The 55,954-nt window shown below is 69.7% G+C and carries 53 protein-coding genes, 1 tRNA gene and 1 pseudogene (2 of these 55 only partly in view); 39 read left to right on the forward strand and 16 right to left on the reverse strand.

Annotated features, from left to right (window positions below; translation table 11 throughout):
* Both EOINJALH_RS16875 and EOINJALH_RS33330 read right to left on the reverse strand, forming a co-directional pair.
* A protein-coding gene (locus tag EOINJALH_RS16875) for a bifunctional diguanylate cyclase/phosphodiesterase (protein WP_088282109.1) crosses the window boundary here: on the reverse strand, positions 1-2 show a 2-nt sliver of it. It extends 2,632 nt beyond the left edge of the window; only 2 of the gene's 2,634 nt are visible here; the start codon is cut by the window's left edge — 2 of its three bases fall inside, at positions 1-2; its stop codon lies off the left edge, out of view.
* A 43-nt stretch (positions 3-45) separates the two neighbouring features.
* Positions 46-2,361, reverse strand: coding sequence for a S8 family serine peptidase (locus EOINJALH_RS33330; RefSeq protein ID WP_158219796.1), 2,316 nt, complete (start codon positions 2,359-2,361; stop codon positions 46-48).
* Positions 2,362-2,901: 540 nt separating this feature from the next.
* Between EOINJALH_RS33330 and EOINJALH_RS16885 the strand changes: the two genes are divergently transcribed.
* The 3 genes from EOINJALH_RS16885 (at position 2,902) to clpB (ending at position 10,561) form a co-directional block, all read left to right on the forward strand.
* The gene (locus EOINJALH_RS16885) at positions 2,902-5,193 is read left to right on the forward strand and encodes a S8 family serine peptidase (RefSeq protein ID WP_088282113.1); all 2,292 of its coding nucleotides are present in this window, start codon (positions 2,902-2,904) and stop codon (positions 5,191-5,193) included.
* 109 nt (positions 5,194-5,302) lie between these two features.
* Positions 5,303-7,873, forward strand: a complete 2,571-nt coding sequence (locus EOINJALH_RS16890; protein ID WP_088282115.1) for a bifunctional diguanylate cyclase/phosphodiesterase — start codon at positions 5,303-5,305, stop codon at positions 7,871-7,873.
* A gap of 84 nt (positions 7,874-7,957) precedes the next feature.
* Positions 7,958-10,561 carry an ATP-dependent chaperone ClpB gene (gene clpB / locus EOINJALH_RS16895; protein WP_088282117.1) on the forward strand — a complete coding sequence of 868 codons (2,604 nt, stop codon included), beginning with the start codon at positions 7,958-7,960 and terminating at the stop codon, positions 10,559-10,561.
* Between the two features lie 51 nt (positions 10,562-10,612).
* Here the strand turns inward: clpB and EOINJALH_RS16900 are convergent, their stop codons facing one another.
* The 3 genes from EOINJALH_RS16900 to EOINJALH_RS16910 all read right to left on the reverse strand — a co-directional run bounded on the left by EOINJALH_RS16900 (position 10,613) and on the right by EOINJALH_RS16910 (position 13,496).
* Positions 10,613-11,941, reverse strand: coding sequence for a hypothetical protein (locus EOINJALH_RS16900; protein WP_088282119.1), 1,329 nt, complete (start codon positions 11,939-11,941; stop codon positions 10,613-10,615).
* 5 nt (positions 11,942-11,946) lie between these two features.
* On the reverse strand, positions 11,947-12,231 hold the full coding sequence (locus EOINJALH_RS16905; protein ID WP_088282121.1) for a late competence development ComFB family protein: 285 nt from the start codon (positions 12,229-12,231) through the stop codon (positions 11,947-11,949).
* 137 nt (positions 12,232-12,368) lie between these two features.
* Positions 12,369-13,496, reverse strand: a complete 1,128-nt coding sequence (locus EOINJALH_RS16910; RefSeq protein WP_088282123.1) for a hypothetical protein — start codon at positions 13,494-13,496, stop codon at positions 12,369-12,371.
* A 169-nt stretch (positions 13,497-13,665) separates the two neighbouring features.
* Here EOINJALH_RS16910 and EOINJALH_RS16915 point away from each other — a divergent pair, with 169 nt between their 5' ends.
* Together EOINJALH_RS16915 and EOINJALH_RS16920 are read left to right on the forward strand one after the other, a co-directional pair.
* Positions 13,666-14,946, forward strand: a complete 1,281-nt coding sequence (locus EOINJALH_RS16915; RefSeq protein WP_088282125.1) for an MFS transporter — start codon at positions 13,666-13,668, stop codon at positions 14,944-14,946.
* Complete coding sequence (locus EOINJALH_RS16920) at positions 14,943-16,673, forward strand: thiamine pyrophosphate-binding protein (protein WP_088282127.1); 1,731 nt, start codon at positions 14,943-14,945, stop codon at positions 16,671-16,673. Before EOINJALH_RS16915 ends, EOINJALH_RS16920 begins: the two co-directional genes overlap by 4 nt.
* 18 nt (positions 16,674-16,691) lie before the next feature.
* Here the strand turns inward: EOINJALH_RS16920 and EOINJALH_RS16925 are convergent, their stop codons facing one another.
* The 3 genes from EOINJALH_RS16925 to EOINJALH_RS16935 all read right to left on the reverse strand — a co-directional run bounded on the left by EOINJALH_RS16925 (position 16,692) and on the right by EOINJALH_RS16935 (position 20,064).
* Positions 16,692-18,011: an ATP-binding protein gene (locus EOINJALH_RS16925; RefSeq protein WP_088282129.1), complete on the reverse strand. Its 1,320-nt coding sequence runs from the start codon at positions 18,009-18,011 to the stop codon at positions 16,692-16,694.
* Positions 18,004-18,648 carry a response regulator transcription factor gene (locus EOINJALH_RS16930; protein ID WP_088282131.1) on the reverse strand — a complete coding sequence of 215 codons (645 nt, stop codon included), beginning with the start codon at positions 18,646-18,648 and terminating at the stop codon, positions 18,004-18,006. The genes EOINJALH_RS16925 and EOINJALH_RS16930 overlap by 8 nt, the downstream gene beginning before the upstream one ends.
* Positions 18,649-18,753: 105 nt before the next feature.
* Positions 18,754-20,064, reverse strand: coding sequence for an NAD(P)-binding domain-containing protein (locus EOINJALH_RS16935; protein WP_088282133.1), 1,311 nt, complete (start codon positions 20,062-20,064; stop codon positions 18,754-18,756).
* Positions 20,065-20,167: 103 nt separating this feature from the next.
* Between EOINJALH_RS16935 and EOINJALH_RS16940 the strand changes: the two genes are divergently transcribed.
* The 16 genes from EOINJALH_RS16940 to EOINJALH_RS17020 all read left to right on the forward strand — a co-directional run bounded on the left by EOINJALH_RS16940 (position 20,168) and on the right by EOINJALH_RS17020 (position 37,499).
* A complete protein-coding gene (locus tag EOINJALH_RS16940; RefSeq protein WP_088282134.1) occupies positions 20,168-21,043 on the forward strand; it encodes a hypothetical protein in 876 nt (291 codons plus the stop codon).
* A 31-nt stretch (positions 21,044-21,074) separates the two neighbouring features.
* On the forward strand, positions 21,075-22,829 hold the full coding sequence (locus tag EOINJALH_RS16945; protein ID WP_088282135.1) for a cytochrome C: 1,755 nt from the start codon (positions 21,075-21,077) through the stop codon (positions 22,827-22,829).
* Positions 22,830-23,379: 550 nt separating this feature from the next.
* Positions 23,380-25,363 (forward strand): cytochrome c3 family protein (locus EOINJALH_RS33505; RefSeq protein WP_404872769.1); only part of this gene is annotated, 1,984 nt, incomplete at its 3' end.
* Between the two features lie 1,358 nt (positions 25,364-26,721).
* Positions 26,722-29,166, forward strand: a complete 2,445-nt coding sequence (locus EOINJALH_RS16960) for an SPOR domain-containing protein (protein WP_144290060.1) — start codon at positions 26,722-26,724, stop codon at positions 29,164-29,166.
* Positions 29,167-29,405: 239 nt separating this feature from the next.
* Complete coding sequence (gene ccmA / locus EOINJALH_RS16965; protein WP_088282143.1) at positions 29,406-30,053, forward strand: cytochrome c biogenesis heme-transporting ATPase CcmA; 648 nt, start codon at positions 29,406-29,408, stop codon at positions 30,051-30,053.
* The gene (ccmB, locus tag EOINJALH_RS16970; protein WP_088282145.1) at positions 30,050-30,715 is read left to right on the forward strand and encodes a heme exporter protein CcmB; all 666 of its coding nucleotides are present in this window, start codon (positions 30,050-30,052) and stop codon (positions 30,713-30,715) included. Before ccmA ends, ccmB begins: the two co-directional genes overlap by 4 nt.
* A gap of 5 nt (positions 30,716-30,720) precedes the next feature.
* A complete protein-coding gene (gene ccmC / locus EOINJALH_RS16975) occupies positions 30,721-31,488 on the forward strand; it encodes a heme ABC transporter permease CcmC (protein ID WP_088282147.1) in 768 nt (255 codons plus the stop codon).
* On the forward strand, positions 31,485-31,649 hold the full coding sequence (gene ccmD, locus EOINJALH_RS16980) for a heme exporter protein CcmD (protein WP_088282149.1): 165 nt from the start codon (positions 31,485-31,487) through the stop codon (positions 31,647-31,649). The genes ccmC and ccmD overlap by 4 nt, the downstream gene beginning before the upstream one ends.
* Positions 31,646-32,119, forward strand: coding sequence for a cytochrome c maturation protein CcmE (ccmE, locus tag EOINJALH_RS16985; RefSeq protein ID WP_088282151.1), 474 nt, complete (start codon positions 31,646-31,648; stop codon positions 32,117-32,119). The genes ccmD and ccmE overlap by 4 nt, the downstream gene beginning before the upstream one ends.
* The gene (locus EOINJALH_RS16990; protein WP_088282153.1) at positions 32,116-34,098 is read left to right on the forward strand and encodes a heme lyase CcmF/NrfE family subunit; all 1,983 of its coding nucleotides are present in this window, start codon (positions 32,116-32,118) and stop codon (positions 34,096-34,098) included. The genes ccmE and EOINJALH_RS16990 overlap by 4 nt, the downstream gene beginning before the upstream one ends.
* Complete coding sequence (locus tag EOINJALH_RS16995) at positions 34,095-34,622, forward strand: DsbE family thiol:disulfide interchange protein (protein ID WP_088282155.1); 528 nt, start codon at positions 34,095-34,097, stop codon at positions 34,620-34,622. The genes EOINJALH_RS16990 and EOINJALH_RS16995 overlap by 4 nt, the downstream gene beginning before the upstream one ends.
* Positions 34,615-35,139, forward strand: coding sequence for a cytochrome c-type biogenesis protein (locus tag EOINJALH_RS17000; RefSeq protein WP_088282252.1), 525 nt, complete (start codon positions 34,615-34,617; stop codon positions 35,137-35,139). The genes EOINJALH_RS16995 and EOINJALH_RS17000 overlap by 8 nt, the downstream gene beginning before the upstream one ends.
* Positions 35,075-36,355, forward strand: a complete 1,281-nt coding sequence (locus EOINJALH_RS17005) for a tetratricopeptide repeat protein (RefSeq protein ID WP_088282157.1) — start codon at positions 35,075-35,077, stop codon at positions 36,353-36,355. Before EOINJALH_RS17000 ends, EOINJALH_RS17005 begins: the two co-directional genes overlap by 65 nt.
* 75 nt (positions 36,356-36,430) lie before the next feature.
* A complete protein-coding gene (gene rraA, locus EOINJALH_RS17010) occupies positions 36,431-36,928 on the forward strand; it encodes a ribonuclease E activity regulator RraA (RefSeq protein ID WP_088282159.1) in 498 nt (165 codons plus the stop codon).
* Positions 36,925-37,410, forward strand: coding sequence for a hypothetical protein (locus EOINJALH_RS17015; RefSeq protein ID WP_088282161.1), 486 nt, complete (start codon positions 36,925-36,927; stop codon positions 37,408-37,410). Before rraA ends, EOINJALH_RS17015 begins: the two co-directional genes overlap by 4 nt.
* A 12-nt stretch (positions 37,411-37,422) precedes the next feature.
* Positions 37,423-37,499 (forward strand) — tRNA-Pro (locus EOINJALH_RS17020).
* Between the two features lie 62 nt (positions 37,500-37,561).
* On the opposite strand, the gene EOINJALH_RS32800 is transcribed toward EOINJALH_RS17020, so the two are convergent.
* Complete coding sequence (locus tag EOINJALH_RS32800) at positions 37,562-38,239, reverse strand: PEP-CTERM sorting domain-containing protein (protein ID WP_234413895.1); 678 nt, start codon at positions 38,237-38,239, stop codon at positions 37,562-37,564.
* Positions 38,240-38,528: 289 nt separating this feature from the next.
* Here EOINJALH_RS32800 and EOINJALH_RS17030 point away from each other — a divergent pair, with 289 nt between their 5' ends.
* Positions 38,529-38,870 carry a helix-turn-helix transcriptional regulator gene (locus tag EOINJALH_RS17030; RefSeq protein WP_199873398.1) on the forward strand — a complete coding sequence of 114 codons (342 nt, stop codon included), beginning with the start codon at positions 38,529-38,531 and terminating at the stop codon, positions 38,868-38,870.
* Between the two features lie 16 nt (positions 38,871-38,886).
* Positions 38,887-39,819, forward strand: a complete 933-nt coding sequence (locus tag EOINJALH_RS17035) for an arsenite methyltransferase (protein WP_088282167.1) — start codon at positions 38,887-38,889, stop codon at positions 39,817-39,819.
* A 48-nt stretch (positions 39,820-39,867) separates the two neighbouring features.
* On the opposite strand, the gene EOINJALH_RS17040 is transcribed toward EOINJALH_RS17035, so the two are convergent.
* Both EOINJALH_RS17040 and yghU read right to left on the reverse strand, forming a co-directional pair.
* Entirely contained in the window at positions 39,868-41,391 is a 1,524-nt protein-coding gene (locus EOINJALH_RS17040) for a YdiU family protein (RefSeq protein ID WP_088282169.1), read from the reverse strand.
* A 125-nt stretch (positions 41,392-41,516) separates the two neighbouring features.
* Positions 41,517-42,392: a glutathione-dependent disulfide-bond oxidoreductase gene (gene yghU / locus EOINJALH_RS17045; protein WP_088282171.1), complete on the reverse strand. Its 876-nt coding sequence runs from the start codon at positions 42,390-42,392 to the stop codon at positions 41,517-41,519.
* A 167-nt stretch (positions 42,393-42,559) separates the two neighbouring features.
* On the opposite strand from yghU, the gene EOINJALH_RS17050 reads away from it, so the two are divergent.
* The 11 genes and pseudogenes from EOINJALH_RS17050 to EOINJALH_RS17085 all read left to right on the forward strand — a co-directional run bounded on the left by EOINJALH_RS17050 (position 42,560) and on the right by EOINJALH_RS17085 (position 49,029).
* The gene (locus EOINJALH_RS17050; protein ID WP_088282173.1) at positions 42,560-43,192 is read left to right on the forward strand and encodes a glutathione S-transferase family protein; all 633 of its coding nucleotides are present in this window, start codon (positions 42,560-42,562) and stop codon (positions 43,190-43,192) included.
* 296 nt (positions 43,193-43,488) lie between these two features.
* Entirely contained in the window at positions 43,489-44,067 is a 579-nt protein-coding gene (locus EOINJALH_RS17055) for a cohesin domain-containing protein (protein WP_088282175.1), read from the forward strand.
* A gap of 134 nt (positions 44,068-44,201) precedes the next feature.
* Positions 44,202-44,411, forward strand: a pseudogene (locus tag EOINJALH_RS32805) (transposase); the annotation flags it as partial.
* A 7-nt stretch (positions 44,412-44,418) separates the two neighbouring features.
* The gene (locus tag EOINJALH_RS32190; RefSeq protein WP_199873405.1) at positions 44,419-44,625 is read left to right on the forward strand and encodes a hypothetical protein; all 207 of its coding nucleotides are present in this window, start codon (positions 44,419-44,421) and stop codon (positions 44,623-44,625) included.
* Between the two features lie 48 nt (positions 44,626-44,673).
* Positions 44,674-44,985: a hypothetical protein gene (locus EOINJALH_RS32195; RefSeq protein ID WP_199873406.1), complete on the forward strand. Its 312-nt coding sequence runs from the start codon at positions 44,674-44,676 to the stop codon at positions 44,983-44,985.
* Positions 44,986-45,186: 201 nt separating this feature from the next.
* A complete protein-coding gene (locus EOINJALH_RS17065; RefSeq protein WP_088282177.1) occupies positions 45,187-45,420 on the forward strand; it encodes a hypothetical protein in 234 nt (77 codons plus the stop codon).
* Between the two features lie 141 nt (positions 45,421-45,561).
* Positions 45,562-46,572, forward strand: a complete 1,011-nt coding sequence (locus EOINJALH_RS17070; RefSeq protein ID WP_088282179.1) for an AraC family transcriptional regulator — start codon at positions 45,562-45,564, stop codon at positions 46,570-46,572.
* Between the two features lie 102 nt (positions 46,573-46,674).
* On the forward strand, positions 46,675-46,830 hold the full coding sequence (locus EOINJALH_RS31875) for a hypothetical protein (protein ID WP_158219798.1): 156 nt from the start codon (positions 46,675-46,677) through the stop codon (positions 46,828-46,830).
* The gene (locus EOINJALH_RS17075; RefSeq protein WP_088282181.1) at positions 46,827-47,810 is read left to right on the forward strand and encodes a tripartite tricarboxylate transporter substrate binding protein; all 984 of its coding nucleotides are present in this window, start codon (positions 46,827-46,829) and stop codon (positions 47,808-47,810) included. Before EOINJALH_RS31875 ends, EOINJALH_RS17075 begins: the two co-directional genes overlap by 4 nt.
* 5 nt (positions 47,811-47,815) lie before the next feature.
* Positions 47,816-48,631 (forward strand): SDR family oxidoreductase, encoded by an 816-nt coding sequence (locus EOINJALH_RS17080; protein ID WP_088282254.1) that lies wholly within the window; start codon positions 47,816-47,818, stop codon positions 48,629-48,631.
* Positions 48,628-49,029, forward strand: coding sequence for a PaaI family thioesterase (locus EOINJALH_RS17085; protein WP_088282183.1), 402 nt, complete (start codon positions 48,628-48,630; stop codon positions 49,027-49,029). The genes EOINJALH_RS17080 and EOINJALH_RS17085 overlap by 4 nt, the downstream gene beginning before the upstream one ends.
* 119 nt (positions 49,030-49,148) lie before the next feature.
* Here the strand turns inward: EOINJALH_RS17085 and EOINJALH_RS32810 are convergent, their stop codons facing one another.
* Positions 49,149-49,796, reverse strand: a complete 648-nt coding sequence (locus EOINJALH_RS32810; protein ID WP_088282185.1) for a PEPxxWA-CTERM sorting domain-containing protein — start codon at positions 49,794-49,796, stop codon at positions 49,149-49,151.
* 152 nt (positions 49,797-49,948) lie between these two features.
* A complete protein-coding gene (locus EOINJALH_RS17095; RefSeq protein WP_088282187.1) occupies positions 49,949-50,833 on the reverse strand; it encodes an NAD(P)-dependent oxidoreductase in 885 nt (294 codons plus the stop codon).
* Between the two features lie 150 nt (positions 50,834-50,983).
* Here EOINJALH_RS17095 and EOINJALH_RS17100 point away from each other — a divergent pair, with 150 nt between their 5' ends.
* Entirely contained in the window at positions 50,984-51,793 is an 810-nt protein-coding gene (locus tag EOINJALH_RS17100; RefSeq protein ID WP_088282189.1) for a FadR/GntR family transcriptional regulator, read from the forward strand.
* Positions 51,794-51,846: 53 nt separating this feature from the next.
* Positions 51,847-52,533, forward strand: coding sequence for an SDR family oxidoreductase (locus tag EOINJALH_RS17105; RefSeq protein WP_088282191.1), 687 nt, complete (start codon positions 51,847-51,849; stop codon positions 52,531-52,533).
* On the opposite strand, the gene EOINJALH_RS17110 is transcribed toward EOINJALH_RS17105, so the two are convergent.
* Complete coding sequence (locus tag EOINJALH_RS17110) at positions 52,508-53,104, reverse strand: hemerythrin domain-containing protein (RefSeq protein ID WP_088282193.1); 597 nt, start codon at positions 53,102-53,104, stop codon at positions 52,508-52,510. The genes EOINJALH_RS17105 and EOINJALH_RS17110 overlap by 26 nt on opposite strands.
* Before the next feature lie 197 nt (positions 53,105-53,301).
* Here EOINJALH_RS17110 and fdxA point away from each other — a divergent pair, with 197 nt between their 5' ends.
* From fdxA to EOINJALH_RS17125, 3 genes are all read left to right on the forward strand, one after another.
* A complete protein-coding gene (fdxA, locus tag EOINJALH_RS17115) occupies positions 53,302-53,625 on the forward strand; it encodes a ferredoxin FdxA (protein WP_088282195.1) in 324 nt (107 codons plus the stop codon).
* Positions 53,626-53,818: 193 nt separating this feature from the next.
* Complete coding sequence (locus EOINJALH_RS17120; protein ID WP_088282197.1) at positions 53,819-54,277, forward strand: OsmC family protein; 459 nt, start codon at positions 53,819-53,821, stop codon at positions 54,275-54,277.
* Positions 54,274-54,822 (forward strand): thioredoxin domain-containing protein, encoded by a 549-nt coding sequence (locus EOINJALH_RS17125; protein WP_088282199.1) that lies wholly within the window; start codon positions 54,274-54,276, stop codon positions 54,820-54,822. Before EOINJALH_RS17120 ends, EOINJALH_RS17125 begins: the two co-directional genes overlap by 4 nt.
* A 129-nt stretch (positions 54,823-54,951) precedes the next feature.
* Here EOINJALH_RS17125 and EOINJALH_RS17130 read toward each other — a convergent pair whose 3' ends face one another.
* Both EOINJALH_RS17130 and EOINJALH_RS17135 read right to left on the reverse strand, forming a co-directional pair.
* Complete coding sequence (locus EOINJALH_RS17130; RefSeq protein WP_199873399.1) at positions 54,952-55,575, reverse strand: alternative oxidase; 624 nt, start codon at positions 55,573-55,575, stop codon at positions 54,952-54,954.
* A gap of 101 nt (positions 55,576-55,676) precedes the next feature.
* On the reverse strand, positions 55,677-55,954 hold the 3' end of the coding sequence (locus EOINJALH_RS17135; RefSeq protein ID WP_088282203.1) for a sorbosone dehydrogenase family protein. It continues 1,036 nt past the right edge of the window; only the last 278 of its 1,314 coding nucleotides appear in the window; its start codon lies off the right edge, out of view — the gene reads right to left on this strand; its stop codon occupies positions 55,677-55,679.

Consider the following 55,954-nt stretch of genomic DNA (forward strand, 5'->3'; position numbering starts at 1 on the left):
ATTGTGGGGTCATCCGGCCGGTGCTCGGCGGCCGGCCAGTGTGGATCAGGGTTCGCCGAGCGCGACCTTTTCGGCCATCGTGATGCCCTCGGCCATCGTGATGCCCTCGGCCATGGTGATGCCCTCGGCCATTGTGATGCCTTCGGCCATGGTGATGCCCTCGGCCATCGTGATGCCTTCGGCCATGGTGATGCCCTCGGCCATGGTGATGCCTTCGGCCATCGTGATGCCTTCGGCCATGGTGATGCCGCTGCCCACGGCCAGCCAGGCGGCCAGGGTCTGCACGGTCATGAAGGCGCCGGTGCGCCCAACCCACGAGGTGATGCCGGCCAGCGTGTCGGCCAGCACCACGCCGGGTGCGACCAGCGCCTGGGTTGCGAGCGGCACTTCGGTCACCGACCGGATGTGGGTGTTGGCGGCCACGCCGACCGCGGCAGGCCAGTAGGTCACGGTCGAGCGACCGCCGGTGCCTCGAACCCACCACACGCGCGGGTCGTACATCGGTTGGTGGCGTGTCATCAGGGCGGGGCCACTGAGCAGGTGGCTGCCGCCCGCCGTCACCAGGCGGCTCCACGGCGCGGGGATGCCGTTCAGGGTCGAGGCCTGACTGACGGGCCACGACTTGCCGGGGGCCAGCAAGGACGCGTTGCCGGCGATTGCGCCAGCGGCCATCGCGCTGGACAGGTCGGTGCGCAGCAGGCCAGCCACGGTGACCGCGCCATCGACATTCAGCAGGCCGGCGCCCTGCTGCAGCAGGTTGGCGCCGGGCAAAGGCTGGGCGGTGTACTGCAGGATGGCCTTGATGAGCGGGGGCGTCAGGCCTGGGTTGGCCTGGAGCATCAGGGCCACGGCGCCGGACACCACCGGGGCGGCCACCGACGTGCCCGACAGGTACTTCAGCGCCTGGCCAGACTTCTGCGTCGCACCGCCCAGCCCGGACACCAGGTCGGCATGGCGGGCGGCCAAGGTGTCGAGCGAGTTGGCCAACGACGCGGCAGCCCCCAGCACCTTGTTGCCAGGCGCCACCAGATCGGGCTTGAGCAGGTTGTCGGGCCGGCGCACGCCCAGTGCATCGACGACGCCGCCGCGGGTCGGTCCGCGCGAGCTGAAGCCGTTGACGACATCGTCGTTGCGCGAGACGGTGCCCAGGGGGTTGGCCGCCCCCACGGTGATCACGGTGGGGTCGTTGCCGGGCGACGAGATGGAACCGTAGGTTTCGGTACCGTTTGCGTCCTTGCCGAAATTGCCCGCTGCCACCACCACGGTGATGCCTGCGGCAGCCGCTGCGCGCACGGCGCGGCACAGCGGATCGGTGAGGAAGCTTTCGGTGGAATTGGCGGCCAGGCTGAGGTTGATCACCCGGATGTTGTGTTCCCTGGCGTGGTACAGCACCCAATCGATGCCGGCCAGCGCGTCGCTCAGCTGTCCGGTGCCGCTGTCGTCGAGCACTTTCACGTCGTACAGCCGGGCGTCCGGGGCCACGCCGGTGGCGTCGGGCGTGCGAAACCAGCCGCGGCCCGCGGCCACGCTGGCCACGTGGGTGCCGTGTCCATAGACGTCCTGCGTGGACCCGGCGCGGTTGTCGATCGCACGCTCGAAGGCGTTGCGACCACTGCTCCCGGGCGCAAGGGAACTGGAGACGTCCAGGCCCGACAGCCTGGCCCAGGCCTTGTCCTTGTAGATGACCCGATTGAGTCGGCTGGCGGTGCCGATCGCACCCGATGTGAATGCGCCCACTGCCAGCAGGTTGGCCGAGTGAGCGACCCGGGTCGTGGTCCCGTCGCCTGACTTGAACGCCTCGTGGGAGCGCGAAATGCCGGAATCGAGTACCGCGATGCCGACGCCGCGGCCGTCGAGGCCCAGGTAACCCGTGGGGGAATAGTTGCGCGGGCCGGAACCCGTGCCGCCGACCGTGCCGGTCGCGGATTCCAGCAGGCTGGCCGTGCGCGCGGTGACGCGGTTGGGCGAGATGCTGGTCACGTCGGCGCGCGCCGCAATGGCCGCCACCTTGTGCAGCGGTAGCATCACCGACAGCGCCCTGACCGAATAGAAGCGCATGAACACCGAGCCGCCCTGGGCCAGGATGGCCGCGCGAAGGTCAGCCATCTCGGGGTCGCTGCTGTTGCTCACGACCACGGCCAGCACGGCAGGCGCCGCAGTATTTGTCTCGAGCCACGCATTGCCGGGGCCGGCGCCGCCGCGTTCGACGGCGTCGCCCAGATCCTTGGACACCTTGGCCGTGGCGGCCGCTGCCGCACTTGAGGGCAAGAACCCGCTGATGGCCAGCGCCAGACTCGCGAGCAGGGCGGCCAACAGCCGCGTGCCTGTGGTCGACGCCAAGCGCTCCGTGAAATGTCTCATGCATGTACTCCCGTGATGCAGCGGCATTCTGTGGTCAGCAGTTTTTCGGTGGGCCCGGAATAGGGGGTTCAACCCTGTCCAGTTGAATTTGGCAGCGCTCATAATTCACGCGGCCCGCGGGCCCGTGATACTGCCATTCAGTGCTTTGGATAAGGGTAATTCAAACCCTCATTCGGTCCATTATCGGCACGGCCTTGCGGAACTTTAGTACAGACTTGTAACGGCGGCGCCAGGTCGCCGCGCGGCTGCGTGGCAAGGCCCCGGGGTGCCGAGGTTCACCAGCGGCAGGTACGCGACGAGGCACGGTACGTCCGGTTGCACCTGCATCGCTCTCAAGTCTGTCGGGTGCGTGCCGATATGGCCTGACGAGGGCGGTGCATCCGTGCAGAGCTCATACCCGACAACCGGGTCTGTGAAATACCCACGCTTTCGGATTGAAGCCTTGATTTGTGGGGCGATTCGCGCGCTGAATCATTAGTATCATTTCGTGTCACAAGATGTTGCAGCCGAGGTCCGGCGCGACGCCACGAAGGGATTGCAATGAATGCGCTGATCACTTGTCTCCACCGCCGCGTGTTGCCCGCAGCGCTGGCGAGCCTGATGTCGGTGAGTGGCCTGATCGGTGCGCTGGCGCCGATCGACGTGCAGGCCGGGTCCAAGGACAAGACCAAGGCCGAGAGGCTGGTGGAGCGTCGCGGTCATATCGCGCGTGACCTCGACGACGAGCTCAAGGCCCCCAAACTCAAGAAACCCCGTTGGGCCAGAGATGTGGGCGGGGTGCCGACGGTGCAGTTGCTCGTGAAGAGCGATTCGCCCGATGCGCAGATGACCAGCCTGCGCGACGAAGTGAAGCGCCAGGGCGGCACGGTGCAAGTGGTGCACTCGGTGTTCAAGACCTTGACGGTGACGCTGCCGGCCAGCAAGGTGACGGCGCTGTCCCGCCACGCGGATGTCAAGAGCATCTCGCCGAACCGCGAAACCCGCAGCACGGCCAGCACTGTCGAGACCATCCTCGGGGCCAACGCCACGGGTGTGCGAACCTACAGCAGCAACACGGTCTACTCTGGTCTCGACGGTACCGGCGTGGGCATCGCCATCCTCGACTCGGGCGTGATGAAGGCGCACAAGAGCCTGGCCAACGCTGCAGGTGTGACGCGTGTCAAGCGAAACGTCACGATGCTGAACACCGTCACCTCGGACTGGGGCAGCCCCTGGGGCGCGTCGATCTCGTTGCAGCCCGGCAGCGCCGAACTGGCCGCCTATGAAAGCCAGGTGGCCGCCGACAGCGCGGTGACGCAAGACCCCTACGGTCACGGCACGCATGTGGCGTCGGTGGCCGCCGGTCGCGGTTTCTACCAGACGCCCGACTCCACCGGCGTGGCGCCCAACGCCAACCTGTACGACGTCAAGGTGCTCAACTCGCTGGGCATCGGGAATGTCAGCGACGCGCTCGAAGGCATCTACTGGGTGATGTACCACGCCAAGGAGTACAACATCCGCGTGATGAACATCAGCCTGGCGGCGCAGTCCACCGACAGCTACGACGGCGATCCCCTGTGCGACGCCGTGCGCGTGGCCACGGCCATGGGCATCACCGTGGTGGTGGCGGCAGGCAACTTCGGCCTCAACCTCGCGGGCAAGGAGGTCTACGGTGCGATCGGTGCGCCGGGCAACGAGCCCTCGGCCATCACGGTGGGCGCGGTCAACTTCCAGGCCACCACGGCGCGAAGCGACGACAAGGTCACCAACTTCAGCTCGCGTGGCCCGACCCGCAGCGGCTGGGTCGACACCGCCACCAACACCCGCTGGCCCGACAACGTGATGAAGCCCGACCTCGTCGCCCCCGGCAACAAGGTGGTCGGCGCCAGCGCCACCCCGGCCACGGTGGGTACGACGAGCAGGAACTCTCTGGCCGCGCTCGTTCCGGCGCTGGAGACGGCCGTGCCCAGCCCGACCGCCCATGCGCAACGCCTGATGATGCTCAGTGGCACCTCGGTCGCTGCACCCGCCGTGGCAGGCGCCGCTGCCGTGCTGCTGCAGGCCAACCCGGGCCTGACGCCACCGCTGATCAAGGCCATCCTGCAATACACCGCTCAGCCGCTGGCAGGCCAGAACCTGCTGCAGCAGGGGGCAGGACACCTCAATCTGGAAGGTGCCGTCCGCCTGGCCAAGGCCTTGCGCACCGACCTGGCCAGCGTCGTGCAGGCCGGCACCATCGCCACCGGTGCGACGCTGCTGGCCAGCGGCAAGTCGATGCCCACGCGCTCGTCGACCATCGGCGGCCAGACCTTCAACTGGTCGCGCATCGCCTTCGTCGGCGGCAACCACATCGCCACCGGTGACAAGCTCTTCACCGCCTACCAGCCGATCTGGGATCCGCGCATCACCTGGGTCGGCGGCTATGTGATTCGCGGCACGCCGCAGTGGTGGACCGGCATCGGCATCCCGGCCAACACCTTCCCGATGTTCGTGTACCAGGACTATCTCGCCAACATCCCCCTGCTGAGCAGCGGTGTCCTGCTGGCCGACGGGCTGGTGGGCGCGAGTTCATTGTTGGGCAAGACGGGCATCTTCACCCTCACGCCGACGCTGAGCGCCTGGCTGGTCTCCGGCAGTGGCACTTCGCTGTCGCAGGGTCTGGTGCTGAGCGAAGGGCTGGTGCTGAGCGAAGGGCTGGTGCTCAGCGAAGGCCTGGTGCTGAGTGAAGGGCTGGTGCTCAGCGAAGGGCTGGTGCTGAGCGAGGGCCTGGTGCTGAGCGAAGGCCTCGTGCTCAGCGAGACCGCTGCCACGGCGAGCGGATTCAAGACGTCCGGCGCCCTTTATGGCGAGTGATCACGGCCGATAACCCGATCAGGCCGGTGCCTTCGTGCCAGCCGACGGCACCTCCGTGACACCACCCGAGTTCCCACCCACGTCCCCAGCCTCGCCCCCAGGGTGGGGCGTGCGCCTGCATCTGGCGCTGATGCCCGACTACAACCCCGGCGCCAGGCGCTACTGGTGGTCGGTCACGCTGGCGGGCGGCGCGGCGCTGGCGCATTCGATGGTCAGCCTGTCCGACCTGTCGGCCTCGGCTTGGTTGCAGGTGCTGGCCGGGGTGGCGTTGACCATGCTGGCGGCCATCTTTCCGGTGCGCGTCTCGCACGCCAAGCATTCGTTCGCGGTCGGCGAGATCTTCGTCTTCCTGCTGCTGCTGATGCAGGGCACGGCGGCGGCCACGGTGGCGGCCGCGGCCGAGGGTGCCGTGGGGTCGTTCCGCACGTCCAAGCGCTGGACCAGCCGGCTGGTCAGCCCCGCGGCGGCGGCACTGGCGATGCTGGTGGCCGGTACCCTGCTGGAAACCGCGCTTGTCGCGATGCAACGCCAGGGTCTCACCAATGATGGATTGATCATCGTGGGCACCATGTCCGCTGCCCTGTTGAACTACCTGGTCAACGGTCTGCTGGTCACCTCGGTGCCACGCCTCAAGCAGGGCCTGCGGCTGAAGCTGGCCGACCTGCGCGAGATGTTCGGCTGGATGGGCGTGGCCTCCGCCGGCAGCGCGGCGGTGTCGGCCTTGCTGTTCATCACCTACCGCCAGTCGGGCTTCGGCGTGCTCATGGCGGTGGTGCCGGTGATCGCCATGCTGGTGGCCACGCTGCACTATGTCTTCCGCCAGCAGGAATTGAACGAGGTGGTGCGCGTCGCCGCGGCCATGGCGGCCGAGCGCGAGGCCCTGGCCGCCGCGCGCCACGTGCGCGAGCTCGAGGCCAGCGAGCGCCGCTTCCACAGCGCCTTCACGCACGCGTCGATCGGCATGTCGCTGCTGTCGTTCGGCGGCGAGATCCTGCAGACCAACACGGCCATGCGCGAGCTGCTGGGCCGCAGTGCCGAGGACCTGGCCCACCGCAACATCCGCGACCTGGTCTGTGCCGACGACCTGCCGGCGCTCACCGCCGAGCTGGCGCAACTGCAGGCGGGGCAGGTCGAGGACATCGCGCTCGAACTTCGCTGCCTGCACCGCGACGGCAGCACCCGCTGGGTGGCCACGCATGGCAGCCTCTTCTCCGAGATCGGGGCAAGCTCGCCGTGCCTCATCCTGCAGGCGCACGACATCACCGCCCGGCGTGATGCCGAGGAGGGCCTGCAGCACATTGCCTTCCACGACGCCTTGACGGGTCTGCCCAACCGGCGCCGATTCCACGAGCACCTGAGCTCGGCGGTGCAGGACGCCCGCGATGATCCCGCCCGCCGCTTCGCCGTGATGTTCCTCGACTTCGACCGCTTCAAGCTCATCAACGACAGCCTCGGGCACAACGCCGGAGACGAGTTCCTGGTGCAGGTGGCCCGTCGGCTGACGGAGAAGCTGCGCCCCAACGACGTCGTGGCGCGGCTGGGCGGTGACGAGTTCGCCGTGCTGGCCCGCGAGCTCGAACACGACGACGACGTCATCCATCTGGCCGAACGGCTGCTGGCTGCACTGCGGCTGCCGTTCCAGGTGGCCGGCACCGAGCTGAACACCAGCGCCAGCATCGGCATCACCCGCAGCAGCTTCGGCTACGCGTCGACAGAAGACGTGCTGCGCGACGCCGACATCGCCATGTACAAGGCCAAGGCCGCCGGCAAGGCCCGCTACGCGCTGTTCGATTCCAGCCTGCATGCCCAGGTGTCGCGCCGCCTGCAACTCGAAGGCGACCTGCGCGTGGCGCTGGCGGCCGGGCAGTTGGGCGTGGTCTATCAGCCGCTCTTCACCCTGGGCGACGGCCACCTGTCGGGATTCGAGGCCCTGGCACGCTGGCGCCATCCGACACTGGGCCCCATCGGACCCGACGTGTTCATCCCGATCGCCGAAGAGGCCGGCCTGATCCTGCAGCTCACCGACATGGTGCTGGCCCAGGCCTGCCGGCAGTTGAAGTCCTGGCAGGGCCGCGACGCCCATTTCGACGGGCTGACGATCCAAGTCAATGTGTCGGGCAAGGACCTGTCGCACGCGGGCTTGGTGGGGCGTGTGTCGCAGGCGCTGCTGGAGTCGGGTGTCGCCGCGCGGCACCTGACCCTCGAGCTCACCGAGAACATCCTGATGAAGCAGATCGAGAGTGCGCTGCCGATGCTCGAGCAACTGCGCTCGCTGGGCGTGGGCCTGAGCGTGGACGATTTCGGCACCGGTTACTCGTCGCTGAGCCACCTGTCCATGCTGCCCATCGACAGCCTGAAGGTGGACCGCTCGTTCGTGCACGGCCTGCACAAGTCGGCCCGCGAAGCCGCGGTGGTGCGTGCGGTGGTGCAACTGGGCAACTCGCTGGGCAAATCGGTGGTGGCCGAGGGCATCGAGACCCCGGACCAGCTGGCCCAGTTGCGCGAGATGGGCTGCGACCTGGGCCAGGGCTTCCACCTGGGTTTCCCGCTCATGCCACAGGAGGTGAATGCCCTGCTCGACAGCCTGCTGGCGTCGGAGACCGGCGCCGCGCCGCGTGCGGCGCCGCTGGCGACCCCGCCAGCCCGGGTGGTGTGCGCCGACGCCGTCTGCAGCCTTTGAGCCATCGCAATCCCCGGCCGCTGGCCCGGGTCTTGATATCGGCGCCGGACGCCCAATGTCCCGACCAACCCGGAGGACATTGCCATGCGTCAGGACAAATTCACCACCGCCTTCCAGCAGGCCCTGGGCGATGCCCAGAGCTTGGCCGTGGCGCGCGACAACCCCTACATCGAGCCGTCCCATGTGCTGGCGGCCATGCTCGACCAGGCCGACGGCCCGAAGGCCCTGCTCGACCGGGCTGGTGCCAACACCGTGGCACTCAAGGTGTCGATGGAGACGGCCAACAACGCGCTGCCCAGCGTGCAGGGCGGCGGGCAGGTGCAGGCCGGGCGCGACCTGGTGCAACTGCTGCAGGCCGCCGACAAGGAGGCCACCAAGCGCGGTGACCAGTTCATCGCCAGCGAGATGTTCCTGCTGGCGCTGGCCGACAGCAAGAGCGACATCGGCGGCATCGTGCGTGGCCATGGGCTCACCCGCAAGTCGCTCGAGGCGGCCATCGCCGCCGTGCGTGGCGGCCAGAAGGTCGATTCGGCCGAGGCCGAAGGCCAGCGCGAAGCGCTGAAGAAGTACACGCTCGACCTCACCGAACGCGCCCGCCAGGGCAAGCTCGACCCGGTGATCGGCCGCGACGACGAGATCCGCCGCGCGATCCAGGTGCTTCAGCGCCGCACCAAGAACAACCCGGTGCTGATCGGCGAGCCCGGCGTCGGCAAGACGGCCATCGTCGAGGGCCTGGCCCAGCGCATCGTGGCCGGCGAGGTGCCCGACACGCTGAAGGACAAGCGCGTGCTGGTGCTGGACATGGCGGGCCTGCTGGCCGGTGCCAAGTACCGCGGCGAGTTCGAGGAGCGGCTGAAGGCCGTGCTCAAGGAAGTGGCCGCCGACGAGGGCCGCATCATCCTGTTCATCGACGAACTGCACACCATGGTGGGTGCGGGCAAGGCCGAGGGCGCCATCGACGCCGGCAACATGCTCAAGCCGGCGCTGGCGCGGGGTGAACTGCACTGCATCGGCGCCACCACGCTGAACGAATACCGCAAGTACGTCGAGAAGGACGCCGCGCTCGAGCGCCGCTTCCAGAAGGTGCTGGTCGACGAGCCGAGCGTGGAGGCCACCATCGCCATCCTGCGCGGCCTGCAGGAGAAGTACGAGGTGCACCATGGCGTGGAGATCACCGATCCGGCCATCGTGGCCGCGGCCGAATTGAGCCACCGCTACATCACCGACCGCTTCCTGCCCGACAAGGCCATTGACCTGATCGACGAGGCCGCGGCCAAGATCAAGATCGAGATCGACTCCAAGCCCGAGGTGATGGACAAGCTCGACCGCCGCATGATCCAGCTGAAGATCGAGCGCGAGGCCGTGCGCAAGGAAACCGACGAGGCCTCGCAGCGCCGCATGGGCCTGATCGAGGAAGAGATCGCCCGTCTCGAGCGCGAGTACGCCGACCTCGAGGAGATCTGGAAGGCCGAGAAGGCCACGGCCCAGGGCTCGGCCCAGGTGAAGGAGCAGATCGACCGCATCAAGTTCCAGATCGAGGAACTCAAGCGCAAGGGCGACTTCAACAAGGTGGCCGAGTTGCAGTACGGCCGCCTGCCCGAACTGGAGAAGGTGCTCAAGGAAGCGCAGGCCAAGGAAAGCGGCAAGGCCAAGGGCGCCAAGGACGGCACCGGCGGCCCGCAACTGCTGCGCACGATGGTCGGCGCCGAGGAGATCGCCGAGGTGGTGTCGCGCGCCACTGGCATCCCTGTGTCCAAGCTGATGCAGGGCGAGCGCGACAAGCTGCTGCAGATGGAAGACAAGCTGCACCAGCGCGTGGTGGGCCAGGACGAGGCCATCGTCGCGGTGGCCGATGCCATTCGCCGCTCGCGGGCCGGCCTGTCCGACCCGAACCGGCCGCTCGGCTCGTTCCTGTTCCTCGGCCCCACGGGCGTCGGCAAGACCGAACTGTGCAAGGCCCTGGCGGCCTTCCTGTTCGACAGCGAGGATCACATGATCCGCGTCGACATGAGCGAGTTCATGGAGAAGCACAGCGTCAGCCGCCTGATCGGCGCGCCCCCGGGCTACGTGGGCTATGAAGAGGGTGGGGCGCTGACCGAGGCCGTGCGCCGCAAGCCCTACAGCGTGCTGTTGCTCGACGAGGTGGAGAAGGCCCACCCCGACGTGTTCAATGTGCTGTTGCAGGTGCTGGACGACGGTCGACTGACCGATGGCCAGGGCCGCACCGTGGACTTCAAGAACACGGTGATCGTGATGACCAGCAACCTGGGCTCGCACATGATCATGCAGATGGCCGGCCAGGACACCGAGCTGATCCGCGAGGCGGTGATGGCCGAGGTGAAGCAGCACTTCCGACCCGAGTTCCTGAACCGAATCGACGAGACCGTGGTGTTCCACGCCCTCGACGAGGCCCACATCGTGTCGATCGCGCGCATCCAGCTCAAGATCCTCGAGTCCCGCATCGAGAAGATGGACATGAAGCTCGAGGTCTCGCCCGAGGCGCTGGCCGAGATCGCCAAGGTCGGCTTCGACCCGGTGTTCGGCGCCCGTCCGCTCAAGCGCGCCATCCAGGCGCGCATCGAGAACCCGGTGGCCAAGCTCATCCTGCAGGGCCGGTTCGGGCCCAAGGACGTGATCCCGGTGGACGTGAAGGACGGCGCGTTCGAGTTCGGCCGCGTCGTGCACTGACGGTGTGGGCGCGCACCCGGCTTCGGCCGGGTGCGGCAGCCACTGTCGGTGTCAGCCGGCCGGTGGGGCCTGCACGCGCTGCAGCTTCATGCGCGACAGCGTCAGGTTGGCGGAGTGCGAGTCCAGCACCGCATGCAGCATCAGGCCCGGATGGTCGGGCATCGGTTGCAGCAGCAGGTGGTGCTCGTCGCAGCTCATGGCCAGTTCGGGCCGGCCCGGCGGCAGGCCCAGGGACTTGGCGGTGGCCACGGCCATGTCGTGCAGCGCCGCACCCTGCGCGGCCAGGGCGGCCGGGCCGGGGCGCAGGCCCGCATGCGCCAGCGGGCGTTGAGTCTTCAACTCGAACACGCAGCAGCTGACCATGCCCTTGATGGCCGCCACCTCGCGCACGTAATCGGACCAGGCCGATTCGGGCACGCCGGCCAGCGGCGTCAGCGCCGGGCGCAGCGCCGGCATCGGCCGCAACTGCAGTTCGGGCATCGGCCCCGACGGCCCGTGGCCCACGGTTTCCCACGGCGGCGTGACGGCAGTCGGCGGCTCGGGCGGCCTGGTGCCGGCGACCTGCGGCGCGCGCGTGGCGGCCACGGGCAGCGTCGGGATCTCGCCCTTGCGCATCTGGCCCCACACCGTCTGGATCATCTGCCAGGCCTGCCCGGCACCGCCCACGGGCTCGCCCACCAGCACCTCGACACGGTGGCGGCAGGCCTCGGACACGTCCTTCAGGGCCCGCTCGGCGGCTGAGGTGAGCGGCACGCCCAGCACCTGCTGGCTGCGCCAGGCGGGGTCGACCAGCGCCTCGTTCAAGGCCGTCAGGTCGCGCTCGAGCTCGGGCTGCGGCGCCCGGCTGTCGAGCAGCAGCACCCCCAGCCGGCTGTGGCCCAGCAGCGTGTGTGAGATCTTCAGCCGCTGCGCCACGCTGGCGGCGGCCACCCGGGTGGCGTACACGCGCAGCGGCGGCCGCCCATGCGCGCTGGGCAGTTCCACGAACTCCAGCGCTGCCAGCGTGACGCCGAAGCCCTGGCGGCGGATGGCGAGCTTCTGCACCTTCGCGCCCAGGGCGGCCGCCACCATGCGCAGCATGGTGCGGGCCGTGTCGGCGCCGATGTCGTGCAGGGCGATGTAGTCGGGGGTGAGGTAGTCCAGTTGCTGCTGCAGCGCCTCGGCGGGGTCGCAGACGACGAACATCTCATGCTGGTCATCGCTGATGCGGCGGCCGATCTGCCGCACACCGGCGCCGGCCAGGTAGTCGTCCTTGTCGCTGGCAAGTTGCGTCTGCAGGGCGGTGAGGGCGCGGGTCTTGGCCCACTCGTCCCCAGCCTGGGCCGGCGGACTGGTGCGTTCGCCAGGCCGCGCGTGGGCCATCGGTCGGGTGCCGTGCATGGCGGTCAGCGCCGTGCGGCCATGGCGTGACGGGCCTGGACGAAGCCGTAGGCGCTGTCCACCGCCTCGGCAACGAGCCGCTCGTTCTCTGTGCGTTCCTTCTCGGTGAGGAAGAACGCGAGGTCGACGTCGTGGCGGATGTAGCGTGCCGCGACGCGGTTCAGCGCCACGCAGGCCACGTCGGCCAGCAGGTCGGGGTTGTGCGCCACGCCGGGATAGCGGGGTGCGGCCTCGGCGACGGCCTCGAAGACCGTTTGCTCGTGGATGTTGTGGACGGACGTGAAGTCCATGGCTGCGGCCTCGTCGATGTGGCGGATACCGACTTCTATCGGCCGCCATGGCATTCGACTTGAGCGGTCTCAGCCGCCGCGCGCGATGGGCCGCGCCAAGGGTTGACCCGGAAGGGGCCACCTGTCCTGGTGGACGCTCAGGTGACTTGCCGCTCGGCGTCCATCAGGCGATAGCGCATCAGCGCCAGGTTGGCGCGCGACCGATCCACCAGCGCGACGAAGCCGAGCGCGTCGCTGTGCGACAGGCGCCGCAGCAGCGCCTGCCGGGCGCCGAGCGTCACCAGGAACTCCTCGGGGGCCGGCACGGTGGGCCCGCCCACCGCCAGGTGGGCGCGCCGTGCGGCACACAGGGCCGGCGCATAGCGGCGCAGTTCGAGGTGCAGGCGCTGGTCGGCCTCGAAGGCCAGCAGTTCGCCGCAATCCATGTCGACGATGCCGCAGGCCAGCACGCCTTCGGTGCGGGCCACCGCGCTCAGGGCGTGGGACAGCCACTGCGGCGGGGCCAGCGCGGCGGCGCTGGGGGATGCGTCGTCGCGCAGCGGGGCGGCCTGAGGGCTTGCCGACGTCTGGGTGCCAGCATGCACGGCAGCCTCCCAGGCGGTGAGCACCGCATTCCACACCGTGGCAGCGCCTGTGAGCGATTCGGACATCGCGGCGATGCGAACGTCGGTGGGCCAGTCCTGCTCGAGGATGCGCTGGCGCATCGCGCTGGCACCGGGCGGCAGGATGAAGACGAGCCAGGGACATTGCCACTCGGGTTGCCGCGTGGCCGACAGCAGGTTGCGCAGCAAGCCCGTCACCGCATGGGGTGCCAGCGCGCCGATGATCACGGCGGTGAGCTGGCTGCTTTCGGCCAGCGCGTTGGGCAGGTCGTCGGGCGAGACGGTGTTGCCGCGCATGCCCGCGTGGTAGACCTTCAGCGGTCCGCCGGAGGTGCTGGGCACGTTGGTGCGCTCGATCACGGCCAGCGTGCGCAGGGTGGCCCGATCCCGCAGGTTCAGGCGCTCCACGCCTTGGCCCCCGGCCTCGGACAGGGCGCGGATGACCTGCGGTGCCCAGATGCCCGAGGGATCGAGCAGTGTGATCATGGAACTGGCCTGGCCGAGATCGGCCCGGGTGCTGGCGAATCGTGCACGCATCGATCGCGAGATGTCCTCGTCGACGAGCACATCGCTGTCCTCGACCGTGGCCGTCACGGTCTGGCGATCCAGGGTGTCCAACGGCAGGCGTCGGGGCCCGAATTCGCCGAAGAGGCTGTTCAGCATGCAGATCTCCCCTGGAAAACCCCCACTCTAGGCCAGTCCCGCGGACCCGGCGTGTCGGGATGTAGGCCGTGGCACCGGCAGGAACCCAGTTTCTACGATTGCTCACACCTGTTGCAAGGGCACCGTGGCGCAGGTGCACCAGGACAGTTCACCCACTAACATTCCGCGGATGGATGTCGCTGCCACTGCCGGGGTTCCGTGGCGCCACGATGCCCGCATCATCGGGCTCGTCGGGCTGGCCCATGGCACCTCGCATTTCTTCCATTTGCTGCTGCCGCCGCTGTTCCCCTGGCTGATCCAGGAGTTCGGGCTCAACTTCTCGCAGCTGGGCCTGCTGGTCAGTGTGTTCTTCGTCGTGTCGGGGGTCGGGCAGGCGCTGGCCGGCTTCCTGGTCGACCGCGTCGGGGCCCGCCCGGTGTTGCTGGTGGCCCTGGCCCTCTTCGCCGCGGCGGCAGCGGCTGCGGCGCTGGCCACCGGCTACTCGGGCCTGATCCTGGCGGCCATGCTGGCGGGCCTGGGCAACGCCCCGTTCCACCCGGTGGACTTCACGATCCTGAATCGACGCGTGTCAGCGGCGCGGCTGGGCCACGCCTTCTCCGTGCACGGCATCACCGGCAACCTGGGCTGGGCCGCCGCATCGCTGTTCATGGCCGGCATTGCCACCGCGACGGGGTCTTGGCGCCTGGCCTGTGTCGGCGCCGCCGTGGGCGCCCTGGCCGTGCTGGTTGCCATGGTGTGGCACCGCGAGGCCATCGACGACCGCCGCGGCAAGGTGCCCGAGCCGGCCCAGGGTCGACCGGCCGCGGGGTTGCCGGACAGCGCGGCCACAGCGGGCGAACACATGCTGGCCTTCCTGAGCTTGCCTTCGGTGTGGCTGTGCTTCTCGTTCTTCTTCTGGACCACCGTCGCGCTGAGCGCGGTGCAGAGCTTCGCCTCGCCGGCGCTGCAGGCCATGCACGGGCTGCCCTTGTCGGTGACCTCTCTGGTGGTCACCGCCTACATGCTGTGCGGTGCCGCGGGCATGGTGCTCGGGGGCTTCCTGGTGCGGCAGGCCGAGCGGCTGGAGCGCATCATCGCGGCCTGCCTGCTGGGCTCGGCCGCGATGCTGGCGCTGGTGGGCAGTGGCTGGTTGCCGGGCATGGCGGCCTGGGCGCTGACCGCGCTGGCCGGCCTGGGTGTCGGCCTGGCCGGCCCGTCGCGTGACATGCTCATCAAGCGCGCCGCCCCGCCCGGGGCGACCGGGAGGGTCTACGGCACGGTCTATTCGGGGCTCGACCTCGGGTTCGCGCTGGCGGCGCCCGTGATGGGGCGGCTGATGGACATGGGCCTGCCGCACGCCGTGTTCCTGCTCTCGGCGACGGCCTTGGTGGCCGGTGTCGGCTCGGCCGGCCTGGTCGGCCGCCACGTGGCCGCGGCCCGTCGGTCAGGGGCGGCTAAAGTGGTGGCATGACCGCTGCCACCACCCCTCCGCCGGCCCGCCCCGCAGGCCATCTGCTCGTCGAAGCGCTCGTCGCGCAGGGCGTCGACACCGCGTTCGGCGTGCCCGGCGAAAGCTACCTGGCCGTGCTCGACGGCTTCCATCAGCACCGCGACCGCATCCGCTTCATCGCCTGCCGACAGGAGGGCGGCGCGGCCTTCATGGCCGAGGCGCAGGGCAAGCTCAGTGGTCGGCCGGGGGTGTGCTTCGTCACCCGCGGGCCGGGTGCCACCAACGCCAGCATCGGCGTGCACACGGCGTTCCAGGACTCGACGCCGATGGTGCTCTTCATCGGCCAGGTGGCCGGCGACCAGCGCGACCGCGAGGCCTTCCAGGAACTGGACTACCGCCAGATGTTCGGCCCCGGCACGCTGGGCCTGGCCAAGTGGGTGGGCGAGGTGCACGACCCCGACCGCCTGCCCGAGTACATCGCGCGCGCCTTCCACACCGCGATGCAGGGCCGCCCGGGCCCGGTGGTGCTGGTGCTGCCCGAAGACATGCTCACGCGCAGCACCGCGGCCACTGTGCTGCCCCGCGTCGAGCCGGCCCATGCCTGGCCGGCGCCAGGCGCGCTGCGCGACCTGCGGTCGATGCTGGTCGCCGCCCGCCGGCCCCTGGTGATTGCGGGTGGAAGCGGCTGGGACGCCGAGGCGGCGAGGGCCCTCGAACGCTTCGCCGAGAACTGGCAGCTGCCGGTGGGTTGTGGTTTCCGCTTCCAGGACACCTTCGACAACCGCCACCCGCTGTACGCCGGCGACGTGGGCATCGGCATCAATCCGCGCCTGGCCCAACGCGTGAAGGACGCGGACCTGATCATTGCGCTGGGCGTGCGGCTCGGCGAGATGACCACCGGCGGCTACACGCTGCTGCAGCCGCCGCGGCCGGCGCAGCGCCTGGTGCACCTGCACGCCGGGCCCGAGGAACTGGGCCGCGTGTACAGCGCAGACCTGCTGATGCAGTCGTCGATGGCCTGCGCGGCCAAGGCGCTGGAGGCGCTGGCGGCACCCGTCGACCTGCCATGGCGAGACTGGGCCGCTGACACGCATGCCGACTACGAGGCCAACCACGAGGCACCGGCGGTGTCGCCGCTGGACATGGCCGTGGTGATGAAGACCGTGCAGCGCCTGGCACCGTCCGATACCGTGTACACCAACGGCGCCGGCAACTTCAGCGGCTGGCTGCACCGCTACGTGCGCTACTTCGGCTTGCAGCACCACGGCCGCACGCAACTGGCGCCCACCTCCGGCGCCATGGGCTACGGCCTGCCGGCGGCCGTGGGTGCGGCGCTGCTGCATCCCGAGCGCACGGTGGTCAACGTGGCCGGTGACGGCGACTTCATGATGAACGGCCAGGAACTGGCCACGGCCACCGGCTACGGGGCCAACCGGGGCGCGGGCCGCCTGGTGTGCCTGCTGGTCGACAACGGCACCTACGGCACGATCCGCATGCACCAGGAACGCGAGTACCCCGGCCGGGTCAGTGGCAGCGATCTCTACAACCCCGATTTCGCGGCACTGGCGATCGCTTATGGCTGGCGCGCCGCGCGGGTCGATCGCACCGAGCAGTTCGAGCAGGTGTTCGCCCAGGCACTCGAGGCCGGGCCGCCGATGCTCGTCCACCTGAAGCTCGACCCGGATGTGAGCACGACTCGCTCGACGCTGGCCTCCATCCGCGACGCGGCTCGACGCGCCGGGCGTTGAGCGCCGGCCTGCGGCGCCTCAGGGGAGGGCGCTGGCCGGGAAGCGCAGGGTTGCGCTGAAGCCGTGGCCATCGGCCACCGGGGACACCAGTTCCAGCACCGCCCCGGACTGTTCGGCAATGGTCCCGACCATGGCCAGGCCCAGCCCGGTGCCATCCACCCCGGTGTGCAGACGCTCGAACTTGCGGCCCAGTTGCGGCAGCAGTTCGGGCGGCACGCCCGGGCCCGAATCGACCACCGTGACGGCCTGCGGGGCCACCCTCAGGATGACCGGACCGCTGTCGCCGCTGTGCTTCAGCGCGTTGTCGACGAGGTTGCGCAGCGCGATGCCCAGCGCGTCGATGTCACCCTCGATCTCGATCGGCTCGCTGGCACCCTGCAGCTGCAATCGTCCGGCGCGACGCGCATCGCTGAACTCGTCGGCGACCATCAGGGCCAGCTCCGACAGGTCGATCGGTTCGCGCTGCAGGGCCACACCCGATTCGATGCGGGCCAGTTGCAGCAGGCGCGTGGCCAGGCGGGTGATGCGGTCGAGCTGGCGCACCAGCGCCAGGGCGTGCTCGCGCTGGCCGGCCGGCAGATCGCCGACGGCCAGTCGCTGGGCCTGGGCCCGCGCTGCCGCCAGGGGCGTGCGCAGTTCGTGCGCGGTGTGGGCGGCGAAGGCGCGTTCGGCATCCACCATCGACTGCACGCGGGCCAGCAGCACGTTGACGGTGCCGAGCCAGGGTTGCAGCTCCTGCGGCAGTCCATCCGAGGCCAGGGGCCTCAGGTCGTGTGGGGGGCGGCGCGAAAGCTCCCGGCGGCTGGGCTCGAGCGTGGCGAATCCGCGGGTCAGCACCACCCGGATGCCGATGGCCATCACGGGCAGGGCCACCAGCAGGGCCAGCAGCAGCCACATCGCGCTGACCCAAAGCACCTCGAAGCGATGCGTGTGCGTCTCGGCCACCAGCACGCGACGGCGCCCGTCGGGCGAGTTCAGCGTCAGCACGTGCCAGGGGCCGATCAACCTGATGCCGTCGCTCGGGTCGCTGTCCATGGGCTCGGCCGGCGCGGAATGCGAACGAAGCAACATCGTTCCCCGGGCGTCGAACAGCTGGTAGATGACGTGCTCTTCGTGCGGTCCGAAGCCCGTGGGCGGTGCTCCGGTGGCGGTGAAGGCCACGTCGGGCACGACGATGAGGGCCTGGGCCGTTTCCTCGAGTGCGCTGTCGAGGATCTCGGTGGTCTCGTGCCACAGGCCGCTGAGGCCGGCCACGGTGCCCAGCAACCACATCCCGCTGATCCAGGCGAGGAGTTGTCTGCGCAGCCGCCGCTGCAGGCCCCAGGGCTGTTCAGCCATCGAGTCGATAGCCCAGGCCGCGGTGGGTGCTGATCACGGCACTGCCCAGCTTCTTGCGCAAGCGGCTGACGATCACCTCGATCGAGTTGCTGGCCGCTTCGGCGATGCCGTTTCGGTTGAGAGCCGACTCGATGTCCGGCCGGCTGTAGATGCGGCCCTGGTGGCGCGACAGGCACAAGAGCACCGCCCACTCCATCGCCGTGAGCTCGATGCGCTCGCCGTTGTGTTCGGCCTGGCGCGTGGCCAGGTCCACCACCACGGCGCCGATCACCAGGCGCCGGGCCGTGCTGCTGCGCCGGCACACCGCATCGACGCGGGCCAGGAGTTCGTCGAGGTCGAAGGGCTTGACCAGGTAGTCGTCGGCGCCGGCCTTCAGGCCGCGGATGCGGTCGCTGACCTGGTCGCGCGCCGTCAGCACGATCACCGGTTGTCGCACGCCTTCGGCGCGCCAGTCGCGCAGCAGGGTCAGGCCCTCGCCGTCGGGCAGGTGCAGGTCGAGAAGGGCCAGGTCGAAGGCCGAGGCCTGTCGGGCCTGGGCGACGCGCTTGCACCAGTGGACTGCGTGGCCCTCCGCCTCGAGGTGGTCGACGACCGCCTGGCCGAGATCGATGTCGTCTTCGAGATACAGCATTTGCATGGTCAGCGTCCGAAGCTCGTCGTGTGGTCGAGTGGACGACTGCGTGATGAACGGAAACTGAACGGTTTGCCCATTGTGCCGAGTCTCGCCGATGGCCGCCTGGGGTCAGGCCGTGCCGAACTTGGTCTCGAAGCGGATGCCGATGCGCTCGAGCAATGCCGTGGGGAGTTCGCCGCCCGCACAGACGATGACCTGGTCGTTCGTCAGTGACTCGATGCCCGCCGCTGTGCGCAGGTGCACCTGATCGGCGTCGATGCGGTCGACCGTGGAGCCGAGCAGAACACGGACGCGTCCGCTGCGCTGCAGTTCGGCCAGCTTCAGGCGGTTCTGCTCCTTCACGCGCGAGAACGCGTTGCCACGGTAGGCCAGTTGCACCGCGCCACCGCCGTCCTGCTCGCCCAGTGCGATGGCGGCCTCGATGGCGCTGTCGCCGCCGCCCACCACCAGCACCGACTGCCCGACGTACTGCTCGGGGTCGATCAGCCGGTAGACGACCTTGCCCGATTCCTCGCCAGGCACATCGAGCTTTCGGGGCGATCCGCGGCGACCGAGCGCCAGCAGCACACAGCGGGTCTGGAGCGCGCCTTTCGATGTGCGCACCTCGAAAGTGCCGTCGGGCCGCGCCTCGAGGCCGGTGAACTTCTCCTGGAACCGCACCTCCAGCCCGGTTGTCGCGACCACTTCGTTCCAGAACTCGAGCAGCTTCTCCTTCTGCACCTCGGTGCCCAGGCGCATGGTGCCGACGATGTCGAGCTTGACCGGCGCTGTCATGGCGACCTTGTTGCGGGGGTAGTGGTACACCGCGCCGCCCAGCGAGTCCTCCTGCTCGATGAGTGCGTAGCGCAGCCCGTGGTGGATGGCACTGAGGCCGGCGGACAGGCCCGCCGGGCCGGCCCCGACGATCACCACATCGAGCGGCGCAGCGTGCTTGCCGACGCGCCTGCGGATGGCCGCCATCGCCTGGCGGCCCTGCTCGGCGGTCTTTCGGATGAGCCCCATGCCGCCCAGTTCACCTGCTATGAAGACGCCGGGCACGTTGCTTTCGTACTCCGGCGTGACCTGCGGTATGTCGACCCCGCGCCGCGCCGTTCCGAACACGAGGGACAGTGCCTGCACCGGGCAGGCCGCCTGGCAGGCGCCATGGCCGATGCAGGCCGAGGGGTTGACCAACATGGCCTTGCCGTCGACCACGCCCAACGCACCTTCGGGGCAGGCGCGCGTGCAGGCACCCGATCCGAAACACCTTGTCGGATCGACGACGGGATGTAACGAGGGAGGCTCATTCAGGCCTGCTCGTTCAGATTCGGTCATTAACTTCTTAGCGTCCCGGCTCGCACGGGATCTGCGCCGCAGGTAGGCCCCCAGCACGAGGAAGGCCACCGCAGCGTAGGCAAGGAGATAGGTGAGGAGCTTCATGGTCAGGCCGAGATGCTAGGGGAAGCGGCTGAACATGATCCGACAACCTGAGGCCGATGGCGGGGGTGGGAGCGCAATGGAATCGATGGCAGGAACGGCTGACATGCCGAGCAGGTCGGGCCGGTCGGGCGCGGGCCGGTCGGCAGCGTCGGTGGTGCACGACCTGGTGTTGTACGGGTCACTGGCGTTGCTGACCTTCGCGGTCTGGCAGGTGAGCCGTCTCGAACTGTTCACGGCTGCGTCCGATACGGGTTATTGGATCGGCGTCGCCGGTGGCGTGTGCATGCTGCTGCTGTTCACCTATCCGATGCGCAAGCGGTTTCGGTTCATGCAGCGCTTCGGCGCAGGCAAGCCCTGGTTCGTGGCCCACATGGTGCTGGGCGTGTGCGGACCGATGCTCATCCTGCTGCACTCCACGTTCCAGATCGGCTCCATCAACGCGGGCGTGGCGCTGTTCTCGATGCTGATCGTCGCGATCAGCGGTGTGGTGGGCCGCTTCCTGTATGTGCGGCTGCACCGCAACCTGCACGGCGAGAAGCTCAACCTGGTCGGCTTGCGCGGCGATCGTTCGTCGGGCGACGCGCCAGCCACCCGGCTGCGCTTTGCACCCGGCGTGGCGCAGCGGCTGGTCGATTTCGAGGTCGAGGTGTTGGCGGGTCGCCCGGGTGGCATGGCCTTGCTGGCGGCGCTGTGCCAGGTGCCCTGGAAGCGCTGGCAGGTGGAACGGGCCTGCCGTCGCGAATTGAAGGTCAAGGTCCTGGCGGCCACCCGCACCGAGGGATGGGACAGGGCGCACGCTCGCCGCGTGCTCGTGCGGGCGCGGCGCCTGGTGCGCGACGAACTGGTGGCCGTGCAGCGCATCGCCCAGTTCAGCGCCTGGGAGCGCCTGTTCCGCTGGTGGCACGTGGCCCATGTGCCGTTCGTCTACCTGATGGTGCTGAGCGCCGTGGCCCATGTGGTCGCGGTCCACGCCTACTGACCACCCGACGTCCGTGGCGTTCTGGAGGGTCATGGCCATGCTGCTCGGCGTGTTGTGCACCGTGCCGGCGCTGCGAGCGCAGACGCTGGAGTCGGTGCTCTCGCCGGGCCCGGTGATCAAGGGCCACGTCAAGGTCGAGCACGATTGCGCGGCCTGCCACGTGCGCTTCGACCGCGCCGGTCAGGACGCGCTGTGCACCACTTGCCACAAGGATGTGGGCCAGGACGTGCGACAGCGCGCCGGTTACCACGGCCGGCTCAAGCCGCAGGCCTGCCGCCTCTGCCACACCGACCACCGTGGCCGCGACGCCAGGGTGGTCGATTTCGACCCCAAGACCTTCGATCACCGCCAGAGCGACTACCTGCTGCGCGACCGGCATGCGCAGGTGGAATGCGCCAAGTGCCACGTGGCCGGCAAGCGCTGGCGCGAGGCGCCGTCGGACTGCCACAGCTGCCACCGCAAGGACGACGTGCACAAGGGCGGGCTGGGCCTCCAGTGCGCCGATTGCCACAACGAGCGCAAGTGGAAGGAGGTCGACTACGACCACGACAAGAAGACCCGTTTCGCGCTCACCGGCAAGCACCTCGAAGCGAAGTGCGACGACTGCCACGCCAAGGGCCGCTTCAAGGACACGCCGCGCACCTGCATCGGCTGCCACAAGAAGGACGACGACCACAAGGGCCAGTACGGCGACAAGTGCGACAGCTGCCATGGCGTGAAGGTGTGGAAGCCGTCGAGCTTCCGCCATGACACCGACACGCGTTACGTGCTGCGCGGCAAGCACCGCAGCACCCGGTGTGCCGAGTGCCACACCGGCCACCTGTACCGGCAGAAGCTGGGCACCGAGTGCATCGATTGCCACCGCAAGGACGACAAGCACAAGGACACGCTCGGCAAGGACTGCGCTTCGTGCCACACCGAGCGCAGCTGGAAGGAGCCGCCCCGGTTCGACCACGAGCAGACGCGCTTTCCGCTGTTGGGCAAGCATGCCGACGCCGAGTGCAAGGAGTGCCACAAGGACCAGCTCTATCGGCAGACGTCCGGCCAGTGCATCGACTGCCATCGCAAGGACGACAAGCACCAGGCCACCCTGGGCCAGGCCTGCGGCGATTGCCACACCGAGCGCGACTGGAAGACCACCCGGGCGCGGTTCGACCACCAGCGCACCAAGTTTCCTCTGCGCAACGCGCACGCGGCACCCAAGGTGAAGTGCAGCGATTGCCACCGCGACCTGCGCAGCTACCGCGACGCGCCGCTCGACTGCAACGCCTGCCACAAGAAGGACGACAAGCACGAGGGCACGCTGGGTCTGCGTTGCGAGCAGTGCCATGGCGACACCTCGTGGCGCGTGGCCGGCTTCGACCATGCCCGAAGCCGCTTCCCACTGGTCGGGCGCCATGTCACCACCAAGTGCGGCGAATGCCATGCGACGGCTCGCTACAAGGAAGCCGCGCGCGACTGCTGGTCGTGCCACGAGAAGGACGACGTCCACAAGCGCGCCTACGGCACGGCCTGCGAGGACTGCCACAACGCCAGGGCCTGGCGGCTGTGGGCTTTCGACCATGACCGCCGCACCGACTGGAAGCTCGAAGGCGGCCACCGCAAGGTGCGCTGCGACAAGTGCCACGACCAGCCGGCGCCCAAGGGCAAGCGGGCGGCGCCGCTGGACACGGCCTGCATTGCATGCCACCGCCGAGACGACACCCACGACGGCGGCTTCGGCAGCCGTTGCGAGCAGTGTCATCTCACCGACGACTGGAAGAAGTTGCGCCCCCGTGTGCACTGAAGGGATTCACCACATGCCGCGATCACCACTTGCACCGGACCAACCGACCGACGCGCCGCGTCGTTCTTCGCTGCCACGTTGGCCTGATTGGCTGGGCCCGGTGCTCGTGGTGCTGCTCTGGATGGCGTTCCTGCTGCTGGCCACCACGGCGCAGGCCCAGACACAGAACAGGAGCGGCTTCGATCACCTGTCCACCGGCTACTCCTTGACGGGGGCGCACGGCAGCACGCGTTGCGACGCCTGCCACCAGGGCGGCGTGTTCAAGGGAACGCCGCGCGAATGCACCAGCTGCCACACTGCGGGCGGCCGCTTTGCCCGTGGCAACGTGGTCATGTCGCAGCAGCACCTGCCCACCACCCAGACCTGCGACAGCTGCCACACCACCAAGGCCTTCGGAGGCATTCGGTACAACCACAGCCAGGTGCAAGCCGGCGCCTGCCAGACCTGCCACGGCGGAACTTCGGCGCCCGGCAAGGGCGCTGGCCACATTGCGACCGCGGCGGCCTGCGACAGCTGCCACGCCACACGCGCCTGGCTGCCGGCCAAGGGCATGGACCACGCCGGCTTCAATGCCGCGACCAACTGCGCGTCGTGCCACAACGGCGCCTCGGCCACCGGCAAGGCCGGCAACCATGTGCCAGTGGGGTCGACCAACTGCGCCACCTGTCACACCACCAGCAGTTTCAGGCCCGCCAGCTGGAACCACACCCAGGTGTCGGTCTCGGCGCAGTGCGCCGCCTGCCACTCGGGCGCCTATCAGCCGGCCGACGGCAAGCCGGCAAACCACATTCCCACTGCGTCGGTGGCCTCGGCCAATTGCGACAGTTGCCACAAGGGCAGTTTCACGAGCTGGGCCAACGGCCGTCTCCATGCCAATGTCAGCGCGACCGGTGCGTGTGCCAGCTGCCATACCGGCGGCTATGCGGCCGCCGTGGGCAAGCCGTCCACGCCCGTGCACAACGGCGCCGCCGCCTGCGAGAGTTGCCACAACAGCACCGGCTGGGCGGGCGCCAAGCCCGACCATGCCAGCTTCAATGCCGCGACCCAATGCGCCAGCTGCCACAACGGCGCACCGATCGCCGGCAAGCCGAGCGGGCACATCCCGGTCGGGTCTGCGAGCTGTGCGTCGTGCCACGGCATGAGCAGCTTCAAGGCGACGAGCTGGAATCACACCCAGGCGCCGGTGACGGGACAATGTGCCAGTTGCCACTCCGGCGCTTTCCCGCCGGCCGACGGCCGGCCGGCGAACCACGTCCCCCACGCTTCGGTGCCGGCCTCCGCATCGGCCAACTGCGACAGCTGTCACAAGGGCAGCGTCAGCACCTGGGCCAACGGCCGGTACCACGCCAACTTCAGCGTCAGCGGCCTGTGCGCCACCTGCCACACCGGCACCTTCATGGCGGCCGTCGGCAAGCCGGCCACTGCCGTCCACGCCGGCGCGACCAGCTGCGAAGGGTGCCATGCGTCCACCAGCAGCTGGGCCGGTGCCAAGCCGGACCACGCCGTCTTCAATGCGGCCACCAACTGCACCAGTTGCCACAACGGCGCACCGATCATCGGCAAGCCCAGCGGCCACATGCCTGTGGGCGCCGTCAACTGTTCGAGCTGCCACAGCGCCACCAGCTTCCGGCCCAGCAGCTGGAACCACACGCAGACCACGGTGACCGCGCAGTGCTCGGCCTGCCACAGCGGCACCTACCCGCCGGCCGACGGCAAGCCCGCGAACCATGTGCCCTATGCATCGGTGGCGGTATCGGCGTCGTCCAATTGCGATGCCTGCCACAAGGGCAACTTCACCAGTTGGGCCAACGGCCGCTTCCACTCCAGCATCAGCGCCAGCGGCCAATGCGCCATCTGCCACACCGGCGGCTACCTGGCCGCTGCAGGCAAGCCTGCCAACCCGGTGCATGCGGGCGCCACGGCCTGCGAGTCCTGCCACAACACGAGCGGATGGGGCGGGGCCAAACCCGACCACGCCACGTTCACCGCGGCCACCAATTGCGCGAGCTGCCACAACGGCGCGCCGATCATGGGCAAGTCGGCCGCGCACGTGCCGGTCGGGGCGCTCAACTGCTCGGCGTGCCACAACGTCAGCAGCTTCCGCCCCAGCAGCTGGAACCACACGCAGGCGAACGTGTCGGGGCTTTGCGCGGCGTGCCACACCGGCGGCTTCCAGCCGGCCGACGGCAAGCCGGCGAACCACGTGCCGTACGCCTCGGTGGCCGTGGCGGCCTCGGCCAACTGCGATGCCTGCCACAAGGGCAGCTACGTGAGCTGGGCCAACGGAAAGCTCCATCAGAACGTGAGCCTCAACAACCAGTGCGCCACCTGCCACACGGGTGGCTACCTGGCGGCCGTGGGCAAGCCCGCGACGCCGTCGCACGCCGGCGTCAGCACCTGCGAGGGTTGCCACACCTCCACCTCCACCTGGGGCGGGGCCAAGCCCGACCACGCCACGTTCACCGCGGCCACCAACTGCGCGAGCTGTCACAACGGCGCGCCGACCGTCGGCAAATCGGCCTCGCACATACCCGNTCGGGGGCCTACCTGCCGGCCGACGGCAAGCCGGCGAACCACATCCCATTCGCGGCTGTAGCAGGCCTGGGCGCGGCCAACTGCGATGCCTGCCACAAGGGCAGCGTGGCCACTTGGGCGAACGGCCGGCTCCATGCCAATGTGGGTGTGGTCAACCAGTGCGGCACCTGCCACACCGGCAGCTACCTGGCGGCCGTGGGCAAGCCCGCGACGCCGTCGCATGCGGGCGTCAGCACCTGCGAGGGTTGCCACACCTCCACCTCCACCTGGGGCGGTGCCAAGCCCGACCACGCCACGTTCAATGCCGCCACCAACTGTGCGAGCTGCCACAACGGCGCGCCGACCATCGGCAAATCGGCCTCGCACATGCCCGTGGGGGCCACCAACTGCTCGGCCTGCCACAACACCCGCACCTTCCGGCCCAGCACCTGGAACCACACCCAGACGGTCGTGACAGCCCAGTGCGCCACCTGCCACTCGGGGGCCTACCTGCCGGCCGACGGCAAGCCGGCCAACCACATCCCATTCGCGGCCGTCGCAGGCCTGGGCGCGGCCAATTGCGATGCCTGCCACAAGGGCAGCCTCGCCACCTGGGCCAATGGCCGACTGCACGCCAACGCCAGCATCGCCGCCCAGTGCGCCACCTGCCACAGCGGCGCCTATCTGGGTGCGGTCGGCAAGCCGGCCAATGCCACCCACGCCACCATCGGCGCCACACCCTGCGAGAGCTGCCACAAGTCCACCGCCAACTGGCAGGCGGCCACCTTTGCCCACACGGCGGCCAACGCCGTGGGCACGGGAACCTGCGACAACTGCCACAACGGCTCGGCGGCCAAGGGCAAGTCCAACACCCACGTGCCGATCACGGTGGCCGCGGCCAAGTGCGATGCCTGCCACCGCTCGCAGGTGGCCTTTGCCACCGCGCTCACGATGAGCCACACCGCGGTCACCGGCATGGCCTGCAGGCAGTGCCACAACGGCGCCTACCTGTCCGAGGGCACGCAAGGTGCACTGGCCAAGCCGAACAACCACGTGCCGGAGGCGCAACTGCTCAACGGCGCCACCATGGACTGCAACGCATGCCACACGGCCACCACGTCGTGGGGCACGACCCGCATGAATCACAACGGCAGCATGGGCAATGGCGCCGGCTGGTGCAAGGCCTGCCACCAGAGTGGCGCGAACTACGCCGGCGGCATGGAGAAGAAGGCGCTGAACCACGAAGCCAAGAAAGGTACGGTGCCCACCGACTGCTCGATGGCTGGCTGCCACCGGCCGTTGGGCAACAAGGGCGCGGCCTACACGAAGTGGGATTGACACAAAGGGACCGGCAGCCTGCCGGCGAGCGAGGGATCACATGAATCGTTGGAACAGCCACTGGCCCTTGTTGGGCCTGATGGGATGGAGCGCTCTGGCGCAGGCCCAGCTCATCGAGGACGTCGATGTCCGACCCGACGGACCCAGGGCGGTGGTGACGGTGCGCTTCGCCGCGCCGGTGCAGTACCTGCGCGCCGTCACGGCGCGGTCGGGCGACCTGGTGCAGGCGTTCTACGACGTGGTGCCCAACCGCGATGCGGTGGCGCCGGTGGACGGCCAGCGCAAGGTGCTGCGCGGTGGCGACGGGCTGCCGACGATCACCGTGTCCGACGAGGTCGACAACGGCCGCACGCGGCGCAAGCTGGTCATCCGGCTCGACGTCGCCACCCGGTTCACCGTGCGCGCGGGCCGCAGCAACCGCAGCATCGAACTGGTGCTCGACGGCCTCGGCGACGCCGCGCGCACGGTGGCCTCGCGAGGTCGGGCCACGCCGGTGGAGCCGACGCGGCGCTTCCAGATCGTGCTGCAGCGGTCGTCGTCGCCGATCCGCATGGAGCGGCCGCTGCCGAGGTCGCTGGGGACGATCGAACTGCGCAACGTGGCCCGCGTGGTCGAAGGTCGCACGGAGTACGAGTTGAGCATCGGCCCGTTCAATACGCGGGACGAGGCGCAACAGGCCTTGCGGCAGTTGGGCGCATTCCCGGGCGCAGCCATCGAAGATCACGTGCCGACCGAGGGCCCGGCGCCCAAGGTGGCGGCCGAGGCGGCCGCAGGGGCAGCCTCGGCAGCGCCTGCCGAGGACATCGAATCGCGTGGACGAAGAGGGCTCGATGCAGCCAGGGCCTCCATCGCCCGCCAGGACGACGCAGCGGCCCTGGCTGGGCTGGATGAAGTGCTGTCGTTGCCACCGACCTCTGCCTCGCGCGACGCCCAGGCCCTGATCGGCGAGGTGCGCGAGCGTCTGGGCGACACCACCCGGGCTCGCGCCGAGTACGAGACCTTCCTGAAGTTGTACCCGCAGGGCGCCGACAGCCAGCGTGTGCGCGAGCGCCTGGCAGCCTTGCCCGCCCCGCTGGCCCGGGAGCCCGAACCAGTGAAACCCAGCAGCACCAGCACCTGGAGCGGGTCGTTCTCGCAGACCTATTACGGCGGCCAGTCGCAGACCCAGACCCAGCTGAAGGAGGACCTGCAGGGCACACCGCTGGAAGGCCAGATTCCGCAGGTGGTGTCCGACGAGACCATCTCCGCCACCGACCAGAAGCAGTTGCTGACCAGCGTCGACCTGGGCTGGCGCTACCGCGACGCCGAGCGCGACATCCGCTTCTCGTTCCGCGATTCGTTCACGGCCGACTTCATGCCGAGGCGCCCGTCGAGGAACCGGCTGTCGGCCTTGTTCGTCGACTACCGTTCGGTGCGCACCGGCATGTCGGTGCGGCTGGGCCGGCAGTCGGGCCTGGGCGGCGGTGTGCTCGGCCGCTTCGATGGCGTGCTGCTGGGCTGGTCCTTCAAGCCGCGCTGGAAGCTCAGCGCCGTGGCTGGCGTGCCCACCGACAAGTTGCTCGACACCCGCCGACACTTCTATGGCGTGTCGCTCGACGCCGACGCACTGCTGCCGCAACTGGGAAGCAGCGTGTACGCCATCCAGCAGGTCATCGACGGGCACGTCGACCGCCGCGCGCTGGGGCACGAACTGCGCTACGTCAAGCCCAATGCCAGCGTGTTCACGCTGCTCGAGTACGACATCGCCCTCAAGGGCACGAACATCGCGTCCGCCCAGGGCCTGTTCATGACCGAGGGCAATTCGAGCATCAACGTCATGTACGACCGCCGCTCGACCCCCATGCTGATGCTGGGCAACGCCTTGTTCTTCGCGCCGCCGGGCGGCACCTTGCCGCGCCGCATCACCGACCTTCTGGGCCTGCAGACGCTGGACGCTGCCAAGCGCTACGTCAGCGCCACCACCGCCTACATGACGCAGGCCAACGCCGGGTTCACCACGCCGATCACGCCACGCTGGCAGGCCGGCCTGGACCTGCGCCTGACCAACGTGGGCGCGCTGGCGCCGGTGGTCGACATCCCGGAACTCGTCAACGGCCGTCCCGGCACTGGAAACCTGTACACCCTGGGCGTGCAGGCCATCGGCACCAACCTCTACTCGGCGCGCGACACGCACGTGATCAGCGCGTCAGTGGTGTCCGGCCCCGACCTGAAGGGCTGGCTGGCGTCGTACAACAACCTGTCGGTGCCCTGGGCGCAGTGGCAGTTCGAGCCCTCGTTGCGCCTGTACCGGCAGCGCCAGGCCACATTGCGGGGAACGATCACCACCTCGCGCTGGACGCCGGGTCTTCGGCTGAGCTATCGGCTGGGACAGCGCTGGACGCTCGAATCGGACCTGAGCGTCGAGTTCAGCAAAACCCGTGGCCCTACGCAGGACGAGTCCGCCACACGCGTGTTCTACTCGCTCGGTTACCGGTACGACTATTGATGTCCCGATGCTGGCCCGATCGACGAGCCGCCCGGGTGGGAGCGGTGTGTCCAGCGGGTCGGGGCCTCTGGGTAGGAGGCCCTCCCGACGGGCTGCGGCCAAGGCACCACTTGAGCATTGTCAAGAAGCGCGGTCCCCGCGTCCGATAGCATCCGCCCGGTCGTTCAAGGCGATGGTCCCCGAGTGTCTTGGGTGGCCGGTCGCCGCGGACGCACCTCTCACCCTTTCGACCTGACACGATGACGCAATCGACCGGCCCGCTGGCCGCCCAGGCCCTGGCCTGCCGGCGCGGGCGCCGCAAACTGTTCGCCGGCCTCGACCTCCAGCTCGAGCCCGGCAGTGTCACGTGGTTGCGCGGCACCAATGGCAGCGGCAAGACCAGCCTGATGCGCATCCTGGCCGGGCTGTCGCAGCCGTTCGAGGGCGAGGTCACCTGGGCCGGCACGCCGCTGCGCAAGGCCGGCATGGCCGCCCGGTCGTCGGTGCTGTACATCGGGCACGCCAACGCACTGAAGGACGACCTGACCCTGGCCGAGTCGGTGGCCTTCCTCGGTGGCCTGTCCGGCATCGATGGCGGCCAGGCGCGGGCGCGCGCGGCGCTCGATCGCCTGGGGCTGGCTTCGCGCGCAGATGCCGCGGTGCGCACCCTGTCGCAGGGTCAGCGGCGCCGCGGTGCGCTGGCCCGCCTGGCCTTGGACGACGCGCCGCGCACCTGGATCCTCGACGAGCCCTTCGACGCGCTCGACCAGGCCAGCGTGCGCATCCTCAGCCGCCTCATCGAGGCCAACGCCGCGCGCCAGGGGGCGGTGCTGCTGACCAGCCACCAGACGATCGAGATCGCCGGCGCGCGCGAATTCGACCTCGAGCCTTGGCGGGCCGGACCATGAGCATCCTCATCGCGGTGGCCGGTCGAGACCTGTTGCTGGCGCGCCGCCGGCGCATCGAGGCCTTGCTGCCGCTCGGTTTCTTCATCTGTGCCGCGGGCCTGTTTCCCATCGGGGTGGGCCCAGAGCCGCAGATGCTGCGCCAGATGGCGCCCGGCGTCGTCTGGGTGTGCGCGCTGCTGGCGGCCATGTTGTCGGTGACGCAGATGTTCTCCAGCGACCACCAGGACGGCTCGCTCGAGCAGATGCTGCTGTCGTCCAAGCCGTTGGTCGAGGTGGTGCTGGGCAAGGTGCTGGCACACTGGCTGTCGTCTTGCATGCCGCTGGTCGTGGCCGCGCCGCTCATCGGCGTCCTGTTCGGCATGCACGCGGCGTCGATCGGCATCCTGGCGCTCACGCTGCTGCTGGGCACGCCCATCCTCAGCCTGTTGGGGGCGGTGGGTGCAGCGCTCACCCTGGGCCTGCGCAGCGGCGCGGCGCTGGTGTTCCTGCTCGTGCTGCCGCTGACCATCCCGGCGCTGATCTTCGGCACCGGGGCGGTCGGTGCGGTCGATTCCGGCCTGTCGCCGCAGGCCCACTTTTCCCTGCTCGGCGCGTTGCTGATCGTCACCCTGCTCGGCGCCCCCCTGGCCACGGCCGCGGCCCTGCGCATCTCGCTGGATTGAACTAAATGAACCTTGCCAAGTCTCCCACCCGATGGAGCACATTCGCCGCGCCCTCCCGGTACTTCGACCTGTCGGGCCGACTCATCCCCTGGTTCTGGGCCGTGGCGCTTGTGCTCGCCGTGGCGGGCCTGTACATCGGCTTCTTCGTGGCGCCCACCGATCACCAGCAGGGCGAGTCGTACCGCATCATCTTCATCCACGTGCCCGCTGCGTGGATGTCGATGCTGATCTACCTGGTGATGGCCTTCTGGGCGGCCTGGGGATGGATGCTCAACGCCCGCATGGCGTCGATGTACGCGCGTGCGCTGGCCCCCACCGGCGCGATGTTCACCTTTGTCGCCCTCTGGACCGGCGCCCTGTGGGGCAAGCCGACCTGGGGCACCTGGTGGGTCTGGGACGCACGGCTCACCTCCGAGTTCATCCTGTTGCTGCTGTACATCGGCTACATCGCGCTCACGGAGGCCATCGACGACGCGCGCCGCGCCGCGCATGCCGGCGCTCTGCTGGCCCTGGTGGGCGCCGTCAACATCCCGATCATCTATTTCTCGGTGCGCTGGTGGAACACGCTGCACCAGGGGGCCACGATCAAGTTGACCGCCGCACCGGCCATGGTCGATACCATGCTGACAGCCATGTTGCTGATGACATTCAGCTTCTGGGCCTACAGTTTTGCAGTCGTGTTCACCCGAGCGCGGGCCATCGTGCTCGAGCAGGAGTCGGACACGGAATGGGTGAGGGCCCTTGTGAACAACCGCCGAGAGACCACATCATGACCTGGAACTCACTGAACGACTTTCTCCACATGGGCGGCTACGGCCTGTACGTGTGGGGTTCCTACGGCGTCACCCTGTTGGTGATGGTGGCCGAGCCGCTGTTGGCCGGCAATCGACTGCGCACGGCCCACCGGGCCGCTGCCGAGGAGCATGCAGCATGAAGCCCCGCCACAAACGTGCCGCCATCGTCGTAGGGGTGCTCGCCGCTGTCGGCGTCGTCGTGGGCCTCGTGCTCAATGCCTTCAACAGCAACCTGGTCTTCTTCTACACGCCCACCCAGATCGCGTCCAACGAGGCTCCGCAGGGCCGCACCTTCCGCATCGGCGGACTGGTGAAGGAGGGCAGCGTGCTGCGTGACGGCGTGACCGTGCGTTTCACCGTCACCGACACCGCGCAGCACGTGCCGGTTCGCTTCGAAGGCGTGCTGCCCGACCTGTTCAAGGAAGGCAAAGGCGTGGTCGCCCAGGGCCAGTTGGGCAGCGACGGCATCTTCGCCGCCAAGGAAGTGCTGGCCAAGCACGACGAGAACTACATGCCGCCAGAGGCCGCCGAGGCGCTGAAGAAGGCCGGCGCCATGAAGGGCCAGACCACCGTCGTGCAGTCCGGCATGGGCGGCGAGGCACGCAAGTGATCCCGGAACTCGGCCACTTCCTGCTCATCCTCGCGCTCGGCGTGGCCCTCGCACAGGGGGCTCTGCCCTTGGCCGGCGCCCATCGGGGCCGCGCCGACTGGATGGCCATGGCGCGCCCGCTGGCCTGGGCTCAGTTCGCCCTGGTGACGGCGTCGTTCGTGTGCCTGACGGTGTCGTTCGTGCAGTACGACTTCTCGGTGCTGTACGTTGCGTCCAACTCCAATTCGGCCACGCCGCTGGCCTACCGAATGGCCGGGGTGTGGGGCGGCCACGAGGGCTCGCTGCTCCTGTGGCTGTTCATGCTCAACGTGTGGACGGTGGCGGTGGCGGGCTTCAGCCAGCGGCTGCCAAAGGAGTTCCTCGCGCGCATCATCGGGGTGCTGGGGCTGGTGTCGGTGGGCTTCCTGCTCTTCACGCTGATCACCTCGAACCCGTTCGAACGCCTGATCCCCGCCGCGGCCGACGGGCGCGACCTGAACCCGCTGCTGCAAGACCCGGGCATGGTGGTGCACCCACCGATGCTCTACATGGGCTACGTCGGGTTCTCGGTGGCCTATGCGTTTGCGATCGCCGCGCTGCTGGGCGGCCAACTCGACAACGCCTGGGCCCGCTGGACGCGGCCCTGGACAACCGCAGCCTGGATCTTCCTCACCTTCGGCATCGGCCTGGGCAGTTGGTGGGCCTACAACGAGCTGGGTTGGGGCGGCTGGTGGTTCTGGGATCCGGTCGAGAACGCTTCCTTCATGCCCTGGCTGGTGGGCACGGCACTGATCCACTCGCTGGCCGTGACCGAGAAGCGCGGCAGCTTCAAGGTCTGGACGGTGCTGCTGGCGATCATGGCGTTCTCGCTGTCGCTGCTGGGCACCTTCCTCGTCCGCTCGGGCGTGCTGTCGTCGGTGCACGCCTTTGCCACCGACCCGCGGCGCGGCCTGTTCATCCTGGCCTTCCTGGTCATCGCCATCGGCGCCTCGCTGGTGCTGTACGCCTGGCGAGCCCCCAAGGTCGGCCTCGGCCAGCGCTTTGGCCTGGTGTCGAAGGAATCGATGCTGATGGTCAACAACATGCTGCTGGCCGTGGCCACCGGCGCGGTGCTGCTGGGCACGCTGTACCCGCTGTTCCTCGACGCCATGGGCCTGGGCAAGATCTCGGTCGGTCCGCCGTACTTCGACACCGTGTTCGGCATGCTGATGGCGCCACTGTTGCTGATGATGGGCATCGGCCCGCTGGTGCGCTGGAAGAACGACGACGCCACCAGCCTCGCGCGGCGCCTGCGCTGGGCGGCGCCCCTGTCGCTGGCTGCGGCGCTGGCCGTGGGATGGGCGAATGGCCGCATCTCGCCGGTGGCCACCGGCGGCCTGGCATTGGCGTTCTGGATCGTCGCCAGCCTGGTGGTCGATCTGCGCGAGCGCCTGCGTCCCACCGGCCATGCCACCAGCCTGCTCGGCCGCGCCCGCCTGTTGCCGTTGGCGATGATCGGCATGATGGTCGCGCACTTCGGCGTGGCCGCCTTCGCGTTCGGCGTGGCGATGGTCAAGACCTACGAGATCGAACGCGACGTGAAGATGGGGCCGGACACCCGCACCGAGCTCAACGGCTACACCTTCCGCATGCTCTCGATGCGCGAGGTCGAGGGCCCCAACTACGCCGCGGTGCGCGGGCAGATCGAAGTCAGCCATGGCGGCAAGGTCATCGCGATGCTGCAGCCCGAAAAGCGCATCTACCGCGTGCAGAACAACCCGATGACCGAGGCCGCCGTGGACAGCAACATGCTGCGCGACCTGTATGTGTCGATGGGTGAGCAACTGCCGTCAGGCGAGTGGGTCGTTCGGGTGCAGCACAAGCCGTTCATCAACTGGATCTGGGCCGGTTGCCTGATCATGATGCTGGGCGGTGTCCTGGCTGCCAGCGACAAGCGCTACCGCGTGCGCCAGACGCGCACGGTCGACTACGCCGGCATGGCCGACGGGGGCCGGGCGTGAACAAGAAGCTGCTGTGGCCGCTGGGCATCTTCCTGGTGCTGGTGGCCTTCCTGGGGGTTGGTCTGAACCTCAATCCTCGAGAAGTGCCGTCGCCGCTGGTGGGCAAGCCGGCGCCCGGGTTCAGCACGGCGTCGTTGGTGGCCCCCGAGCGCGTGCTGCGCAAGGAGGACATGCTGGGCAAGGTGTGGCTGCTCAACGTCTGGGCCTCATGGTGCGGCGCCTGCCGAGAAGAGCATCCGGTGCTGGTGGCCTACGCCCGGTCGGGGGGCGTGCCCATCTACGGGCTGAACTACAAGGACCAGCGCAAGGACGCCCTGGGCTGGCTGAAGGACTTCGGCAACCCTTATGTCGATTCGCTGTTCGACCTGGACGGCCGCATCGGCATCGACTACGGCGTCTACGGCGTGCCCGAGACCTTCGTCATCGATCGTGCCGGGGTCATCCGCTACAAGCACATCGGCCCGGTCACGCCGCAGGTGCTGCGCGACAAGATCGAACCGCTGCTGAGGCAACTCAATGGCTAGGCGACTCGATCTGTGGGCGGCATTGCTGGCCGCCGGCTTGGCCCTGGCTTCTGCCTTTGCCAGTCCTCTGGCACACGCTGCCGATGCGCCGGCCACTGCTGCTGCAACCCCTCGCGAGGCCGCTGCCGTCGCGGCCAACCCGGCGCTCGAGGCCCAGGTGATGGCGCTTTCCGCCGAGTTGCGCTGCCTCGTCTGCCAGAACCAGACCATTGCCGATTCGCATGCCGAGTTGGCGGTCGATCTTCGCCGCCAGATCCGCGAGATGCTCACCAAAGGGCAGGGCGAACGCGAGATCCTCGACTACATGACCCAGCGCTACGGCGACTTCGTGCTGTACCGCCCCCCCTTCAAGCCCACGACCGTCCTCCTCTGGCTCGGCCCGGCGTTGCTCCTGGTCGTCGCGCTCGGCTCGCTGGTCGTCGTCCTGCGGCGCCGCGACCGCCTGGCCGACGATGCCTTCGAACCCGACACTGACTCCGACGAACGAGAGACCGCCCCCGATGTCAAGAACCGATGACCTGAAGCGCCAGATCGCGCAGATCGACGAACTGATCCAGGGCGGAATGCTGACCGGCGACGCCGCCAAGCAGGCGCGCGCGCGCCTCGAAGAAGAACTGCTGGGTGCGGTGCTGCAATCGGCCTCGCCGTCACCGCCCACACCGACGCCCGCGCCGGCACCCGAGCCATCATTTTCCGGTGAACGTCCGTCGGCCAAGACCTGGTTGGGAATCGCCGGCTTCGTGGTGGCCGTTGGCGTGGCCGGCTACGCCTGGCTGGGCAATCGTGAAGGCCTCGCGGTGGCGCCCGGCGCCACCGCACCGGCGGCCGCGGCCAGCGGGGCCGCCCATGCGATGGGCGTCACCCAGATCGAGGGCCTGATCGAGAAACTGGCCGAGCGCCTGAAGAATGCCCCCGAGGACGCCGAAGGATGGTCGATGCTGGGCCGCTCCTATTCCGTGCTGGGCCGCCATGCCGAAGCAGTGCCGGCCTACAAGCGCGTGATCGAGTTGCGTCCGACCGATGGGCAGGCCCACGCCGATCTCGCCGATGCGCTGGCATCGGCCACCGGCAAGAGCCTGGATGGCGAGCCCGAGCAACTCATTGCGAAGGCGTTGACGCTCGAACCGGACAACCCCAAGGCGCTCTCGCTGTCGGGCACCATCGCCTTCAACCGCGGCGATGCTGCAGGCGCCGCCAGGCAGTGGGAACGCGCCCTGAAGAACCTCGAGCCCGGCTCCGACATGGCGCGCCAGATGCAGGGGGCGCTGGACGAGGCCCGCCTGCGTGCCGGCCTGCCGGCGCAGTCGCCCGCGGCAGCGGTGGCCGCGACCGGCCAGGACGCCGCGGCGCCCGCATCCACCCAGGGTGCTGCTCCGGCAGCCGCCTCTGGCGCCACGGTGCAGGGCCGCGTGACGCTGGCGGCGTCCTTGGCCGGCAAGGCGTCGCCGGACGACACGGTGTTCGTGTTCGCCCGCCCCGTGGCCGGCGCGCGCGCGCCGTTGGCCATCCTGCGCAAGCAGGTCAAGGACCTGCCGATCGAGTTCACTCTCGACGACAGCCTGGCCATGAGTCCGTCCATGCGCATCTCCACCGTCACCGAAGTGGTGGTCGGGGCACGCATCAGCAAGAGCGGCAATGCAATGCCCCAACCCGGCGACCTGCAGGGCCTCACCCCCATCGTCAAGGTGGGTGCCAAGGGTGTGGCCGTCGAGATCGCCGAGACCATCAAGTAGGGTCCCCGTGCCCGGCTGGACAGCGGGCGCGGCGGCACAATCATCGTCGCCCATCGACACCACCCATAACCCGACATGACCCAGCAGCCCGCCACGTGCGACCTTTGCGACGCGCACAAGAACGACAGCGACGGAGCCTTCCGAGTGCTGCCGCCGGTGTTCCGCGACTTCGGCAAGCGCAGCGCGTTCTGCGGCGAGGTGGCCACCGTAAAGTGCCATGAGGACAACACGCTTGTGAAGGCGGCGGTCGATTCACCCGGCCTGGGTCGCGTGCTGGTGGTCGACGGCGGCGGATCGCTGCGGCGCGCGCTGGTGGGCGGCAACCTCGGCGCCGCTGCCGCGCGCAACGGCTGGGCCGGCGTGGTGGTGGACGGCTGCGTGCGCGACGTGGCCGAACTGGCGCAATGCGAGCTCGGCATCCGAGCGCTGGCCGCCATGCCATTACCCACCGAAAAGCGGAACCAGGGCCAGGCCGATGTGCCGGTGCAGGTGCAGGGCGTCTGGGTGCGCCCTGGCGACTGGTTGGTGGCCGATGCCGACGGCATCGTCGTGATGTCGGACCGGCCGGCATGATCCCTGCCACTGCCGAGGCCATCGAGCGCGTCAGTGCACGGTGCCGGCGGCTGGTGGGCAAGCGCGCGATGTTCGCCGCGGGCGTCTCGATGGTGCCGGTGCCCGGGGTCGACTGGCTCACCGACATCGGCGTGCTGATGAAGGTGCTGCCCGAGATCAACGCGGCGTTCGGCTTGTCGCCTGAGCAGGTCGAGCAGTTGGCGCCGGAGCGCCGCGTGGTCGTCTACAAGGTCTTGTCGACGGCCGGCGGACTGGTGGCCGGCAAGTTGGTCACGCGCGCACTCGTGTTGCAGTTGCTCAACCTGGTGGGCGTGCGCCTCACCACCCAGCAGGCGGCCAAGTACGTGCCCCTGGCGGGTCAGGCGGTGTCGGCCGCCTTGACCTACTCGGCCCTGCGTTACGTGTGCCACCAGCACATCGACCAATGTGCCGCGGTGGCCCGCCAGCTTCAATTGCCAGCGCCGACCCCAGTGGGCGGCTAGAATGCAGGGCTTCGGGGTGTAGCGCAGTCTGGTAGCGCATCTGCTTTGGGAGCAGAGGGTCGCATGTTCGAATCATGTCACCCCGACCATACAAAGCAACGACAGCCTCCGCGTCGCCAGCACCACGGGACGCGACGCCGGCCCCTCCTTCTCAGGCGCCGTTGCGGCGCTGGCGTCGGCTCAGCCCCAAGGCCGCCAGCGCGGCCGCCACCAGCGCGATGCCCGCGGGTTCGGGCACCTGTCCACCGTTTCCGCCGCCCTGAGTTCGCGTGGCGATCAGGAAGTCCTGCGCGGTGGGGCTGTACAGGCGGTTGACGATGTAATTGTTGGCGGCATTGGCCGTGTTGGCCGTGGCCAGCCAGGCATCGGCCAGTGCCAACTGGGCCGCCGTGCCCCCGTGTTGCACCGCAAAGTTGCCGGCGAGCACGGTGGACGGGGCCGCGTCGTGCGTGATCTCCCACACGGCCAGCTGGAACGCCACGCTCTCGTTGTGGTTGTCGATCGGGCCAGCCACCGTGAACAGCTTGCCCAGCATGGCCGCCTGCACGAACGACAGCCCGTGGTTGTCGCCGTTGGCGACGACCTGGTAGTTGTTGTACGTGACGTTCCAGTTGAAGCTCTGGAACAGGTCGGTGCAGAAGGTGACGAAGCTGTTGGACGCGCCGCCGTTGTACTCGCCCATCAACGCGCCCACGCCGACGTAGCCCGTCATCGTGGTGTCGATGGACTCGTAGCCGTACTGGAAGTTGTGCAGGGTCACCGGCGCGGCGATCGCGGGTGCTGCGGACAACAGGCCGGCGCAGGCCAGGCCGAGGGTGAGACGTTTCATCATGGGTCCGATCTTTCGAGGGGGCGGGGCATGAACGCCCCGCATCAGTGATCGGACTGTGCGTCGGCAAGTTGAGTCCCGGCACCCCGCGAATGGACTGCCGCGACGACACAGGGTGGCAAACCGTGAACACCTGCCGGGGCATCCCTGCGAACCGGGGCGCGCGAACAAGGGGGTCGGCGGCTCCTTGGATGGCCTCGGCAACGTCGCATCGCGCCTCGGTGCGGCCGCTTGCCTTCCCGGGATATTTCTGTGATGATAGAAATACAGAGTCTTCACCGAGTCCTTCGTGCCCACGCCTCCCACCGAAGTCGTTGCCCAGTTCGCCCGCATGCTGTCGGCGATGGGTACCGAGCCCCGATTACGAATCGTGCGATTGCTGCTCACTGCGCATCCGCACGGGCTGGTGGTCGGCGACATCGCCCGCGAGACGGGCATCTCGGGGTCCACGCTGTCTCACCACCTGGACAAGTTGCGCACAGAGGGTGTGGTCACCGTGCGCCGCGAAGGCACGTTCCTCTGGTATGCCGCCCACACCGAGGCCTTGCAGGGCCTGCTGGGCTTTCTGTATGCGGAGTGCTGCACCCGCAACAAGGCCATCGAGCCGCAGACCATCGTCTGCTGCGATTGACCCTCAGGAGATCATCATGAATGCACCCGTCGACATCCGGCAAGTCGTGAAGGACACGTACGGTGAGGCCGCTGCCCGTGTCGGTACGGCCGATGTCGGCAGTTGTTGTGGCTCCAGCAGTTGCTGCGCCGCACCGGCATCGCCCGAGAGTTGGGATCCCATCACCTCCAACCTGTACGACGCCGCCCAGATGGGTGACGTGCCGGACACAGCGTTGCTGGCCTCGCTGGGCTGCGGCAACCCCACGGCCCTGGCCGAGTTGAAGGCCGGCGAGACCGTCCTCGACCTTGGCTCAGGCGGCGGCATCGACGTGCTCTTGTCGGCCCGGCGCGTGGGCCCGACCGGCCGGGCCTTCGGCCTGGACATGACCGAGCAGATGCTCGCGCTGGCCAAGGAGAACAAGCGCAAGAGCGGTCTGCGCAACGTGCACTTCCTCGAAGGCGAGATCGAGGACATCCCACTGCCGGACAACTCCGTGGACGTGGTGATCTCCAACTGCGTGATCAACCTGTCGGCCGACAAGGACCGCGTGCTTCAGGAGGCCTTCCGCGTGCTCAAGCCCGGTGGCCGCTTCGCGGTGTCGGACGTGATCGTGCGCGGCGAGGTGCCTGCGGCGATTCGGCGGAGCATGGAACTGTGGGTGGGCTGCGTGGCCGGAGCCCTGTCCGAGCAGGACTACCTGGCCAAGCTCGCCGCGGCTGGCTTCGAGCAGGTGGGCATCGAAGTGACGCGGGTCTATTCCGCCGACGATGCCAAGGCGTTCCTGGCCTCGCAGGCCCAGGCGCCAGCCGTCGACGCCCTGGCGCAGCAGGTGGACGGCAAGTTCGCCAGCGGATTCATCCGCGGCGTCAAGCCGATGTCTGCCGCCTGTCGGCCAGCCCCGGCCCGTGCGTCCGATCAGGCAGAGGCCCCCGTCTCGCTGCCCACCGGGGGCCGCTGCTGCGGTTGAGGGCCTGGCGCGGCATGGCGGCTGTCCCCGTGACCGCACCGAGTGCGCTCAGGTGCCGCAATAGGTCTGGTAGCAGGCCGTGACGGCCGCTGGCGCCGGCTCGGCGTAGCGGGCCAGGTCCGGCGCTTCGTCGTGCGGCTGGCGCAATGCGGCCAGCAAGCGGTCGAAGGGACCGAGGTCGCCGTCATCCGAGGCGGCGGCCAGCGCCTCCTCGACCCGGTGGTTGCGCGGGATGATCCAGGGGTTCGCGAGCCGCATGCGCTCGGCGCGCCCGATGTCGTCCGGGCCGTCGGCGGGCGCGTCCAGCGCGCAGCGGTCGCGCCAGCGTGCCAGCCAGGCGTCCAGCGCGTCGGGGGCGGCGAATAGCGCTCTCAATCCGGCCGCGTCGCCGGCGGCGGCATTGGCGAGCCGGCGCCAGGCCAGCGTGAAGTCGACCGACTGGGCGTGCAGCATCGCCAGAAAGTCGTCGGCCAGGGCCATGTCGGCCGCAATGCTGGCGGTGTCGCTGGCAGCCACCGCGGCGCTCAGGCCGAGCTTCGCGCGTCGGCCTTGCAGCAAGGCCTCGGCATACAGGGCCGGGAAGGCGTCGATCACCTCCGTCACCTGGGCCACCGCGCGTTGCACCGAGGCCTCATCCTCGGCGTCGGCCATCAGCGGCAGCAGTGTCTCGGCCAGGCGAGCCAGGTTCCACCGGGCGATGCGCGGCTGGTTGCCGTAGGCATAGCGGCCGCCGTGGTCGATGCTGCTGAAGACCGCCTCGGGGTCGAAGGCTTCCATGAAGGCGCAGGGCCCGTAGTCGATGGTCTCGCCGGAGATGGCCATGTTGTCGGTGTTCATCACGCCATGGATGAAGCCCACGTTCATCCACGCGGCGATGAGTGCAGCCTGCCGCGTGGCCACCGCCTTCAGCAAGGCAAGGTGACGCTCCGGCGTGCCGGCCAGGTGGGGGTCGTGGCGTGCGATCGCGTAGTCGGCCAGCTGGCGCAGCTTGTCGAGCTCGCCCCGGGCCGCGAAGTACTGGAAGGTGCCCACGCGCAGGTGGCTCGCGGCCACGCGCGTGAGCACCGCGCCGGGCAGGGCCCGATCGCGGCGGACCGGCTCGCCGGTGGCGGCCACGGCCAGGGCCCGCGTCGTGGGGATGCCCAGGGCGTGCATGGCCTCGCCGATCAGCACCTCGCGCAGCATCGGGCCGACCGCGGCCCGGCCATCGCCGCCGCGCGAGAACGGTGTGCGCCCCGAGCCCTTGAAGGCGATGTCGCGGCGTCGCCCGGCCCGATCAATCACCTCGCCCAGCAGCAGCGCACGGCCATCGCCCAGCTGCGGCGAGAAGCCCCCGAACTGGTGGCCGGCATAGGCCTGGGCGATCGGCTCGGCGCCGTCGGGCAGCGCGTTGCCGGCGAACAGCGCCGCGCCTTCCGGGCCACCCAGCGCCGGGGCATCCAGCCTCAACTCGGTGGCGAGCGCCTCGTTGAAGTAGAGCAGTTGCGGCGCCGGCGCGGGTGTGGGCTTCCAGGCGACGTACAAGCCTGGCAGGTCGCGGGCATAGGTGTTGTCGAAGCCGAAGGGCAGCATGCGGGCAGGATCGGGTGGGATGGCCTGCAGTGTGCCGGGAATCGCCCGCCCGCGCCGGCCACGCCCGCTCGGCCCCACGGCCGGACGGGTGCGGCGGTGGGCGCGGGCCGATCAGCGTCGGCGGGTCAGCTCGACGGGGCGAGCTTGTCCTGGGTGCGCGTGTCGAAGTCGCCGGCGTCGTGGCGCTCGGCCAACTGGCTCGATGGCTGGCCCCAGGTGCGGTTGACCATGCGGCCGCGCTGCACGGCGGGGCGGCTGGCGATCTGGTCGGCCCAGCGCAGCACGTGGGTGTACTCGTGCACCTGCAGGAACTCGCCGGCCTCGTAGAGCTGGCCCTTGGCCAGGGCGCCGTACCAGGGCCAGACGGCCATGTCGGCGATGGTGTAGTCCGGCCCGGCCAGGTAGGCACTCTCGGCCAGGCGCCGGTCGAGCACGTCGAGCTGGCGCTTGGTTTCCATGGCGAACCGATCGATCGCGTACTCGATCTTCGTCGGCGCGTAGGCATAGAAGTGGCCGAAGCCGCCGCCCAGGTAGGGGGCACTGCCCATCTGCCAGAACAGCCACGACAGGCACTCGGCGCGTTCGGGCAGGCCCGTGGGCAGGAAGGCGCCGAACTTCTCGGCCAGGTGCATGAGGATCGCGCCGGATTCGAACACCCGCACCGGCGCGGCTCCGCTGCGGTCCAGAAGGGCCGGGATCTTGGAGTTCGGGTTCACCGCGACGAAGCCGCTGCCGAACTGGTCGCCTTCGTTGATGCGGATGAGCCAGGCGTCGTACTCGGCGCCGGCGTGGCCCAGCGCCAGCAGTTCTTCCAGCATCACCGTCACCTTGACGCCGTTCGGCGTGGCCAGCGAGTACAGCTGCAGCGGGTGGCGGCCGACCGGCAGGTCCTTGTCGTGCGTCGGTCCGGAGATCGGTCGGTTGATGTTGGCGAAGCGGCCGCCGTTGGCCTTGTTCCAGGTCCAGACGGTGGGCGGCGTGTAGGCGGTCGAATCGGTCATCCAGCGGGCTCCAGGCATCGGTCGGGGGTGCGGCGGCGGGTCTGCAGGCGTCGCGCAGGTGCCAGTGTGCCGGCAATTGGCAGTGCACCATTGCACTGCGGCCATGTCGCGACCGGCCCGCACGCCTGCAGGGCGTTCCACCTGCCATCCACTCGAAAGCCCGGCCCATGATCACCCTCTACGACTGCGCCACGGCGCCCAGCCCACGCCGCGCCCGCATCCTGCTGGCCGAGAAGGGCGTCGTGCACGACACGGTGCCGGTCGACCTGGCACGTGGCGAACAGCTCGGCCAGGCCTATCGAGCGATCAATCCGCAATGCACCGTGCCGGCCCTGCGCACGGACGAGGGCGTCCTGCTCGCCGACAACGCCTCGATCGCGGCCTACCTGGAAGCGCGGTACCCGCAGCCGCCCCTGTTGGGCAGCACGCCGCTCGAGAAGGCCGAGATCGCCAGTTGGCACTGGCGCGCAGAGTTCGAAGGCCTGCTGCCCATTGCCGAAGCGCTGCGCAACAGCTCGCCGGCGATGGTCAACCGCGCGCTGCCCGGGCCGGTGGACTACCCGCAGATCGCCGAACTGGCACAGCGTGGCCTGGCGCGGGTGCAGCAGTTCCTGGTCGTGCTGAACGATCGCCTGGCCGGGCGCGAATTCATCGCCGCCGACGCCTTCAGCATCGCCGACATCGTGGCCGTCGTGGCCGTGGACTTCGCCCGCGTGGTGCGGGTCAAGCCTGGCGAACAGCACCCGCACCTGCTGCGTTGGCGGGCCGCCATGGCCCTGCGGCCATCGATGTCGCTGTAGCGCCAGGCTGCGGTTGCGAACCGTGCTGTCGTGTCGGGTCGAGACTGGCGGTCGCGGGACACCCCTTGATCCCGTGCCCTGGCCGCCACGGTGGAATCGCATCGTGGCTTGTGCCGCTTTTCGTGCTTCTTCCATGCCTGCGCCGCCATCGCAACCCACCGATTCCGGTGGGTGACCGCAGCGAGGGTCGGGTGCTAGCATCGATCGGTGGGGGTGCACGGTGCGCCGAACTTGTGGCGCACGCTGCTTTGGGCATGAGACGGATGCCCACACGTCCCGATGAGGAGAATGACTCGATGATCCGTGGTTCGCGGCACTTTCTGTCCGCCGCCGCACTGTGCCTCGGCATGGCGGGCAGTGCAGCCCACGCGCACTCCTTGTCCATCGATCCCGTCGCCCAGATGGTCGGCCTCGGCAGCGAGGCCACCGTCGAGGTGCGCGTCAGCGACGTGTTGCCCGACCGCCTTGGTGCCTACGATTTCGAGCTCAGCTTCGACGGCAACATCCTGGCGTTCGACCGGGCCATCGACGGCTTCGGGCTGGGACTGGCGTTCGGGCTGGGCACCACGCCGGGCGCCGCCAGTGTCCATGTGTCGGATTTTTCGTTCGAGGCCATCGACGACCTGATCGTCTTGCAGGGCGGTGATTTCGTCCTGTTCTCCCTGGTCTTCGACACGCTGGCCCTGGGCACCAGTGCCCTGAGCTTCGATCAGGTGGTGCTGCGCAGTGGCGCCGGTGCACCGGTGGCTCCTGATGCCCTGAACGCGGGCAGCATCACGGTGGAAGCGCGCGTGCTGCCCGAGCCGGCCACCTTGGGTCTGGTCTTCGGCGCCCTGGTCGTCAGCCTGTTGCCCGGTCTGCGCCGTCGCCACTGAGCGTGGCGGGTGCCCCTCGTGGGCCCGCGCAGGCGCATGGTGGGTCGCGCCGAGCCAAGACGCCACAGGGGTGGACTGGGTACCTACCGTCGCTCAATGCTGAGCACACCGCGGTTCTTCGGGCGATCACGCAGGGGTATACGGAGGCTCATCGTCGCAGTGATGGCGCCAGCGGCATGACCACCGACCTGACCGACGCCGAGTGGGCGCTGGTGGCCGACCTGATCGAACACGACGCGCAGCGCGGCACGACGCCCCGCTGCGAGCGTCGCCACCTGGTCAACACCTGCTGCCACGCGCTTCGCACGGGCTGTGCCTGGAGGCTGCTGTCCAAGACTCACCCATCCCGGCATGAAGTCGCTGCACCTCGAGGGCTACGACGGCCGCGATGGCGCCCGGTTCGTCGCCTTGGCGTCGCTCGAAGCGTTGGGCCTGGCGCGTGGCTCGCTGGCAAGCCTGGGCCCGTTGCGGCAGTGCGCGGCAATGAGGTCCTTGACGTTGACGCACCTCCGTTCATTGACGGACGTCTCCGAATTGCGCCACCTGCCTGGCCTGTAGACACTGACGCTCAGGGAGGCGCTGCCGGGCGTCGTCGACCTCGCACCCGTGTTCGGCTGCACCGGCCTGCAGTCGCTGGGCATCGTCGGGACGAAGGCCGAGGTCGAGGACACCGCCTGGCTGCGCGAGGTCGGGCGCCTGCGGCTGTTGCGACTGCAATCCGGCGTGCGGTCTCTGGTCTGCGATGACTTGTTCTCGCCGAGTCAGTTGGAGAAGTGGGCGGTGGTCAGTGCGCAGCCCCTGGCCACGACCGAGGCCGAGATTCGGGACATCGCCGCCGCCGCCGGCCACAGGGTCCGGGAATTCGTGCGGTTCGGGACGCGCAGGCGCCCGGCATGGTTGCTCGACTTGGCGCACTGAGCCACACGCACCGGTGCGGCGCGCGAGCCCCACGATGGCCCGTGTGCCACCCGGGGGGCTCAGGCGAGATGGCACCGAGTCCGCCACCAATCGCGCGTGCGCTGGTGTGCGGCCTGCGGCGCCGGTGACGGGTGACCGGAATCCGCGTCGCCCGGCGAGATCCTGCTGAACTTCGCTGACCTTGCCTCGGCCGCGGCCGCCGTGCGCGCCGGGGCCGGCCTGGCCGCCCTGGCCGGCTCCATCGTGTCGCGGGGGATGGACCGCTACTACTCGGGTGGCCCCTGGCGCATGCTGCGCCGGCTGGCCGCCAGCGAGGTAGCCGGCCCGGTGCTGGTGGGCCTGAACCCTGCCAACCGCTGCCTGCATTGCTTCGGTAGCGACGTGTCGATGGTGGCGTTGATCGACACGCTGGCGCCGCTGCTCATCGTCCGCTGACCAGCGCGGCCGCCCTGGCGCCAGCCGCCGCGGCGGCGATGCGTGGCCAGCGGCCCGGCGCGCTCCGCGAGGCAGCGGGCCGGCCAGGCCAGGCTGCCGAGCCGTGCGAGCAACGCCCTATCATCGTCCAGCCTGGACGCCATGACGACCACCCACCACACCGTTGCCGTGCAGCAGGTGCACCAGATCCTGCTCGGCGCGCGCCACCAGGGGATCGAGATCGATCCGCTGCTGCTGCGCGCGGGCATCACGCCGTCGCTGCTCGATTCGCCGCTGGCGCGCCTGTCGCACGGCCAGTATGCGGCGCTGATCCGCGGCCTGCGCCGCAGCCTGCGCGACGAGATGTGGGGCCTGCTGCAGCGCCCCGTGCCGCCGGGCAGCTTCGGCCGCTGCATGCGCCAGCTGGTGCACTGCGCCACGCTGCGCGATGCCCTGCGGGAGGGCTTCTCGTTCTACCACCTGCTGCTGCACGACTTCGTGCCGCGCCTGACGGTGTGCGAGGGCGTGGCCCGGGTGCAGTTCGTGCTGCGCCGCGCGCCCGACGTGCGGCTGGACTACGCCGTCAAGGCCTTCATGCTGCTGAGCTTCGGTGCGGCGTCGTGGCTGGTGGCACGGCGCATCCCGCTGGTGGGCGTGGACTACATCGAAGGGCACGCCAGCACTGACACGTCGCGGGTGTACCAGGTGCCGGTGCGCACCGGGCAGCCGCATGTGGGCCTGTCGTTCGACGCGCAGTGGCTCGACCTGCCGGTGGTGCGGTCTCCGCAGTGCCTGCGCGAGTTCTTCGCTGGCGCGCCGGCCAACCTGATCGTGAAGTACCGCGACTCCCGCCGCCTGACCGACCGCATCCGGCAGTTGCTGCGCAAGAGCGTGGGCGACGAGATGCCGTCGGTCGAGGCGGTGAGCGCCCGGCTTGCCGTCAGCCCGCAGACGCTGCGGCGGCGCCTGCGCGACGAGGGCCGCGGCTTCCAGCAGATCAAGGACGAGACGCGGCGCGATGCGGCCATCGAGCTGCTGCTGCAGACCGCGCTGCCGCTGCCCGAGATTGCCCGCCGGGTCGGCTTCTCCGAGGCCAGCACCTTCCACCGCGCCTTCAAGCAGTGGACCGGCGTGGCGCCGGGCGAGTACCGCCTGTCGCGCGGACCGGGCTGACCGGATTCGCCATCGCGGTTGGCGCATCCCGCCATTGGCCGGCCGGGGCTGGCTGTCCACACTGGGTGGCACCGCAGCAGCTTGATCGAACTCGGAGGTCGCGTGCTCACCGCCATCGGCGAGTTGCTGCGTGACGCCGACGGCAGGGCCTGGTGCCAGGCCACCGTCACCGATGCCGACGGCCGCGTCGTGTCCCGGGCACCAGGCTCGTTCCGTGATCTGCCCTTGCCGAAGCACCCCGAAGGAGACTCCCGATGACATGCCACCCCACCCGCCGCCATGCCCTGGCCGCGCTCGCCGCGATGTCCGCGATGTCCGCGCTGGTCGCCGCGCCCGCCCGGGCCGCCGAGCCGTTTCCTGCGCGGCCGATCACGCTGGTGATGCCGTTCCCGGCCGGGGGCAGCTTCGACCCGGTCTTCCGGGCGCTCAGCGAGGCCGCCTCGCGTGAGCTGGGGCAACCCGTCGTGATGATGCACAAGCCGGGCGCCGGCGGCATCACCGGCCCGGCCAGCGTGGCGATGATGGCCGAGGCCGATGGCTACACCGTGGCGGTGATGCACAACAGCGTGATCCGCGCGCCGCTGACGCAGAAGATCACCTGGGACCCGCTGCGCGACTTCACCTACCTGGGCGGCCTGTTCGGCCTGACCACGGCCATCGCGGTGGCGGCCGATGCCCCCTGGAAGACGCTGGCCGACCTGCTGGCCGACGCCAGGAAGCGCCCCGGCGAGATCAGCTACGGTAACGTCGGCGCGACCAGCGCGAACCGCATCTATGGCGAGCGTCTGGCGCGGGCCAACGGCACGCGATTCAACATGATCCCGTTCAAGGGCGGCGGCGAGGCCTGGACCACGCTGATCGGCCGGCAGCTCGACGTCTACGGCGACCCCGGCTTCGGCCCCCAGGCCAAGGGCGGCAAGGTGCGGCTGCTGGCCAGCTTCACCGACCGGCGGCTGCAGCGCTTCCCCGACGTGCCGACGGTGAAGGAGCTGGGCCACGAGCTCGTCATCGAGTCGCCGGTGGGCCTGGTCGCGCCGAAGAACCTCGACCCGAAGATCGCCGCGCGGCTGGGCGCCGCCTTCGCCAAGGCAGCCACCGACCCGGCCTACCTGGCGCAGCTCGAGCAGTTCGACATGCAGCCGGCGGTGAGCAGCGGCGAGGCCTATGCGGCCTACGCCCGCGCGCAGTTCGAGCGCGAGCAGAAGATGCTGGCCGAGATCGGCTTCAAGCTGGAATGAGCACCATGGACCTGCGCACCGACCAGTTCCGCGGCCGCCACGTCTTCGTCGCCGGCGGCTCCAGCGGCATCAACCTCGGCATCGCGAAGGCCTTTGCCCGCGCGGGGGCCAGGCTCTTCATCATCAGCCGCTCGGCCGACAAGGTGGCCGCCGCGGTGGCGCAGCTGCAGGCCCTGGGCGCCGAGGCGCAGGGCCAGTCGGCCGACGTGCGCCAGCCCGAGGCCTTGTCGGCGGCCTACACGCAGGCGGTGGCGCGCTTCGGACCCATCGACGTGCTGGTGTCCGGCGCGGCCGGCAACTTCCTGGCCAGCGCGCTGGACATGTCGCCCAATGCCTTCAAGACGGTGGTCGACATCGACCTGCTGGGCAGCTTCAACGTCGTGCGGCTGGCCCATGCGCACCTGCGACAGCCGGGGGCCTGCGTGATCCAGATATCGGCCAGCCAGGCCTTCACGCCGACGCCGTTCCAGGCCCATGTGTGCGCCGCCAAGGCCGGCGTGGACATGCTGACGCAGGTGCTGGCACTCGAATGGGGCGGCCAGGGCATCCGCATCAACTCCATCGTGCCAGGCCCGATCGCCGACACCGAGGGCCTGCGCCGCCTGGCGCCCGGCGAGGCCGCACTGGCGGCGATGGCCGAGCGCGTGCCCTTGAAGCGCCTGGGCCGCCTCGAGGACATCGCCCGCATGGCGATGCTGCTGGCCAGCGACTGGGGCAGCTACATCACCGGCGCGGTGATCCCGGTGGACGGCGGCCTGTCGCTCACCGGCCCGCGCGACTTCTCGGCCGCGGCCGGCGCCGCGCAGCGGGGCAGGGGATGACCCATCGCCCGAAGAGCGGCCCCGACCGCCACGTGCCCTTCATCGACCACCTGGGCATCGCGATCGAGCACGCCCAGGGCGGCACCTCGCGCGTGGCCATCGACCTGCGGCCCGAGCTGCTGAACAACCATGCGGGCGGCCATGGCTGCGTGGTCATGACGCTGCTGGACTGCGCGATGGCGCATGCCGCCCTGTCGCGCATCGACTACGCCCGCGAGGTGGTCACGGTGGACCTGCACGTGGCCTTCATGCGGCCGCCCGGTGGCCGGCTGGTGGCCACCGGGCGCGCCACGGGCGGCGGCCGTTCGGTGTGCTTCTGCGAGGCCCGCATCACCGACGAACGCGGCGAGTTGGCCGCGCCGGCGATGGGCACCTTCCGCTACCGCGACCCGGCTTGAACGGGTTCAAGGACGGGCGCCGCTTCGTGGTCGGCTGGCTGACGGTGGTGAGTGCCGCCGTGGTGGCGGCGCGGTGGGTGGCCGGCGGATGAGCGCCGACGTTGCCGATCGGCGCGCCCTCAGGCCCGTCGGCGCAGGGCCCCGCCGATCAACGCCAGTCCACCGAGCATCAGCGCCCATTGGCCGGGTTCGGGCACCGGAGCCGCCACGCCCAGCGTCAGATTGTTGACGGTGGTGAAGGTGTTGGCCAAGCCCGCCGGTGCGGCCAGGGCCTGCAACGTGAACAGCGGGCCGTCGGAGACGAAGCCGATGAAGCTGCCGGCGTGACTGCTCGCCAGCGTGTGGGTCACGCTGCCGTCGACATCGGTGGCCGAGAACGACACCGACACGCCAGGCACCACGACGCCGTTGAAATCGGTGGCGAAGAACAGCCCACCGACGGCCTGCACGCCACCGGTGAAGTCGTAGAAGGTGATCGACTCCTGGGGCGTGTTGGTCGACAGGTAGACGTCCGCGCCGTTGGCGACGAAGAACATGCCGTCGAAATCGGCATCGGCCGAGTAGCCGAACGGGCCGGCGGTGCCCACGTACGGGAAGATGGGTCCGTCGGAGAACTCGGCGTCGAAGGTGTCGGTGGCCGCCGCGGCGATGGCGCTCAGGAAGCTGGCCTGAGACGTGTGCACGGTGATGGTGGCCTGGGCGCCCGTGGCCGAGGCCAACAGGGTGGCCAGAGCGACACGGAACAGGGCGGTGGGGAGCGACGGCATGGGGACGACTTTCAAGCGGCGTTGTGGCGCCGAACGCGGCGAATGCCGCGACGACGCGCCGTTATACCGCAGCCCACCTGAACCGAGCCCCCGCAGATGGGGGCCGGCGAGCGCGGCCTCCATAGCGCGCAGGAGACGCGTGCCCGCGCCCCTCAGGGCCGGGTGCCCTGCGCCAGGATCGAGGCCAGTTCGGGCACGAGCGCCCCGGGCTCGCCATGCTCCAGCGCGCCCTGTAGCGTCGACAGCACGGCCGCCGCGATCGTCCGTTCGGCGCCGGCGTCGGCGGCCATCGCGTGGTAGTAGCCCAGGTCCTTGCACGCATTGGCGATCGAGAAGCGCAGGCCCGACGGGTCGTGCGACAGCAGGTAGGGCTTGATGCGCTCCAGCGCGGTGCCGCCGCCGCCGCCCTTGGACAGCACGTCGACGAACACCTCGGGCGCGACGCCATTGCGCTGTGCCGACGCAGCGGCCTCGGCCAGCAGCGTCACCATGCCCAGCGACACGTAGTTGTGCAGCAGTTTCATGCCGTGGCCGGCACCCACCGGCCCGGCGTGGGTGATGTTCTCGGCGAAGCACTGCAGCAGCGGGCGGCATTCGTCGAGCAGTGCCGCGTCGCCACCCACCAGCAGGTTCAGGCGGCCTTCGGCGGCCTCCTTCGGGGTGCGGGTCATCGGCGTGTCGAGGAAGCGGCTGCCCGCGGCCTGGACCGCCTGGGCCATGCGCAGCGTGGACGACGGGATGGCCGTCGAGCAGTCGATCACCACGCTGCCGGGCCGCAGGCCTTCGAGCACGCCGCCGGGGCCGGTGAGCACGGCCTCGACCTGGGGCGAACCGGTCAGCACCAGGATGACGATGTCGCTTCGTGCGGCCAGTTCGGCGGCGCTGTGCAGGCTCACCGCGCCCGCGGCCTTCAGCGCATCGAGCGGCTGGTTGCCGGGGTGTTCCAGCACCGCGAGGGCGTGGCCATGCTTGACCAGGTTGCTGGCGATGCCGTGGCCCATCAGGCCGATGCCGACCATGCCGACGTTCTTCTTCATGGGGTTCTCCGAGCGAACTGGAATGGAAGGGCAACGCCTGCGCGTGCGGCGGGCACTGCAGGGCGCGGGCCTGCGCTTGGCATCCAAGTTGTATTACACATTCGTCATACCCATTGGTCAAGGACGACCGAGGGATGGTAGGCTTCCCGCATGGCCCTCACCGCCGAGCCGACCCTTGCCGACCGCATCGCCGCCGAGCTTGCGCAGCGCGTGCGCGCCGGGGCCTACCCGGTGGCGTCGCGGCTGCCCACCGAGGTCGCGCTGGCCGCGCACTACGGCGTCAGCCGCACCGTCATCCGCGAGGTCATCGCGCGTCTGAAATCGCAGGGCCTGGTCGACAGCCGGCAGGGCAGCGGCACCGTCGTGCTCGATGCGCGCTCGTCCGACGCCTTCAGGGTGCTGGCGGCCACGCGCGACGACCCGGCGCTGGGCGTGCTGCGCATCCTCGAACTGCGCCGCGGCGTCGAGGCCGAGATGGCCGCCCTGGCCGCGCAGCGGCGCAGCGCGGCCGACGTGAAGGCCATCGCCCGGGCCTTGCAGGCCATCGACGACGCCGTCCAGCGCGGCGGCGATGGCGTCGCCGAAGACCTGGCCTTCCACCTGGCCATCGCCAGCGCCAGCCGCAACCCGCTGTACTCCGACCTGCTGGGCCTGCTGACCCGCGCGCTGCATGACGCCATCCACGTCACGCGCCGCAACGAGGCGCGCCGCGCCGACCTGGCCGCGCAGGTGCGGGCCGAGCATCAGGCCTTGTGCGAGGCCATCCGCGTGCGCGACCCGGTGGCCGCGCGTGTGGCAGCGTATGGCCATCTGCTCAACACCGCCGCGCGCCTGCGCAAGGCCGGCCGCGCCTTCTGGGCCGGCAGCCCGCGCGAGGCCGCCGACCGCGTGGCCGCCACGCGCTTGCGCGGCGTGGCGCGTCCGACGTACGACCAGTACACCAAGAGACGGGCAGGGTAAACACGGTGGAGGCGCCACCGGCCGGGCCCGGCCGGCGTGGAGATACTGGTGAGATGACCTCCACCAGACTCGATGGCAAGCGGGTGTTGCTCACCCAGTCGAAGGACTTCATGGGGCCGGCGCTGTCCGAGGTGTTTCGACGCCTGGGCGCGACGGTGATCGAGGACGAGCGGCGGCTGGCCGACGACGCGACGCTGCCCGGCGCCATCGTCCAGGCCGCGGGCCACATCGACGTGCTGCTGGTGCACCTGGCGTTGCCGGCCCCCAGCACCCCGGCGGCCGACATCGACGACGCCGAGTGGCGCGAGGTGTTCGCCCACCTGGTCGATCCGATGCCGCGCCTGGTGGCCGCGGTGCTGCCGCAGATGACCGAACGCCGGCAGGGCCGCATCCTGGTGATGGGCAGCGCCGCAGCGCTGCGCGGCCAGAAGCGCACCGGCAGCTACAGCGCGGCGCGGGGTGCGCAGCTGGCCTACGTGCAATCGGTGGGGCTGGAACTGGCACCGCAGGGCGTGCAGCTCAACGCCATCGCGCAGAACTTCGTCGACAACCCCACCTACTACGGGCCCGAGGTGCAGGCCAACCCGCGCTTCCAGGAGCGCCTGAAGCGCGACGTGCCCCTGGGCCGCCTGGTCAGCGCCGAAGAGGACGCGCTGTTTGCCGCCTATCTGTGCAGCGACGCCGCCGCCTGCTTCGTCGGCCAGGTGTTCCCGGTCAGCGGCGGCTGGGCCAGTCGCTGACCGAATCGGTGGGCGACGGGCCGACGCCCGGGTCCTGCGGGCAGCGGGTGCGCAGGGCATCGCCGATGCGCGTCAACTCGGCGTCGCCGATCAACCGGCCGGCCATCGGCAGCAGTTCGGCATCTTCGCGTGCGACGTGCCGCTGGCACCGGTCGACAAAGGCCTGAAGTTCGTCAGCGGCCGGCCCCGGCGCGCGGCCCGCCGCCAGGCCATCCAGCGTCGGACGCAGCAGGCGCCACCGGCGCTCGAGGTCGCGGTGCTCTTCGGTGAGCGACGCCACCATCTCGCGCAGGCACACCGCGTCGGACCCCGCCATCGCGTCGATCAGCGCCGGGAACAGTTCGACTTCCTCGTCGGCGTGGTGGGGTTGCAGCGCGGTGTCGCGGCAGCACACCGCGCCGTGGACAGCGTCGCATGCCGGCCGGTCCGGCCGATACCCGTCCTGCGGGTCGATCAGGCGCTGCAGGACGGCGCACTGGGTCAGCAGGTGACGATGGCAGGCGGCCAGCGTCGCCAGCGGCGACTCGTCGTCGCCGACGGCCGGGGCGTCGACGGGCTGTCCTGGGGTCATGGCGTGTGTGGTGGGCCGGCGCCGCGATAGCTACACGGCGCGGGTCACAGGGATGCCCTTGATGAGGTATCGAGCATAGGTCCTTGCGGACGCGATCGTCATTAAGATGCACGGATGATGCTTCTTATACAAAGGTCTTCGCCGCCACGGGCCAACCCGGCGCGCCCCGTGGCGCCACGACCGCAGGTGGACACGGCATGACCTTCGTCGTCACCGAAGCCTGCATCCACTGCAAGTACACCGACTGCGTCGACGTGTGCCCGGTGGATGCCTTCCGCGAGGGCCCGAACTTTCTGGCGATCGATCCCGACGACTGCATCGATTGCGCGGTGTGCGTGCCCGAGTGCCCGGTCTCGGCGATCTTTGCCGACGAGGACGTGCCGGCCGACCAGCAGGACTTCATCCCGCTGAACGCGGAACTGGCCCGCCAATGGCCGACGATCACCAAGACCAATGGGGCGCTGCCGGATGCCGAGGACTGGCGCGAGGTCACCGGCAAGCGGGCCGAACTGAAACGCTGAACGCCTGGCCCCGGCGCGCGACGCGTCGGCCCGCTGCCCCAGGGCCGATCGGCCCCGATCGCCATCCGTCGGCCAATCGGTGCGTTGTCAAACAGACCGCCGCCGCCCGGCCCGCGACCATCGGCCGACCGACCTGCGGCAGCCTCGCCGCACGAGCCCGCCACCCGTCCGACCGCCCCCGAAAGGCTCCACCATGACCGACAAGACCGCCAGCGTGCATTGGGAGGGCTCGGGCCAGACCGGCCAGGGGCAGATCAGCACCGAGACCCGGGCGCTCGATCGGGCCCCCTATGGGTTCTCCAGCCGATTTGGCGACGACCGCGTCGGCACCAACCCCGAGGAGATCCTGGGCGCCGCGCACGCCGCCTGCTTCACGATGGCCTTCTCGTTCGCCTGCGAGAAGGCGGGCTTCGCCACCGACACCGTCGACACCCAGGCCGACGTGCGCCTGTCCCGCCAGGGCGAGGGCTTCGTGATCGACCGCATCGCGCTGCGCCTGACGGCCAGCGTGCCGCGCCTCGACGAGGCCGGCTTCCAGGCCATCGCCCACGCCGCCAAGCGCGACTGCCCGCTGTCCAAGGCGCTGGCGAGCGTGCCGGAGATCACCCTGGTGGCCACCTTGCGGGCTGGAGCCCAGGGCGTGGACGCATGAACCGCGACGACCCCGTGGCCGAGACGCAGCCGGCCCTGGCCGCCGCCGACCACAGCCTGGGCGACCCCCACGCCACCGTCACGCTGCTCGAGTACGGCGACTACGAATGCCCGTTCTGCATCCGCGCCGAGCCGCCGACGCAGCGCCTGATCGAGGCCAGCGGCACGCGCCTGCGCTTCGTGTTCCGGCACCTGCCGCTGACCGAACTGCACCCGCATGCCGAACTGGCCGCCGAGGCCACCGAGGCGGCCGCCGCGCAGGGCCGGTTCTGGGAGATGCACCGGCTGCTCTTCGCCCAGACCCACCCCCTGGACCTGCCGGCGCTGACCGGCCATGCGGCGTCGATCGGGCTCGACACGATCCGCTTCGGCGCCGAGATGGCCGACCGCATCTACACGCAGCGCATCCAGGAGCATCGGCGCGCCGCAGCCCTGGGCGGTGTCAAGACCACGCCCACCTTCATCCTCAACGGCAAGGTGATTGATGTGTCGTCGGGATTCGACACGCTCGAGCGGGCCGTCGCTGCCAAGCTGAGCGGGCGGTGAGCGCAAGGCGCGGCAGGGCGCCGCGCGGGACGTGCCGCGGCGTGCGGTATGTCCGATGGCGCTGACCTTTAGAGGCGCTCAGCTAATGCTTTAGCAGAGCGTACCAGTGCGCCGCGAAGGCCGCACCGCTCACGCCCGGCCCGGCGGCCCGACCGCCAGCCCGCTCGCCAGCGCGCTGGCCAGGCCGTGGTTGACGTCGCGGTGCTGCGACTCGTCGGCGCGCACCACCCGCACCACATCGGCCAGGGTGGCCTCGTCGGCCAGGTGCCAGTACTGCCGGGCGATGGCCGGGGCCCGCGGGTTCGGCGTGCGGCCGTCCTCGATCTCGGCCAGGTAGAGCGTGTAGCTCAGCACGGCCTCCTCCTCGAAGTAGCCGACCAGCCGGTGCGCCGTGCGCCGCGACACCAGGTAGAGCAGGAAGTAGCCGATGTAGAAGGCGCCCTGGGCCAGCAGCACCACAAGGCGCTCGAAGGCGGTCGGCCGGGCGATCGCGACGAAGGTCATCAGGTGCATGCGCTCGTTCTCGGCCTCGTCCATCAGGGTGCGGATCCAGCCGCCGTCGTCCTCCATGCGGCGCAGGCAGCCCAGGTGGGTGAGCGTGGCGCCCACCATGCCCGGCACGGCGGCCACGGTCTCCAGCACCACCGCGCGGTGGCCGTAGCGCTTTGCGAAGAACAGGTCGGCGCCGAAGCGCAGGAGCTTGGTGATGGCCAGCGCGACGCGGTCGGACAGGTCCAGCGGCCGGTGGTGCACGGCGAGGCCGACCGCGGTGTCCGCAGGCGTGTCTGCCGCGGGCCGTCCGCCGGGCGGGTCGCCCTCGGGCGAGGGTCGGTCCGGTCGACCCGGGGATGCGGTCACGGCGAGGCGGTGACGCGCCAGACCATATTGCCCACGTCGTCGGCGACGAGCAGGGCGCCGCGGCGGTCGATCGCCACGCCGACCGGTCGCCCGAAGGCATGGCCCTGTTCGTCCAGGAAGCCGGTCAGCACGTCCAGCGGCATGGCGCCGGACGGCCGCGCGCCGTCGAAGGGCACGAAGACGACGCGGTAGCCGCTGGCGGGCCGGCGGTTCCACGAGCCGTGCTGGCCGATGAACATGCCATGGGCGAACTGCGGCGGCAGCGTGGTGCCGG

The sequence above is a fragment of the Ideonella sp. A 288 genome (genome assembly GCF_002198735.1).
GTDB lineage: Bacteria > Pseudomonadota > Gammaproteobacteria > Burkholderiales > Burkholderiaceae_C > Pseudaquabacterium.

Bases quoted from the DNA above. Each gene is read 5' to 3' on its own strand.
- EOINJALH_RS33330 (WP_158219796.1), bottom strand. From the start codon at position 2,361: ATGAGACATTTCACGGAGCGCTTGGCGTCGACCACAGGCACGCGGCTG.
- EOINJALH_RS16885 (WP_088282113.1), top strand. From the start codon at position 2,902: ATGAATGCGCTGATCACTTGTCTCCACCGCCGCGTGTTGCCCGCAGCG.
- clpB (WP_088282117.1), top strand. From the start codon at position 7,958: ATGCGTCAGGACAAATTCACCACCGCCTTCCAGCAGGCCCTGGGCGAT.
- EOINJALH_RS16900 (WP_088282119.1), bottom strand. From the start codon at position 11,941: ATGCACGGCACCCGACCGATGGCCCACGCGCGGCCTGGCGAACGCACC.
- EOINJALH_RS16905 (WP_088282121.1), bottom strand. From the start codon at position 12,231: ATGGACTTCACGTCCGTCCACAACATCCACGAGCAAACGGTCTTCGAG.
- EOINJALH_RS16910 (WP_088282123.1), bottom strand. From the start codon at position 13,496: ATGCTGAACAGCCTCTTCGGCGAATTCGGGCCCCGACGCCTGCCGTTG.
- EOINJALH_RS16915 (WP_088282125.1), top strand. From the start codon at position 13,666: ATGGATGTCGCTGCCACTGCCGGGGTTCCGTGGCGCCACGATGCCCGC.
- EOINJALH_RS16920 (WP_088282127.1), top strand. From the start codon at position 14,943: ATGACCGCTGCCACCACCCCTCCGCCGGCCCGCCCCGCAGGCCATCTG.
- EOINJALH_RS16925 (WP_088282129.1), bottom strand. From the start codon at position 18,011: ATGGCTGAACAGCCCTGGGGCCTGCAGCGGCGGCTGCGCAGACAACTC.
- EOINJALH_RS16930 (WP_088282131.1), bottom strand. From the start codon at position 18,648: ATGCAAATGCTGTATCTCGAAGACGACATCGATCTCGGCCAGGCGGTC.
- EOINJALH_RS16935 (WP_088282133.1), bottom strand. From the start codon at position 20,064: ATGAAGCTCCTCACCTATCTCCTTGCCTACGCTGCGGTGGCCTTCCTC.
- EOINJALH_RS16940 (WP_088282134.1), top strand. From the start codon at position 20,168: ATGCCGAGCAGGTCGGGCCGGTCGGGCGCGGGCCGGTCGGCAGCGTCG.
- EOINJALH_RS16945 (WP_088282135.1), top strand. From the start codon at position 21,075: ATGGCCATGCTGCTCGGCGTGTTGTGCACCGTGCCGGCGCTGCGAGCG.
- EOINJALH_RS16960 (WP_144290060.1), top strand. From the start codon at position 26,722: ATGAATCGTTGGAACAGCCACTGGCCCTTGTTGGGCCTGATGGGATGG.
- ccmA (WP_088282143.1), top strand. From the start codon at position 29,406: ATGACGCAATCGACCGGCCCGCTGGCCGCCCAGGCCCTGGCCTGCCGG.
- ccmB (WP_088282145.1), top strand. From the start codon at position 30,050: ATGAGCATCCTCATCGCGGTGGCCGGTCGAGACCTGTTGCTGGCGCGC.
- ccmC (WP_088282147.1), top strand. From the start codon at position 30,721: ATGAACCTTGCCAAGTCTCCCACCCGATGGAGCACATTCGCCGCGCCC.
- ccmD (WP_088282149.1), top strand. From the start codon at position 31,485: ATGACCTGGAACTCACTGAACGACTTTCTCCACATGGGCGGCTACGGC.
- ccmE (WP_088282151.1), top strand. From the start codon at position 31,646: ATGAAGCCCCGCCACAAACGTGCCGCCATCGTCGTAGGGGTGCTCGCC.
- EOINJALH_RS17000 (WP_088282252.1), top strand. From the start codon at position 34,615: ATGGCTAGGCGACTCGATCTGTGGGCGGCATTGCTGGCCGCCGGCTTG.
- EOINJALH_RS17005 (WP_088282157.1), top strand. From the start codon at position 35,075: ATGCCTTCGAACCCGACACTGACTCCGACGAACGAGAGACCGCCCCCG.
- rraA (WP_088282159.1), top strand. From the start codon at position 36,431: ATGACCCAGCAGCCCGCCACGTGCGACCTTTGCGACGCGCACAAGAAC.
- EOINJALH_RS17015 (WP_088282161.1), top strand. From the start codon at position 36,925: ATGATCCCTGCCACTGCCGAGGCCATCGAGCGCGTCAGTGCACGGTGC.
- EOINJALH_RS32800 (WP_234413895.1), bottom strand. From the start codon at position 38,239: ATGAAACGTCTCACCCTCGGCCTGGCCTGCGCCGGCCTGTTGTCCGCA.
- EOINJALH_RS17035 (WP_088282167.1), top strand. From the start codon at position 38,887: ATGAATGCACCCGTCGACATCCGGCAAGTCGTGAAGGACACGTACGGT.
- EOINJALH_RS17040 (WP_088282169.1), bottom strand. From the start codon at position 41,391: ATGCTGCCCTTCGGCTTCGACAACACCTATGCCCGCGACCTGCCAGGC.
- yghU (WP_088282171.1), bottom strand. From the start codon at position 42,392: ATGACCGATTCGACCGCCTACACGCCGCCCACCGTCTGGACCTGGAAC.
- EOINJALH_RS17050 (WP_088282173.1), top strand. From the start codon at position 42,560: ATGATCACCCTCTACGACTGCGCCACGGCGCCCAGCCCACGCCGCGCC.
- EOINJALH_RS17055 (WP_088282175.1), top strand. From the start codon at position 43,489: ATGATCCGTGGTTCGCGGCACTTTCTGTCCGCCGCCGCACTGTGCCTC.
- EOINJALH_RS32190 (WP_199873405.1), top strand. From the start codon at position 44,419: ATGAAGTCGCTGCACCTCGAGGGCTACGACGGCCGCGATGGCGCCCGG.
- EOINJALH_RS17070 (WP_088282179.1), top strand. From the start codon at position 45,562: ATGACGACCACCCACCACACCGTTGCCGTGCAGCAGGTGCACCAGATC.
- EOINJALH_RS17075 (WP_088282181.1), top strand. From the start codon at position 46,827: ATGACATGCCACCCCACCCGCCGCCATGCCCTGGCCGCGCTCGCCGCG.
- EOINJALH_RS17080 (WP_088282254.1), top strand. From the start codon at position 47,816: ATGGACCTGCGCACCGACCAGTTCCGCGGCCGCCACGTCTTCGTCGCC.
- EOINJALH_RS17085 (WP_088282183.1), top strand. From the start codon at position 48,628: ATGACCCATCGCCCGAAGAGCGGCCCCGACCGCCACGTGCCCTTCATC.
- EOINJALH_RS32810 (WP_088282185.1), bottom strand. From the start codon at position 49,796: ATGCCGTCGCTCCCCACCGCCCTGTTCCGTGTCGCTCTGGCCACCCTG.
- EOINJALH_RS17095 (WP_088282187.1), bottom strand. From the start codon at position 50,833: ATGAAGAAGAACGTCGGCATGGTCGGCATCGGCCTGATGGGCCACGGC.
- EOINJALH_RS17100 (WP_088282189.1), top strand. From the start codon at position 50,984: ATGGCCCTCACCGCCGAGCCGACCCTTGCCGACCGCATCGCCGCCGAG.
- EOINJALH_RS17105 (WP_088282191.1), top strand. From the start codon at position 51,847: ATGACCTCCACCAGACTCGATGGCAAGCGGGTGTTGCTCACCCAGTCG.
- EOINJALH_RS17110 (WP_088282193.1), bottom strand. From the start codon at position 53,104: ATGACCCCAGGACAGCCCGTCGACGCCCCGGCCGTCGGCGACGACGAG.
- fdxA (WP_088282195.1), top strand. From the start codon at position 53,302: ATGACCTTCGTCGTCACCGAAGCCTGCATCCACTGCAAGTACACCGAC.
- EOINJALH_RS17120 (WP_088282197.1), top strand. From the start codon at position 53,819: ATGACCGACAAGACCGCCAGCGTGCATTGGGAGGGCTCGGGCCAGACC.
- EOINJALH_RS17125 (WP_088282199.1), top strand. From the start codon at position 54,274: ATGAACCGCGACGACCCCGTGGCCGAGACGCAGCCGGCCCTGGCCGCC.